The organism is Nonomuraea harbinensis, from assembly GCF_019396385.1.
GTDB lineage: Bacteria > Actinomycetota > Actinomycetes > Streptosporangiales > Streptosporangiaceae > Nonomuraea > Nonomuraea ferruginea.
Window position 1 is genome coordinate 1 of sequence record NZ_JAHKRN010000056.1, and the last position, 55,452, is coordinate 55,452.

55 protein-coding genes are annotated in these 55,452 nt (G+C 72.4%); 29 read left to right on the forward strand and 26 right to left on the reverse strand.

Annotation, left to right across the window (positions count from 1 at the left end):
• Positions 1-57: 57 nt before the first annotated feature.
• Entirely contained in the window at positions 58-327 is a 270-nt protein-coding gene (locus KME79_RS37380; protein ID WP_148033709.1) for a WGxxGxxG family protein, read from the reverse strand.
• Positions 328-570: 243 nt separating this feature from the next.
• On the opposite strand from KME79_RS37380, the gene KME79_RS37385 reads away from it, so the two are divergent.
• From KME79_RS37385 to KME79_RS37395, 3 genes are read left to right on the forward strand one after another with little or no spacing between them, the layout of a single operon-like run.
• Entirely contained in the window at positions 571-1,851 is a 1,281-nt protein-coding gene (locus KME79_RS37385) for an aspartate aminotransferase family protein (protein WP_219550169.1), read from the forward strand.
• A complete protein-coding gene (locus tag KME79_RS37390) occupies positions 1,848-3,353 on the forward strand; it encodes a CoA-acylating methylmalonate-semialdehyde dehydrogenase (protein WP_148033707.1) in 1,506 nt (501 codons plus the stop codon). Before KME79_RS37385 ends, KME79_RS37390 begins: the two co-directional genes overlap by 4 nt.
• Positions 3,354-3,406: 53 nt before the next feature.
• Positions 3,407-4,537 (forward strand): extracellular solute-binding protein, encoded by a 1,131-nt coding sequence (locus KME79_RS37395; RefSeq protein ID WP_219550171.1) that lies wholly within the window; start codon positions 3,407-3,409, stop codon positions 4,535-4,537.
• 124 nt (positions 4,538-4,661) lie between these two features.
• Here the strand turns inward: KME79_RS37395 and KME79_RS37400 are convergent, their stop codons facing one another.
• Both KME79_RS37400 and gabT read right to left on the reverse strand, forming a co-directional pair.
• Positions 4,662-4,895, reverse strand: coding sequence for a hypothetical protein (locus KME79_RS37400; RefSeq protein WP_246641085.1), 234 nt, complete (start codon positions 4,893-4,895; stop codon positions 4,662-4,664).
• Between the two features lie 173 nt (positions 4,896-5,068).
• Positions 5,069-6,397 (reverse strand): 4-aminobutyrate--2-oxoglutarate transaminase, encoded by a 1,329-nt coding sequence (gabT, locus tag KME79_RS37405; RefSeq protein ID WP_219550173.1) that lies wholly within the window; start codon positions 6,395-6,397, stop codon positions 5,069-5,071.
• 112 nt (positions 6,398-6,509) lie between these two features.
• Here gabT and KME79_RS45775 point away from each other — a divergent pair, with 112 nt between their 5' ends.
• Entirely contained in the window at positions 6,510-8,342 is a 1,833-nt protein-coding gene (locus KME79_RS45775) for a PucR family transcriptional regulator ligand-binding domain-containing protein (protein WP_308249194.1), read from the forward strand.
• A 7-nt stretch (positions 8,343-8,349) separates the two neighbouring features.
• Here the strand turns inward: KME79_RS45775 and KME79_RS37420 are convergent, their stop codons facing one another.
• On the reverse strand, positions 8,350-8,976 hold the full coding sequence (locus KME79_RS37420) for a TetR/AcrR family transcriptional regulator (RefSeq protein ID WP_219550175.1): 627 nt from the start codon (positions 8,974-8,976) through the stop codon (positions 8,350-8,352).
• A 230-nt stretch (positions 8,977-9,206) separates the two neighbouring features.
• Here KME79_RS37420 and KME79_RS37425 point away from each other — a divergent pair, with 230 nt between their 5' ends.
• Positions 9,207-10,634 carry an aldehyde dehydrogenase family protein gene (locus KME79_RS37425; protein WP_219550177.1) on the forward strand — a complete coding sequence of 476 codons (1,428 nt, stop codon included), beginning with the start codon at positions 9,207-9,209 and terminating at the stop codon, positions 10,632-10,634.
• 22 nt (positions 10,635-10,656) lie between these two features.
• Here KME79_RS37425 and KME79_RS37430 read toward each other — a convergent pair whose 3' ends face one another.
• Entirely contained in the window at positions 10,657-11,754 is a 1,098-nt protein-coding gene (locus KME79_RS37430) for a trypsin-like serine peptidase (RefSeq protein ID WP_219550179.1), read from the reverse strand.
• A gap of 115 nt (positions 11,755-11,869) precedes the next feature.
• Between KME79_RS37430 and dxr the strand changes: the two genes are divergently transcribed.
• Together dxr and ispG are read left to right on the forward strand one after the other, a co-directional pair.
• Complete coding sequence (gene dxr, locus KME79_RS37435) at positions 11,870-13,060, forward strand: 1-deoxy-D-xylulose-5-phosphate reductoisomerase (RefSeq protein ID WP_308249195.1); 1,191 nt, start codon at positions 11,870-11,872, stop codon at positions 13,058-13,060.
• 41 nt (positions 13,061-13,101) lie between these two features.
• Positions 13,102-14,268 carry a flavodoxin-dependent (E)-4-hydroxy-3-methylbut-2-enyl-diphosphate synthase gene (gene ispG / locus KME79_RS37440; RefSeq protein ID WP_219550183.1) on the forward strand — a complete coding sequence of 389 codons (1,167 nt, stop codon included), beginning with the start codon at positions 13,102-13,104 and terminating at the stop codon, positions 14,266-14,268.
• A gap of 20 nt (positions 14,269-14,288) precedes the next feature.
• On the opposite strand, the gene KME79_RS37445 is transcribed toward ispG, so the two are convergent.
• Positions 14,289-15,125, reverse strand: a complete 837-nt coding sequence (locus KME79_RS37445) for a MarR family winged helix-turn-helix transcriptional regulator (RefSeq protein WP_219550185.1) — start codon at positions 15,123-15,125, stop codon at positions 14,289-14,291.
• A gap of 124 nt (positions 15,126-15,249) precedes the next feature.
• On the opposite strand from KME79_RS37445, the gene KME79_RS37450 reads away from it, so the two are divergent.
• The 3 genes from KME79_RS37450 to KME79_RS37460 all read left to right on the forward strand — a co-directional run bounded on the left by KME79_RS37450 (position 15,250) and on the right by KME79_RS37460 (position 18,469).
• Positions 15,250-15,867 carry a hemerythrin domain-containing protein gene (locus KME79_RS37450; RefSeq protein WP_148033698.1) on the forward strand — a complete coding sequence of 206 codons (618 nt, stop codon included), beginning with the start codon at positions 15,250-15,252 and terminating at the stop codon, positions 15,865-15,867.
• Between the two features lie 121 nt (positions 15,868-15,988).
• Positions 15,989-17,590 carry an alpha/beta hydrolase gene (locus KME79_RS37455; protein ID WP_246641087.1) on the forward strand — a complete coding sequence of 534 codons (1,602 nt, stop codon included), beginning with the start codon at positions 15,989-15,991 and terminating at the stop codon, positions 17,588-17,590.
• Between the two features lie 36 nt (positions 17,591-17,626).
• Entirely contained in the window at positions 17,627-18,469 is an 843-nt protein-coding gene (locus tag KME79_RS37460; protein WP_148034860.1) for a GNAT family N-acetyltransferase, read from the forward strand.
• Here KME79_RS37460 and KME79_RS37465 read toward each other — a convergent pair.
• From KME79_RS37465 to KME79_RS37475, 3 genes are read right to left on the reverse strand one after another with little or no spacing between them, the layout of a single operon-like run.
• Positions 18,450-18,752 (reverse strand): hypothetical protein, encoded by a 303-nt coding sequence (locus KME79_RS37465; protein WP_219550187.1) that lies wholly within the window; start codon positions 18,750-18,752, stop codon positions 18,450-18,452. The genes KME79_RS37460 and KME79_RS37465 overlap by 20 nt on opposite strands.
• Positions 18,753-18,810: 58 nt before the next feature.
• Complete coding sequence (locus KME79_RS37470; RefSeq protein WP_219550189.1) at positions 18,811-19,188, reverse strand: DUF3037 domain-containing protein; 378 nt, start codon at positions 19,186-19,188, stop codon at positions 18,811-18,813.
• Entirely contained in the window at positions 19,185-19,994 is an 810-nt protein-coding gene (locus tag KME79_RS37475; protein ID WP_219550191.1) for a HipA family kinase, read from the reverse strand. Before KME79_RS37475 ends, KME79_RS37470 begins: the two co-directional genes overlap by 4 nt.
• A 78-nt stretch (positions 19,995-20,072) precedes the next feature.
• Between KME79_RS37475 and KME79_RS37480 the strand changes: the two genes are divergently transcribed.
• On the forward strand, positions 20,073-20,537 hold the full coding sequence (locus KME79_RS37480) for a MarR family winged helix-turn-helix transcriptional regulator (protein WP_219550193.1): 465 nt from the start codon (positions 20,073-20,075) through the stop codon (positions 20,535-20,537).
• Here the strand turns inward: KME79_RS37480 and KME79_RS37485 are convergent.
• Positions 20,497-21,030 (reverse strand): hypothetical protein, encoded by a 534-nt coding sequence (locus tag KME79_RS37485; protein ID WP_219550195.1) that lies wholly within the window; start codon positions 21,028-21,030, stop codon positions 20,497-20,499. The genes KME79_RS37480 and KME79_RS37485 overlap by 41 nt on opposite strands.
• A gap of 62 nt (positions 21,031-21,092) precedes the next feature.
• Between KME79_RS37485 and KME79_RS37490 the strand changes: the two genes are divergently transcribed.
• The 3 genes from KME79_RS37490 to KME79_RS37500 all read left to right on the forward strand — a co-directional run bounded on the left by KME79_RS37490 (position 21,093) and on the right by KME79_RS37500 (position 25,396).
• Positions 21,093-21,656 (forward strand): TetR/AcrR family transcriptional regulator, encoded by a 564-nt coding sequence (locus tag KME79_RS37490; RefSeq protein WP_148033692.1) that lies wholly within the window; start codon positions 21,093-21,095, stop codon positions 21,654-21,656.
• A gap of 20 nt (positions 21,657-21,676) precedes the next feature.
• Positions 21,677-23,098: a serine/threonine-protein kinase gene (locus tag KME79_RS37495; protein WP_219550197.1), complete on the forward strand. Its 1,422-nt coding sequence runs from the start codon at positions 21,677-21,679 to the stop codon at positions 23,096-23,098.
• A 108-nt stretch (positions 23,099-23,206) separates the two neighbouring features.
• Positions 23,207-25,396, forward strand: coding sequence for a serine/threonine-protein kinase (locus KME79_RS37500; RefSeq protein ID WP_219550199.1), 2,190 nt, complete (start codon positions 23,207-23,209; stop codon positions 25,394-25,396).
• A 26-nt stretch (positions 25,397-25,422) separates the two neighbouring features.
• Here KME79_RS37500 and KME79_RS37505 read toward each other — a convergent pair whose 3' ends face one another.
• Positions 25,423-26,418: an SDR family NAD(P)-dependent oxidoreductase gene (locus KME79_RS37505; protein ID WP_219550200.1), complete on the reverse strand. Its 996-nt coding sequence runs from the start codon at positions 26,416-26,418 to the stop codon at positions 25,423-25,425.
• A gap of 75 nt (positions 26,419-26,493) precedes the next feature.
• On the opposite strand from KME79_RS37505, the gene KME79_RS37510 reads away from it, so the two are divergent.
• On the forward strand, positions 26,494-27,087 hold the full coding sequence (locus tag KME79_RS37510) for a TetR/AcrR family transcriptional regulator (RefSeq protein WP_219550202.1): 594 nt from the start codon (positions 26,494-26,496) through the stop codon (positions 27,085-27,087).
• Positions 27,088-27,174: 87 nt separating this feature from the next.
• Positions 27,175-27,429: a hypothetical protein gene (locus KME79_RS37515; protein WP_219550204.1), complete on the forward strand. Its 255-nt coding sequence runs from the start codon at positions 27,175-27,177 to the stop codon at positions 27,427-27,429.
• Here the strand turns inward: KME79_RS37515 and KME79_RS37520 are convergent, their stop codons facing one another.
• Positions 27,430-27,966, reverse strand: coding sequence for a TetR/AcrR family transcriptional regulator (locus KME79_RS37520; protein WP_246641089.1), 537 nt, complete (start codon positions 27,964-27,966; stop codon positions 27,430-27,432).
• A 96-nt stretch (positions 27,967-28,062) separates the two neighbouring features.
• On the opposite strand from KME79_RS37520, the gene KME79_RS37525 reads away from it, so the two are divergent.
• Together KME79_RS37525 and gdhA are read left to right on the forward strand one after the other, a co-directional pair.
• Positions 28,063-30,270 (forward strand): MMPL family transporter, encoded by a 2,208-nt coding sequence (locus KME79_RS37525; protein ID WP_219550205.1) that lies wholly within the window; start codon positions 28,063-28,065, stop codon positions 30,268-30,270.
• Positions 30,271-30,387: 117 nt separating this feature from the next.
• Positions 30,388-31,731, forward strand: a complete 1,344-nt coding sequence (gdhA, locus tag KME79_RS37530) for an NADP-specific glutamate dehydrogenase (RefSeq protein WP_148033685.1) — start codon at positions 30,388-30,390, stop codon at positions 31,729-31,731.
• A gap of 4 nt (positions 31,732-31,735) precedes the next feature.
• Here the strand turns inward: gdhA and KME79_RS37535 are convergent, their stop codons facing one another.
• The 4 genes from KME79_RS37535 to KME79_RS45780 all read right to left on the reverse strand — a co-directional run bounded on the left by KME79_RS37535 (position 31,736) and on the right by KME79_RS45780 (position 35,293).
• A complete protein-coding gene (locus KME79_RS37535) occupies positions 31,736-32,173 on the reverse strand; it encodes a DUF4149 domain-containing protein (RefSeq protein ID WP_219550207.1) in 438 nt (145 codons plus the stop codon).
• Positions 32,174-32,252: 79 nt separating this feature from the next.
• Positions 32,253-32,897, reverse strand: coding sequence for an ArsR/SmtB family transcription factor (locus KME79_RS37540; RefSeq protein WP_219550209.1), 645 nt, complete (start codon positions 32,895-32,897; stop codon positions 32,253-32,255).
• Positions 32,897-33,394: a cupin domain-containing protein gene (locus tag KME79_RS37545; RefSeq protein WP_219550211.1), complete on the reverse strand. Its 498-nt coding sequence runs from the start codon at positions 33,392-33,394 to the stop codon at positions 32,897-32,899. The genes KME79_RS37540 and KME79_RS37545 overlap by 1 nt, the downstream gene beginning before the upstream one ends.
• A 129-nt stretch (positions 33,395-33,523) precedes the next feature.
• Complete coding sequence (locus KME79_RS45780; protein WP_246641090.1) at positions 33,524-35,293, reverse strand: CHAP domain-containing protein; 1,770 nt, start codon at positions 35,291-35,293, stop codon at positions 33,524-33,526.
• Between the two features lie 370 nt (positions 35,294-35,663).
• Here KME79_RS45780 and KME79_RS37555 point away from each other — a divergent pair, with 370 nt between their 5' ends.
• A complete protein-coding gene (locus KME79_RS37555) occupies positions 35,664-36,263 on the forward strand; it encodes a PaaI family thioesterase (RefSeq protein WP_219550213.1) in 600 nt (199 codons plus the stop codon).
• Here KME79_RS37555 and KME79_RS37560 read toward each other — a convergent pair.
• Positions 36,232-37,920 carry a serine/threonine-protein kinase gene (locus KME79_RS37560; protein WP_219550215.1) on the reverse strand — a complete coding sequence of 563 codons (1,689 nt, stop codon included), beginning with the start codon at positions 37,918-37,920 and terminating at the stop codon, positions 36,232-36,234. The genes KME79_RS37555 and KME79_RS37560 overlap by 32 nt on opposite strands.
• A gap of 129 nt (positions 37,921-38,049) precedes the next feature.
• Between KME79_RS37560 and KME79_RS37565 the strand changes: the two genes are divergently transcribed.
• The 3 genes from KME79_RS37565 to KME79_RS47270 are packed head-to-tail and all read left to right on the forward strand — an operon-like array spanning position 38,050 to position 41,336.
• On the forward strand, positions 38,050-38,988 hold the full coding sequence (locus KME79_RS37565) for a cucumopine synthase-related protein (protein ID WP_261808774.1): 939 nt from the start codon (positions 38,050-38,052) through the stop codon (positions 38,986-38,988).
• Positions 38,985-40,064 (forward strand): NAD(P)/FAD-dependent oxidoreductase, encoded by a 1,080-nt coding sequence (locus KME79_RS37570; RefSeq protein WP_148033678.1) that lies wholly within the window; start codon positions 38,985-38,987, stop codon positions 40,062-40,064. Before KME79_RS37565 ends, KME79_RS37570 begins: the two co-directional genes overlap by 4 nt.
• 3 nt (positions 40,065-40,067) lie before the next feature.
• Positions 40,068-41,336: a cytochrome P450 family protein gene (locus KME79_RS47270; protein ID WP_219550217.1), complete on the forward strand. Its 1,269-nt coding sequence runs from the start codon at positions 40,068-40,070 to the stop codon at positions 41,334-41,336.
• Positions 41,337-41,374: 38 nt separating this feature from the next.
• Here KME79_RS47270 and KME79_RS37580 read toward each other — a convergent pair whose 3' ends face one another.
• Positions 41,375-42,508: a M20 family metallopeptidase gene (locus KME79_RS37580; protein ID WP_219550219.1), complete on the reverse strand. Its 1,134-nt coding sequence runs from the start codon at positions 42,506-42,508 to the stop codon at positions 41,375-41,377.
• A 35-nt stretch (positions 42,509-42,543) separates the two neighbouring features.
• Here KME79_RS37580 and KME79_RS37585 point away from each other — a divergent pair, with 35 nt between their 5' ends.
• A complete protein-coding gene (locus KME79_RS37585; RefSeq protein WP_308249196.1) occupies positions 42,544-43,770 on the forward strand; it encodes an alpha/beta fold hydrolase in 1,227 nt (408 codons plus the stop codon).
• Here the strand turns inward: KME79_RS37585 and KME79_RS37590 are convergent.
• The 5 genes from KME79_RS37590 to KME79_RS46690 all read right to left on the reverse strand — a co-directional run bounded on the left by KME79_RS37590 (position 43,742) and on the right by KME79_RS46690 (position 48,819).
• Entirely contained in the window at positions 43,742-45,184 is a 1,443-nt protein-coding gene (locus KME79_RS37590) for an ATP-binding protein (protein WP_219550221.1), read from the reverse strand. The two genes, KME79_RS37585 and KME79_RS37590, sit on opposite strands and share 29 nt — an antisense overlap.
• Positions 45,181-46,830, reverse strand: coding sequence for an NAD(P)/FAD-dependent oxidoreductase (locus KME79_RS37595; protein ID WP_148033674.1), 1,650 nt, complete (start codon positions 46,828-46,830; stop codon positions 45,181-45,183). Before KME79_RS37595 ends, KME79_RS37590 begins: the two co-directional genes overlap by 4 nt.
• A gap of 57 nt (positions 46,831-46,887) precedes the next feature.
• Positions 46,888-47,649: an SDR family NAD(P)-dependent oxidoreductase gene (locus KME79_RS37600; RefSeq protein WP_148033673.1), complete on the reverse strand. Its 762-nt coding sequence runs from the start codon at positions 47,647-47,649 to the stop codon at positions 46,888-46,890.
• 27 nt (positions 47,650-47,676) lie between these two features.
• A complete protein-coding gene (locus tag KME79_RS37605; RefSeq protein WP_219550223.1) occupies positions 47,677-48,537 on the reverse strand; it encodes an RNA polymerase sigma-70 factor in 861 nt (286 codons plus the stop codon).
• Between the two features lie 147 nt (positions 48,538-48,684).
• On the reverse strand, positions 48,685-48,819 hold the full coding sequence (locus KME79_RS46690; protein ID WP_281429613.1) for a hypothetical protein: 135 nt from the start codon (positions 48,817-48,819) through the stop codon (positions 48,685-48,687).
• A 25-nt stretch (positions 48,820-48,844) separates the two neighbouring features.
• Here KME79_RS46690 and KME79_RS37610 point away from each other — a divergent pair, with 25 nt between their 5' ends.
• Positions 48,845-49,339 carry a ThuA domain-containing protein gene (locus KME79_RS37610; RefSeq protein WP_219550225.1) on the forward strand — a complete coding sequence of 165 codons (495 nt, stop codon included), beginning with the start codon at positions 48,845-48,847 and terminating at the stop codon, positions 49,337-49,339.
• 31 nt (positions 49,340-49,370) lie between these two features.
• On the forward strand, positions 49,371-49,865 hold the full coding sequence (locus KME79_RS37615) for an NUDIX hydrolase (protein WP_219550227.1): 495 nt from the start codon (positions 49,371-49,373) through the stop codon (positions 49,863-49,865).
• Between the two features lie 105 nt (positions 49,866-49,970).
• Here the strand turns inward: KME79_RS37615 and KME79_RS37620 are convergent, their stop codons facing one another.
• A complete protein-coding gene (locus tag KME79_RS37620; RefSeq protein WP_219550229.1) occupies positions 49,971-50,450 on the reverse strand; it encodes a MarR family winged helix-turn-helix transcriptional regulator in 480 nt (159 codons plus the stop codon).
• A gap of 100 nt (positions 50,451-50,550) precedes the next feature.
• On the opposite strand from KME79_RS37620, the gene KME79_RS37625 reads away from it, so the two are divergent.
• Positions 50,551-51,333: an SDR family NAD(P)-dependent oxidoreductase gene (locus KME79_RS37625; RefSeq protein WP_219550231.1), complete on the forward strand. Its 783-nt coding sequence runs from the start codon at positions 50,551-50,553 to the stop codon at positions 51,331-51,333.
• Here the strand turns inward: KME79_RS37625 and KME79_RS37630 are convergent.
• Positions 51,321-51,962 (reverse strand): MerR family transcriptional regulator, encoded by a 642-nt coding sequence (locus tag KME79_RS37630; RefSeq protein WP_219550233.1) that lies wholly within the window; start codon positions 51,960-51,962, stop codon positions 51,321-51,323. The genes KME79_RS37625 and KME79_RS37630 overlap by 13 nt on opposite strands.
• A 16-nt stretch (positions 51,963-51,978) precedes the next feature.
• The gene (locus tag KME79_RS37635) at positions 51,979-52,827 is read right to left on the reverse strand and encodes a LysR family transcriptional regulator (protein WP_219550235.1); all 849 of its coding nucleotides are present in this window, start codon (positions 52,825-52,827) and stop codon (positions 51,979-51,981) included.
• Between the two features lie 168 nt (positions 52,828-52,995).
• On the opposite strand from KME79_RS37635, the gene KME79_RS37640 reads away from it, so the two are divergent.
• The 3 genes from KME79_RS37640 (at position 52,996) to KME79_RS37650 (ending at position 55,337) form a co-directional block, all read left to right on the forward strand.
• The gene (locus tag KME79_RS37640; protein ID WP_219550237.1) at positions 52,996-53,529 is read left to right on the forward strand and encodes an RNA polymerase sigma factor; all 534 of its coding nucleotides are present in this window, start codon (positions 52,996-52,998) and stop codon (positions 53,527-53,529) included.
• Entirely contained in the window at positions 53,526-54,422 is an 897-nt protein-coding gene (locus KME79_RS37645) for a hypothetical protein (RefSeq protein ID WP_219550239.1), read from the forward strand. Before KME79_RS37640 ends, KME79_RS37645 begins: the two co-directional genes overlap by 4 nt.
• A gap of 174 nt (positions 54,423-54,596) precedes the next feature.
• The gene (locus KME79_RS37650) at positions 54,597-55,337 is read left to right on the forward strand and encodes a hypothetical protein (protein ID WP_219550241.1); all 741 of its coding nucleotides are present in this window, start codon (positions 54,597-54,599) and stop codon (positions 55,335-55,337) included.
• The last annotated feature ends 115 nt before the right edge of the window (positions 55,338-55,452 follow it).

A 55,452-nucleotide genomic window follows, 5' to 3' on the forward strand; every position in this document is an offset into this window, starting at 1 on the left:
ACGCTCTTCCGATCTCGCCGGGCCGGCCGGCGCGGGGTTCCGTGAGTGCGCCTGACCTTACGGGCGCTGCGGGCGGTTGGTCATGTGCTCGGCGGTGCCGACATGCTGCTTCTGCTTGCGCATGCCGGCCAGGCCCAGCAGCCCCAGCAGGCCGAGCAGGCCCCACAGGCCGGCGTTGCCGCCGCCCTGGTCCTGCTGCTGAGGTGCGGGCGACGGGTTGACCTGGCTCTGCGCGACGGGAGCGGCGGGAGCCTCCGCCGTCGCGGCCGCGGCCGGGGCGAGCGTCAGAAAGAAGGCCAGCCCCAGGCCCGTGAGAGTCTTGCGCATTGGGTTCCCCCGATCCGGCGGTCCCTCGACCTTCGAAGACCGCCTGTCGCGTCTCCCGGCCTTGTTCCCGGAAGGCTTCCCCCTGATGGGGCGGATCTTCGTATTCCCTGCTAGACATAGCCATACCATCTCGCTCCATGATGAAACCTCTGCTCCCGGCGGCCGACACCTTGTAAGAGGATTCCGGCGTACGGCGACACCTTGCATTTGGGGACCTGTGGGGATTGCGGCGATACTCAAAACATGTCCGAGCTTCTCGCGCGCCACAGGGCCGTCATCCCCAACTGGGTCGGCCTCTACTACAACGACCCCATCGAGATCGTCAGCGGCAAGGGCAACCGCGTCGTCGACGCCGACGGCAAGAGTTATCTCGACTTCTTCGCCGGAATCCTGACCAACATGATCGGGTACGACGTCCCCGAGGTGCGCGAAGCCGTCGAACGCCAGCTCGCCACCGGCGTCGTCCACACCAGCACCGTCTACCTGCTGCGCGGGCAGATCGAGCTGGCCGAGAAGATCGCCCGCCTGTCCGGCATCCCGGACGCCAAGGTCTTCTTCACCAACTCGGGCACCGAGGCCAACGAGACCGCGCTGCTGCTCGCCACGTACGCGCGCAAGAGCGACCAGGTGCTGGCCATGCGGCAGAGCTACCACGGCCGCAGCTTCGGCGCCGTCAGCGTCACCTCCAACAGGTCCTGGAAGAACAACTCCCTGTCGCCGCTCAACGTGCACTTCCTGCACGGCGCCGACCAGCATCTCGCCCAGTTCAGGGGCATGTCCGACGCCGACTACGTCGCGGCGTGCGTGGACGACCTGCGGCACGTGCTGTCGACCGCCGTCTCGAACGACGTGGCCGCCCTCATCGCCGAGCCCATCCAGGGCGTCGGCGGCTTCACCATGCCCCCGGACGGGCTGTTCGCCGCCTACAAGGAAGTGCTGGACGAGCAGGGCATCCTGTTCATCTCCGACGAGGTGCAGACCGGCTGGGGCCGCACCGGCAGCGCGTTCTTCGGCATCCAGAACCACGGCGTGACCCCCGACATGATGACCTTCGCCAAGGGCCTGGGCAACGGCTTCGCCGTCGGCGGCGTCGTCGCCCGGGGTGACCTGCTGGACGCGCTGCACGCCGCCGGCGTGGCCACGTTCGGCGGCAACCCCGTCTCCATGGCGGCCGCCAACGCGACCCTCGACTACGTGCTCGACCACGACCTGCAGGCCAACGCCGCGAGGACCGGCAAGATCATCATCGATGGCCTGCGCGCCGCCGCCCAGCGGCTCCCCGTCGTCAAGGACGTGCGCGGCAAGGGCCTGATGTTCGCCGTCGAGCTCGACACCCCGGCCCAGGCCGCGAGGTTCATGGAGGAGACCAAGAAGGCCGGCCTGCTCGCCGGCAAGGGCGGCCTGCGCGGCACCGCCATCCGCATGGCCCCGCCGCTCACGATCTCGGTCGACGAGGCCGCCGAGGGGCTCGGCATCATCGTCAACGCACTCGAAGTCATCAACGCGGAGGCAGCGCAGCAGTGAAGGCAGTCAAGCACTGGATCGACGGAGCTCTCACCGACGGCGACCCCCGCACGTCGGAGATCTTCAACCCCGCCACCGGCGAGGTCAGCGGCACCGTCGCGCTGGCGTCCGTGGCGGACGTGGACGCGGCCGTCGCCGCCGCCGCGGCGGCCTTCCCCGGCTGGCGCGACACCTCCCTGGTCAAGCGGGCGCAGGTGCTGTTCAAGTTCCGCGAGCTGATGTACGCGCACCGCGACGAGATGGCGGCGCTGATCTCCGCCGAGCACGGCAAGGTGCACGGCGACGCGCTCGGCGAGGTGGCCCGCGGCCTGGAGGTCGTGGAGTTCGCCTGCGGCATCCCGCACCTGCTCAAGGGCGGCTTCTCCGAGGGCGTCTCGACCCGGGTCGACTCCTACTCGATCCGCCAGCCGCTCGGCGTCGTGGCCGGCATCACGCCGTTCAACTTCCCGGCCATGGTGCCGATGTGGATGTACCCGATCGCGATCGCCTGCGGCAACGCGTTCATCCTCAAGCCGTCGGAGAAGGACCCCTCGGCGTCGCTGCTCATGGCACGGCTCTGGAAGGAGGCCGGGCTGCCCGACGGCGTGTTCAACGTCGTGCAGGGCGACAAGGTCGCCGTGGACCGGCTGCTGGAGCACCCCGACGTGCGCGGCGTCTCCTTCGTCGGCTCCACCCCGATCGCCAGGTACGTCTACGAGACCGGGACCGCCCACGGCAAGCGGGTGCAGGCGCTCGGCGGCGCCAAGAACCACATGCTCGTGCTCCCCGACGCCGACCTCGACCTGGTGGCCGACTCGGCCGTCTCTGCGGGCTTCGGCTCGGCCGGCGAGCGCTGCATGGCCATCTCGGTCGTGCTGGCCGTCGACCCGGTCGGCGACGAGCTGGTGCAGAAGATCGTCGAGCGGGTCGAGCGGCTCACCGTGGGCCCCGGCGACGACCCCGCCTCGGAGATGGGCCCACTGGTGACCGGGCCGCACCGCGACAAGGTCGCCTCCTACCTCGACCTGGCCGTCGAGGAGGGCGCCAAGGTGGTCGTGGACGGCCGCGAGACCGCGGTCAAGGGCGGCGGCAAGGCGTCCGAGACGCCTGGCTTCTGGCTCGGCCCGACCGTGCTCGACCAGGTGAAGCCTGGGACGCGGGTGCACACCGAGGAGATCTTCGGCCCCGTCCTGTCGATCGTCCGCGTCTCCTCGTACGAGGAAGGCCTGGAGATCATCAACGGCGGCGAGTTCGGCAACGGCACGGCCGTCTTCACCAACGACGGCGGCGCCGCCCGGCGCTTCCAGAACGAGGTGGAGGTCGGCATGATCGGCGTGAACGTGCCGATCCCCGTGCCGATGGCGTTCTACAGCTTCGGCGGCTGGAAGGCCTCGCTCTTCGGCGACACGCACGTGCACGGCACCGAGGGCGTCCACTTCTACACCCGTGGCAAGGTCATCACCTCCCGCTGGCTGGACCCGTCGCACGGCGGGGTGAACCTCGGATTCCCCACCAACAAGTAAGGCGCCGGGGCGGGCGGCGACGATCACCGCCCGCCCCCGGTAGGCTCCAGGGCGTGATCCGCAGCCGTCTGCCCGCGCTGGCCCTCGCCCTGACGGCGCTGGGCTGCACGGGCGCGGCCCAGCCCGCCCAGCTCACCCCCAGCCCGACGGCGAGCCCCGCGACGAGCCCCACGCCCGAGGCGAGCCCCACGCAGAGCGACGGCACGCTGCAGATCCTCGCCTACCGCGGCTACGCCGAATACGGCGGCATCAGCCCGCAGGCCAACTGGACCGGCACGTTCGAGAAGGCCACCGGCTGCCGGCTGGCCCGCATCGACACCGTGCAGACTCCCGAGGAGATGTCCGCCAGGCTCCGCACGCGCGCCTACGACCTGGTCGCCGCCGGGCCCGTGGTGGCGGCCGAGATGATCGGGGCGGGGCAGGTCCAGGCCATCGACACCGACCGGGTCGAGGGCTACGACGACATCCCCGAGCGGCTGCGCGACCTGCTCACCGTCGGTGACACGGTCTACGGGGTGCCGTTCCTGTGGGGCTACCACGAGTTCCTGTACGACACGCGCCGGACCACGGGCGGCGATCTGGCCGACGTGTTCGGCTCCGACCGGGTCATGCTGCGCGACAGCCCGCTCACGCTCGCCGACGCGGCGCTCGCGGGCGGCGCCGGGCATCCGTTCGAGCTCGACGCCGAGCAGTTGGAAGAGGCGGCCGGGCGCCTGGCGGCCCCTGAGGAGCGCACGCTCTGGGCCAACCAGCTCGACCTGGTCAAGGGCTTCGCCACCGGCTCCGTCGACTACGCCCAGGCCACCCCTCACCTGCGCGAGCTGCTGGTGAAGGCGCGCCTGCCGGTCAAGGCCGTGTCCGCGCGCAAGGTCACCGGCTGGGCCGACTCGTGGCTGCTCGGCGCCGGGGTCACCGCCACCGACTGCGCCTACCGCTGGCTCGGCCGGATGATCGAGCCCGGCACCCAGCGCGACGCCGCCGCGTGGAACGGACTGGCGCCCGCCAATACCAAGGCGTGCAAAGGCCGTGCCAGAAGCGTCTGCGAGGCGTACGGTGCCACCAGGTCCCATCGGCTGGACCGCGTGGTGTTCGCCACGCGCCCTCCGGGGGACTGCCTGCCGCCGAAGGGGGAGTGCACCGACTACGCCGCCTGGTCGCAGCGGTGGCGCGAGCTCATCGAGTAGCGGGGCCGGCTTCCGCCGCCCCGCGTGACCATGCCGCGGGCGCGCCCAACCCCCGCTGGGCGCGACCTGCTGAGACGCCCCGGGCCTTCCCCCCGTCCCGGGGCGTCTCGCCGTCCGCGGGCCTTCAGCGGGTGGGGAAGGCCACCACCGTGGCCAGAGGGGCGGGGACCAGCGCCTCGGCGCAGTCGGCGCACGCCATCGCCGTCGTGTCGTCGGGGAAGCGGCCCACGCGCGCCCTCGGGCGCGGCCACCTCTTGTAGCAGACCACGCAGGCCTCGCCGTCGCGCTGGGCGCTCGTCATGCCCTCAGGGTCGAACGTCAGCATGTCCGGTGCCGTTCTGGTGGGACCCCAGTTCATCGCGCTCCCCGCAGAGGTCGCCCGTCCTCGTGTCGGATCCGTTATAACCCCGGCCGGATCCGTGATCGTCTAGTTCCGTGTCAAGTAAGGGTGAATTCTCTACCCAAGACGCCTGCTTTACACCACAAAATCGGGCATCCAGCTACAAGCCGGATGCCCGATTCATGGGTATATCAGAGGGCGGCGACCGCCTTTTCGAGGATCCCCAGGCCCTCCTCCAGCAGGTGCTCGGGGATGACCAGGGGCGGCAGGAACCGCAGCACGTTGCCGTGCGTGCCCGCGGTCAGCACCAGCAGGCCCTCGGCGTGGCAGCGCTTGACGATCTCCTGGACCGCCGCCGGGTTCGGCTCCTTGGTGCCCGGCACCACCAGCTCGATCGCGATCATGGCGCCGCGCCCCCGCACGTCGCCGATCACGTCGAACCGCTCCTTCATGGCGTGCAGCCGGGGCAGCATGATCTCGCCGATCCTGCGGGCCCTGGCGACCAAGTCCTCCTCGGCGATCGTCTCCAGCACCGCCAGCGCGGCCTCGCACGCGAGCGGGTTGCCGCCGTACGTGCCGCCGAGGCCGCCCACGTGCACCTTGTCCATCAGGTCCGCCCGGCCCGTCACCGCGGCCAGCGGCAGGCCGCCCGCGATGCCCTTGGCGGTGGTGATGATGTCGGGCACGATGCCCTCGTCCTCGCAGGCGAACAGGGTGCCGGTGCGGGCGAAGCCGGTCTGCACCTCGTCGGCCACGAACACGATGCCGTTCTCGCGGCAGAACTCCGCGATCCGCGGCAGGAATCCCTTGGCCGGCTCGATGAAGCCGCCCTCGCCGGCGATCGGCTCGATCACCACGGCCGCCACGTTCTCCGCGCCGACCTGCTTGTTGATCATGTCGATCGCCTCGGCCGCGGCCTCCTCGGCGCAGTTCTCGGGCCCCGTCGGCCAGCGGAACGGGTAGGCCAGCGGCACCCGGTACACCTCAGGGGCGAACGGGCCGAACCGGTGCTTGTACGGCATGTTCTTGGCCGTGAGCGTCATCGTGAGCAGCGTGCGGCCGTGGTAGCCGTGGTCGAACACGACGACCGCCTGGCGGCCGGTCGCGTGCCTGGCGATCTTGACCGCGTTCTCCACCGCCTCGGCGCCGCTGTTCACGAGGAACGTGCGCTTGTCGTGGTCACCCGGGGTGAGCTCGTTCAGCTTCTCGCAGACGGTCACGTACGACTCGTACGGGGTGACCATGAAACAGGTGTGGGTGAAGTCGGCGACCTGCTTGCTGACCCGCTCCACCACCTTCGGCGCGGCGTTGCCGACGTTCGTCACGGCGATGCCGGCGCCGAAGTCGATCAGCGAGTTCCCGTCGGCGTCCTGCAGCACGCCGCCGCCGGCGCGGGTGACGAAGACCGGCAGGGTGGTGCCGATGCCGGGCGGGACGGCGGCCTGCTTGCGGGCCAGCAGCTCCTGCGATTTGGGGCCGGGGATCGCGGTGACGACGCGCCGCTCCTGGGGAATGCTCATGCCTCCGACGGTACGGTGACCGCCGACCACTCCCGATACGTCGATATGTCACACTGAAGGTGCTTGTCTCGCCTGAATGGATAAAATTCGGATGGCACCATCGTTGCAGGTCGTGGCCCGTCGGACCGGGCTCCGCCTGCTCGCCGGACCGCCCGACCGTGATGTGCGCTGGGTCGCCGTCAGCGAGTTGGAGGATCCCACGCCGTTCCTGGAGGGCGGCGAGCTGGTGCTCACCACCGGGATGCGGCTGACCCACGACTTCGCCCGATATGTCGGGCGGCTGATGGCGCGCGGGGTGGCCGGGCTGGGCGTCGCGGTCGGGCTCACCCACGACGAGGTGCCGCCGGCTCTGGTCGAGGCGGCCGGCGCGGCGGGGCTGCCGCTGCTGGAGGTGCCCAGGGAGACGCCGTTCATCGCGGTCACCAAGGTGGTCAGCGAACTGCTGGCGGCCGAGCAGTACGAGGAGGTCACCCGCGCCTTCGCCGCCCAGGGCCGGCTGACCCGCGCCGCCCTCCACCCCGACGGCACCCACGCGGTCATCGACCGGCTGGCCAAGGAGCTGGGCGGGTGGGCGGCGCTGTTCGACGACGCCGGCGAGCCGCTGCACGCCACACGAGGCGCCAAGGTCCGCACGGTGGCGGCCGAGATCAGGCGGCTGCGCGGCGGCCGGGGGCCCGCGGCGGCCCGCAAGGACGGCGAGGCGGAGCGGGCGCCCGCCACGCTGGCGCTGGCGTGGCCCGGCGAGAACGTCGTGGTGCAGCCGGTGGGCGGCGGGCCGCGGCCCCGCGGGTTCTTCGCCGTCGGGACCGCGCGGGCCTTCACCCCTGTCTCCCACACCGTCGTCAACGCCGCCGGGTCGCTGCTCACGCTGGCCCTGGAGCAGGGGCGCGCCCACCTCGAAGGCGAGCGCCGGGTCCGGGACGCGGTGCTGCGGCTGCTGCTGTCCGAGCGGCCGTCGGCCTTGCCGGAAGCCCGTACGGTCCTCGGGCCCCTCGGTCCGGCTCTCCCCGGCGAGCCCTTCGTGGTCCTGGCCGTCGGCGAGGACTCCCTGGAACCCCTGGAACCCCTCGCCTTCACCGCCCGCCTCCCCAACCCGGACGATCGGCGCGGCACCTCAAGAGGCGACGGGCCGGGCCGTGCTCCGGCGGGGGGCCTGCGGGTTTCGGATGAGGAGCAGGATGCTGCTTACGAGCCGGACGATCGGCGCGACACCTCACGGGGTGAGCGGCCGGTTGTGGGGGAGAGCGGTGGACGGGACGTGGCCGCGTCCGGGCGGCGTGATGTGCCCGGGGTGCGGGCGTCCGTGGGGGAGAGGGCCGCAGGGGCCGGTCGGCACTCTGGCTCGGCTGAGGGGCGGCGTGATGTATCAAGGGCGCGTTCCCTCCCGTCCGAAGAGAGGCGCGACGCCTCCGTGCGGGGTGAAAGGGCGGCGGTCTCCGGGCGGGGAAGTGGTGGCGGTGTCGTGGTGGTGCTTGTGGAAGAAGGGTCGGAGGGGGAGGTCGTCCGGGCGGCCGGTGGGGGTGTCGGGATCGGGGGGCCGTGTTCGTACCGGGAGGTGCGGGCGGGGGTGGAGCAGGCGCGGCGGGCCTACGAGCACGCCGGGGGGCAGGTACTCAGGTTCGGCGAGCTGGCCGGGCAGGGGCTGATGGCGCTGGTCGAGCCGGAGGCGGCGGGGGCGTTCGCCGCCGCGCTGCTGGCGCCGCTCGCCGCGTACGGGTCGCGGGCCGATCTGGTGGAGTCGCTGCGCGCGTACCTGGAGAGCAACGGTCACTGGGACGCGGCCGCGCAGCGGCTGGGCGTGCACCGGCACACGCTGCGCTACCGGATGCGGCGCGTCGCCGAGCTGCTCGGGCGCGACCTGGACGACCCGGGGGTGCGGGCCGAGCTCTGGTTCGCGCTGCAGGCGGCCGGCGGCAGGCCCTCGAACGGCGCGGCGCACCCCTGAGGAGCTGTCAGTCCTTGTCGGCCGCGTAGTAGGCGATCGTCGCCTGGGTGACGGCTTCGTAGCTGGTCGCGTCACGGAGGTGACCCGAGCGCTCCAGGCTGATCGCGCCCTGGGCGGCCGCCCACAGGGCGTCGGCGATCTTGCGTGGCTGGGTGGGGCCGAGGTAGCCGGCGGAGATGCAGTCGGAGATCACCCGGTCGAAGATGTTGAGCGCCGCCCTGGCGAGGGTCCTGGCGCGCTCGCTGGGCTCGAAGCCGGGGATCGCCCGTTCGAACATGAGGCTGTAGTAGCCGGGCTCCGCCAGGCACGCCTGGCGGTAGGCGGGGACGAGCGCGTTCAGGTACTCGAAGGGGTCGCGGCGCTGCGGCACCCGCTCCAGCAGGCGGCGGAAGCGCTCGAATCCTTCGAGGTAGAGCGCCTCGGCCAGGCCTTCACGGTTGCCGAACATCGTGTAGACGACGGTGGTCGTGCAGGCGGCCTCGGTGGCGATCCGGCGGATCGTCAGGCTGTCGGGCCCGTCGGCCACCAGGACGTTGACCGCGACGTCGAGCAGCCTGGAACGGAGCTCGTCATGGTTGGCCCGCTCGCCCTGCAAGTAGGCGCCCTGAAGCCCAAGCGGCGCCGAGGAGGTCATGGGCCCACGCCTTTCTGCCGAGGGCCCGCCGCTCTGGGAGACCCGCATCGATGACTTAGCCATGGCGGAGATCGTTCAAACCGCTTCGCATGCTAAACATCCCGAATTAGGCCTACTTCTGTTACAAGCCGGGTATACCACCAGGTTGTACATGACGGCAGAAGCCCCCCGGCGGTCTTGTGCACCCTGGTGCAATTCCCCCGCGCGGGGCTTGGCATAACGTCGGAGGCATGGACGTGCGTACCTTCTGGCTCGCAGGCCGCCCCGCCACAGGCGACGCCGAGCTCACCGTGACCAATCCGGACGACGGTCGCGAGGTCGGCCGGGTCTCCGTGCCGACAGATGCCCAGGTGGAGGAGGCCGTCGCCGCCGCCAAGGCGGTCGCGCGCGAAGCCGCCGCGCTGCCGATCCACGTGCGCGCGGAGGCGCTCGCCCACGTCTCCCGGCGACTGGCCGAAAGGTCCGACGAGATCGCCCACCTGATCACGGCCGAGAACGGCAAGCCTATTTTCTGGGCGCGCGGCGAGGTGAGCCGCGCCGTCTCCACCTTCCGCTTCGCCGCCGAGGAGACCCGGCGCTGGTCGGGCGAGGTGCAGCGGCTCGACACCGAGCCCGCCGCCGCCGGCCGGATGGCCTACGTGTCCCGCGTCCCGTACGGTCCGGTGCTGGCGATCACGCCGTTCAACTTCCCGCTCAACCTGGTCGCGCACAAGGTCGCCCCGGCCATCGCCGTCGGCGCCCCCGTGGTGGTCAAGCCCGCCCCGGCCACGCCGCTGTCGTCGCTGGTGCTGGGCGAGATCCTGGCCGAGACCGAGCTGCCCGCGGGCATGTTCTCGGTGCTGCCGGTCGCCAACGAGCGGGCCTCCGGCCTGGTGCTGGACCCGAGGCTGCCGGTGGTGTCGTTCACCGGCTCCGCCCCCGTCGGCTACGCCATCGCCGACCAGGTGCCGCGCAAGCACGTCACTCTGGAGCTGGGCGGCAACGCCGCCGCCGTGGTGCTGGCCGACGCCGACCTCGACTGGGCGGCCCGGCGCGTCGCGCTGTTCTCCAACTACCAGGCAGGCCAGAGCTGCATCGCCGTGCAGCGGGTCATCGTCGAGCGGCCGGTGTACGACGACTTCGTGGCGCGGCTGCTCCCCGCCGTCGCCGGGCTCGTCGTCGGCGACCCGGCCGACGAGAAGACCCAGGTGGGGCCGCTGGTCTCCGAGGCCGCCGCGGAGCGGGTCGAGGAGTGGGTGCGCGAGGCCGTCGAGGGCGGCGCCCGCGTGCTGGCGGGCGGCACCCGTGTGGGCGCCACGTTCGCGCCCACGGTGCTCGCCGACGTCCCCGCCGACGCCAAGGTCTGCCGCGAGGAGGTGTTCGGCCCCGTCATGGTGCTGGAGCCGGTCGACTCGGTGGACGAGGCCTTCGCCGCGGTCAACGACTCGGCGTACGGGCTGCAGGCCGGGGTGTTCACCAGGTCGCTGGACACGGCGTTCCGGGCCAACCGCGAGCTTGAGGTCGGCGGCGTGATCATCGGCGACGTGCCGTCCTACCGGGCCGACCAGATGCCGTACGGCGGGGTGAAGGACTCCGGCGTCGGGCGCGAGGGCCTGCGCGCGGCCATGGAGGATCTCACGTACGAGAAGGTCATGGTGCTGACGGGGCTCAGCCTCTGAGAGACGGGCGCGGGCCCGGCCTTCAGGCGCGCTCCGCGGTGTGGAAGAGCTTCCTGGCGGGCTCGCCCAGGATGGGGCCGTACATGGTGCGGCGGTCGTCGCTGTACTTGAAGCTGCTCACGGACGTGATCGTGCCCCTGCCGGTGGACGTGTCGAAGCGCGTCAGCCACGGGCCGCCGCTGGAGCCCGCCGTCATGTCGCAGCCGAGCCCCTGGTCGTGGGTGTCTCCGTAGGGGTCGTCACGCAGGCGGCCGGCGCAGTAGACCAGGTGCCGGCCGTCGTAGGGCGGGTCGGCCGGGTAGCCGAAGCCGATCGCGTGGCCGCCGCGCGGGGCGTTGAAGGCGATGTCCTGGACGCCCACCACGTCGGCGACGTGCCGGCCGCGTGAGGGGGCCAGCGCCACCATGCCCACGTCGTAGCTGTCGTCGGAGCCTCGCGACCAGGGCCCGGCCACGAACATGCGGCGCGCGGTCCACTGCCCGTACGGCTTGGCGCCGTTCGTGCCGTAACCGGGGACGAACGTCCAGTTCTTGGCCCAGGCGCCGGAGCCGTCCTTGACGCAGTGGCCGGCGGTGACCACGACGTCGCGGTTGCGGCTGCGCACGGTGCTGGCCGAGCAGACGAAGTCGACGCCGTTCATGGTGAGGAAGACGCGGCCGGTGGTCCTGGCCACCGCGCCCCCGACCGCCCAGCGGGAACCGGAGGTCCGGGCCAGCGGGCGGGCCGACTGGTGGCGGGCCTCGGCCCGCGTGCCATGCCGGGGCGGGACCAGGCGGACGTCGCCGCCGGTGACCCCGGGGGCGACGCCGAGGCCGGTGCCGCCGGTGAGGCCGCTCAGCAGGCCGCCCTCGGTGACCAGACCGGGCAGGTCGATGGGCAGGGCGTTGTCCATGCGGTCGGGGGTCCAGTAGGAGAGCACGCGCAGGTGGTCGGCCGCGCCCCGGGCCGCGATGTGCTCGACGACGTCGGCGGGCGCCGGGGCCTCGGGCAGGCGGGTGGCCGCCGCGGGCGGCGGCGGGACGACGCTCGCGTGTCGCTCGGGAGTCGCCCCGACGAGGGCGGGGCCCAGCAGGCCCGCGACGAGGGGCGCCGCCGCGAGCAAGGGGGTGCTCAGGGTCATGCCCACCGAGTGTGCACCACGAGATGTGTCCTTGCGGCTACTTTCCGTGAAATTCCTCATGGCGGGTCGCGGGTTCTGTGCGCGGGCACGTGCGGTGTCGGGGGACAATGGACGGGTGCGCGCACCGACCCTCCGCTCCGTCACCGTCCTCGGATCCACCGGCTCCGTCGGCACCCAGGCCCTCGACGTGATCGCCGCCAACCCCGACCGGTTCAGGGTCGCCGGCCTCGCCGCCGGGGGCGGCAGGGCCGATCTGCTCGCCCGCCAGGCGGCCGAGTCCGGGGCCGAGGTCGTCGCCGTCGCCGATCCCGCCGCGGTGCCCGCGCTGCGCGAGGCGCTGGCCGCGCACGGGGCGAGTCCCGAGGTGCTCGCCGGCGCCGACGGGGTCGCCGAGGTGGCCGGCCGGCCGTGCGACACCGTGCTCAACGCCATCACCGGCGCGCTCGGCCTGACCTCCACGCTGGTGGCCCTGGACGCCGGGCGGATGCTCGCGCTGGCCAACAAGGAGTCCCTGATCGTCGGCGGGCCGCTGGTCAAGCGGCTGGCCAGGCCCGGTCAGCTCGTGCCGGTCGACTCCGAGCACTCGGCGCTGCAGCAGTGCCTGTGGGCGTCGGGGCCGCGGGGCCACGATCCCGGCGCCGTCAAGCGGCTGGTCGTCACCGCCAGCGGCGGCCCGTTCCGCGGCCGCACCCGCGCCGAGATGACCGGCGTGACGCCCGAGATGGCCCTGGCCCACCCCACCTGGTCCATGGGCCCGGTGATCACCATCAACTCGGCCACCCTGGTCAACAAGGGCCTGGAGGTGATCGAGGCCCACCTGCTGTTCGACCTCGGCTTCGACCGGATCGAGGTCGTGGTCCACCCGCAGTCGATCATCCACTCGATGGTCGAGTACATCGACGGCTCGACCATCGCCCAGGCGAGCCCTCCCGACATGCGGCTGCCCATCGCCCTGGCGCTCGGCCACCCCGAGCGGGTCCCCGCGGCCACCCCGCCGGTCGACTGGACCAGGGCCCACACCTGGACCTTCGAGCCGCTCGACGACGCCGCCTTCCCGGCGGTCGCGCTGGCCCGCCACGTCGGCTCGGCGGGCGGCACCGCCCCGGCCGTCTACAACGCGGCCAACGAGGTGTGCGTGGAGGCGTTCGTCAAGGGCGGGTTGCCGTTCCTCGGCATCGTCGACACGGTCGCCAAGGTCGTCGAAGAACATCAGGTCACCCCGGCCGGCTCCGTCGAGGAGGTGCTCGCCGCCGACGCGTGGGCCCGCGCCCGTGCGGCGGAGCTCACAGCCGGGCAGTCCCGCTAGCTCCCTAGACTGGGAAGCGTCGTCGACACACAAGGGTTGAAATGTCTCCTGTAGCACTCGGCATCCCCACGGTCCGTCCCAAGCCGCTCGCCGAACGCCGACACTCCCGCCAGATCATGGTCGGCGGCGTGCCCGTGGGCGGTGACGCGCCCGTCTCCGTGCAGTCGATGACCACCACCGTCACCGCCGACGTCAACGCCACCCTCCAGCAGATCGCCGAGCTCACCGCGTCCGGCTGCCAGATCGTCCGGGTGGCCGTGCCGTCCCAGGACGACGCGGAGGCGCTGCCGATCATCGCGAAGAAGTCGCAGATCCCGGTCATCGCCGACATCCACTTCCAGCCGAAGTACGTCTTCGCCGCCATCGAGGCGGGCTGCGCGGCGGTGCGCGTCAACCCGGGCAACATCAAGAAGTTCGACGACAAGGTGGGCGAGATCGCCAAGGCCGCCGCCGAGCACGGCGTGCCCATCCGCATCGGGGTCAACGCCGGGTCGCTCGATCCGCGGCTGCTGCAGAAGTACGGCAAGGCCACGCCCGAGGCGCTGGTCGAGTCGGCGCTGTGGGAGTGCTCGCTCTTCGAGGAGCACGGCTTCCGCGACATCAAGATCTCGGTCAAGCACAACGACCCGGTCGTCATGATCAACGCCTACCGGCTGCTCGCGGCCCAGTGCGACTACCCGCTCCACCTCGGCGTCACCGAGGCCGGCCCGGCCTTCCAGGGCACCGTCAAGTCGGCGGTGGCGTTCGGCGCGCTGCTGGCCGAGGGGATCGGCGACACCATCCGGGTGTCGCTGTCGGCGCCTCCGGTGGAGGAGGTCAAGGTCGGCACCGCCATCCTGGAGTCGCTCGGGCTGCGCGAGCGAGGGCTGGAGATCGTGTCCTGCCCGTCGTGCGGGCGCGCCCAGGTCGACGTCTACACGCTGGCCGACCAGGTCCAGGCCGGGCTCGAAGGGCTCAAGGTGCCGCTGCGGGTGGCCGTGATGGGCTGCGTCGTCAACGGTCCAGGCGAGGCGCGTGAGGCCGACCTGGGAGTGGCCTCGGGCAACGGCAAGGGCCAGATCTTCGTCAAGGGCGAGGTCATCAAGACCGTGCCGGAGTCGCAGATCGTCGAGACCCTCATCGAGGAGGCCCTCCGCCTGGCCGAGGAGATGGGCGTGGCGGTCGACCTCGACGACGACGCCTCCGGGCCCGAGGTCGTCGTGCGCTGACCCCGTGCCTCCCGCGACTCTCAGGGGTCCGGGAGGAGCTTGGTGAGGAGGGCGCGGAGCTCGTGCTCGGCCTCGGGGCCCAGGAGAGACAGGATCTCCGCCTGCAGGTGTTCGGCGGCTTCGCGGACGGTGGTGAGGCGCTGCCTGCCGAGGGGGGTCAGTTCCAGCGCGTAGCGGCGGCGGTCGGCGGGGTCCTGACCGCGGGCGACCAGCCCGAGCCGCACCAGTTCGTCGACGATCTGCGCGGCGGCCGGCTCGGTGATGTCCAGGCGGCGGGCGAGCTGCTGCTGGGCGCACGGGGTCAGGGTCTCCAGGGCGGCCAGGCTGCCGAAGTGGCGGGTGCGCAGGCCGGAGCCGGCCAGGAGCGCGTCGCCCATGCGGCGCAGCCGGTAGTGCGCCTGCGCCACCAGGTAGGCGGTGGTCCGGAGCGGCTCCGGCTCGGGCAGCAGCAGGCTGAGCAGCTCGTTGAGCCGCTCGCGTTCGCCGGGGGTCAGTGACGCGGTGACGCGGGCGTCCCGTTCGGCGACCGCCTCGCGCATGGCGTCGCGTGCCTTGCGGCCCTCCTCGGTGATCGACAGCACGTAGGAGCGCCGGTTGGCGGGGTTGCGGGTACGGGTGACGTACCCGGCCTGCTGGAGCCTGTCGATCAGCCGTACCATGATCGTCCGGTTGATGCCGAGCCGCTCGGCCAGTTCGAGCTGGGAGTCGGCGTCCTGGTCGGCGAGGGTGTCGAGGACCACGAAGTCGCGCGAGCGCGGGTCGTCGCTCAGCGCCTCCGCGGTGAAGCGGGCGTAGACCCGGCGCAGCAGCCTCCCTGGAGACCTGCTCAGGGTTTCCGCGAGCGTCCTGTCCTGCATGCGGCACACCTCCGGCAAGGCAGCTTACCCATGGAGCTGATGGTTAAGCGCAAAAATAGTTGGCATGTTGACGATTGGCCATAGTGACGGTTAGCGTGGTTGACATCTGAACGAGGAGGCAGCCATGACCTACCGGCTGGACATGTCGATGATGCTCGCGATGCACGACGCGCTCCGGCGCGAGCTGGAGCGCGTCGCCCGCGTCGCCGCCAAGACCGGCGACGACCCGCGGCGGATCCTGCGGGCCGCCGTCGGATGGGAGCTGTTCAAGAAGTTCCTGCGGGTGCACCACACGTCCGAGGACGTGGCGCTCTGGCCCGCGATGCGCGACGCCGTGAGCGCCGACGGACTGGCGCTGCTCGACGCGATGGAGGACGAGCACGCCGCCATCGACCCGCTGCTGGACGGCGTGGACGCCGCTCTCGCCGACCGTGAGAACGGCGCCGAGCGGCTCGGCGGCCTGGTCGACGCCCTGGTCACCGGTCTGGGCGGGCATCTGCGGCACGAGGAGTCCGAAGGGCTCGCGCTCATCGACGCCACGCTCGGCGAGGAGCAGTGGAGCCGGTTCGGCCAGACCCACCGCGAGCGCATCGGGGGCGACGCCCCGACCTATCTGCCCTGGCTGCTCGACGACAAGGACCCCCGGGTGGTGGCGGCCATCCTCGACGGCATGCCCGCCGCCCTCCGGGAGGCGTACCGCGACGAGTGGCGCCCCGCCTACGACCGTCTGAACCTCTACTGACGAGACCCCGCGCCGGAGACCAGGGCCGCATCACGGAATGGCAAGCAATTCTCCATACCGTCCGTCACTGAGTCGCTACGTACGGCAGTATTCCTCGCCTATGGAATGGGGGAGGAGCCGGATGAAGCGGTTCGTGACACTGGTGGGCGGCATGGTGGGCGGCATGGCCATGCTGGGCGTGTGCGTGGCGCCGGCGAGCGTGGGCGCCGAGGCGAAGCCGGAGACCCCGCCGGCGCGGGTCACGTGGGGCGCCTGCCCGAAAAAGGGCGAGAAGAAGCTCACCACGTTGGCGGAGAGCCTCGGCACCCAGTGCGGCACCGTACGGGTGCCGCTCGACTACCGGGAGCCGTCGGGGCACGCCATCCGGTTGTCCGTCAACCGGATCAAGGCCAAGGAGCCCCGTGACGGCAACCATCTCGGCACCCTGGTGGTCAACCCGGGCGGCCCCGGCGCGTCCGGCCGCGACCTGGCCGTGTACATGGCCGCGGCGCTGCCGCGTGAGCTGCGCGACCGCTACGACGTCGTCGGCTTCGACCCCCGCGGGGTGGGCGCCAGCCAGCCGGCGATGCGGTGCGTCGACCCCGAGGTCTACCACCGGCCGCCCCGCCCCGACTCGGTGCCGGTCGATCGCGCCGACGAGAACACCTTGCTCAGCCGGGCCGCCGACTACGCCAACCGGTGCGGCAGCGCCTGGTCGTGGCTGCTGCCGCACATGAACACCGAGAACGTCGCCAGGGACCTCGACCGGATCCGCGCCGCGCTCGGCGAGCAGCGCATCAGCTACCTCGGCTACTCCTACGGCACCTACATCGGCGCCGTCTACGCCACCCTGTTCCCGCAGCGGGTCAAGCGGCTGGTGCTCGACAGCGTGGTGGAGCCCGACGGCGAGTGGTACCGGAGCAACCTGACGCAGAACCGCGCCTTCGAGAAGCGTCACCGCGCGCTCATGGCGTGGACGGCCCGCCACAACCGGACCTACCAGCTCGGCCGCACCGCCAGGCAGACCAGGTTCGCCTGGTACGCGATGCGCTCCCGGCTGGCGGAGCAGCCGGCGGGCGGCGTGGTCGGCCCGAGCGAGCTGGACGACACCTTCACCATCGCCGGCTACAGCGAGAGGGTCTGGCCCGAGCTGATCGCCGCCTGGTCCGCGTACGTCCGCGAGGGCGACCCGAAGCCGCTCGTCGCCGCCTGGGAGAAGCACGGCAAGAACGACGCGGACGACGAGAACGGCTACGCCGTCTACCTCGCCGTCCAGTGCCGCGACTCGCGATGGCCGCGCGACTGGAACACCTGGCGCCGCGACATGACCAGGCTGCACCAGGAGGCGCCGTTCCTCACCTGGCCGAACGCCTGGTTCAACGCGCCGTGCGCGTTCTGGCCGGTGCGCGGCGGGGAGCCGGTCAAGGTGCGCGGCTCGTGGCGGCTCCCGCCGATCCTCATGCTCCAGTCGCGCGACGACGCCGCCACCCCGTACGCGGGAGCGGTCACGATGCGCGGCAGGTTCCCGACCGCGCGCATGGTGGTCGAGACGGGCGGCGACCACGGCATCTCGTTCGCCGGCAACCGGTGCGTGGATCGCCACCTGGTGGCCTACCTGCAGGACGGCACCGTACCCGCCCAGGGGGCGCGGTGCGCGGCCAAGCCGGAGCCGCGACCGAAGGCCCGCATGCAGTCCCGCTCCTCTCTAGGTCACGAAAGGCTCACCGACGTGCTAGCCAGATGAGCTATTCCGTGGTCGTTCGCGTAGTCTGACCATGTGATGCTGCGTACATCGGCGTCGCGCGTCCTCGACGACAGCGACCGGGACGAGGTGCTCGCTCTGCTCGACACCGACCCGGTCGCGAACGTCTTCGTCGCGTCCCGGGTGCGGAGCGTGGGGCTCAACCCGGCCCGGCTCGGCGGGCAGATGTGGGGCTTCGGGCCGCGCGGCGCGCTCGTCTCCCTCTGCTACGCGGGCGCCAACCTGGTGCCGATCAACGCGGGCCCCGAAGCGGTGCACGCCTTCGCCGACCGCGCGCGCAAGCAGGGCCGCCGCTGCTCCTCGATCGTGGGTCCCGCCGACGCGGTGGGGCAGCTGTGGGAGCGGCTGGAGCCGCACTGGGGCCGGGCCCGCGCGATCCGCTGGGCGCAGCCGGTCATGGCGACCTCCCGCAGGCCGCCGGTGCCCGCCGACCCGCTGGTGCGGCGGGTGCGGCCGGAGGAGTTCGAGATCCTGCTGCCGGCCTGCGTGGCGATGTTCACCGAGGAGGTGGGCGTCTCGCCCAACCTCGGCGACGGCGGCGCGCTCTACCGCACCCGGGTGTCCGAGCTGATCCGCATCGGCCGGTCTTACGCGCGGATCGAGGGCGGCCGGGTGGTGTTCAAGGCCGAGATCGGCGCGGTGACCCCGCACGCCTGCCAGATCCAGGGCGTGTGGGTCCATCCCGACCTGCGCGGGCGGGGTTACGCGGTGTCGGGCATGGCCGCGATCGTGGAGGCCGCGCTCGACTGCTTCGCGCCCGTGGTGACGCTGTACGTGAACGACTTCAACCACTCGGCCAGGGCGGTCTATCGCCGGGTGGGCTTCCACGAGGTCGACACGTTCATGTCCGTGCTCTTCTGACCCGGTCGGCGGTCTCCTCGGCGAGCTGGGCGAGGATCGACAGCTCGCCCGGCCGCTCGTCGAGCAGCTCGTCCAGGCTGATCCGCCACGTGATGATCTCCAGGGGCGTCGCTCCCGGCTCCTCCGCCAGCCGCAGGCGGGTCTCGGCCAGCTTGAGCTCGTACATGACGCCGAGGTAGTGGCCGATCGCCTCGCTGAGCCACCAGTAGACTTCCGTGGCGGCCGCGGGCACGAAGATCCGGGCAGCCTCCCAGGCGACCCGCCGGGGTTGCCGCACCGCCATGACCGGATTTTACGTCATTTACGTACGTTCGTCCCCTGCGGGAAGGGCCGGGCGGGGGTCAGATCCGGACGAGCTTGTCGAACAGGCGCGTCAGCTCGGCTTCCGGGTCGGCGGTGAGCCCGGCGTGGACCGGGCCGGTCTGCACGATCGTGCTGCGGGGCGCGGTCAGCCAGCGGAACCTGCCGCCCAGCGACTCGGCCGACAGCGGGCCCGCCTCGTCGCCGCAGGCCAGCTCGTAAGCGCCCAGCGCCTCCTCGACCCGCGCCACGTCGGCCCCGGGGTCGAGGGCGCGCAGGCGGGACGCGTCCAGCTCGACCCGCGCGCACAGGTAGGCGCGCGGCTGGCAGTAGAGCAGCACGCCCGCGTTGATCAGCTCGCCGCGCTCCACCCGCGGCACCACCCTGATCGCGGCGTACTCGTAGACGTCCCTGCTCACCCGCGCCCACCTCGCCAGAACTCGCCGACCGACCCCGGGCCCGGCCGCTGCGCCTTCGGCTCCGCGCTGGTCAGCCACCCGCCGGGACCGTGCGCGCGCCGCAGCAGATGATCGACGTACGCCTCGCGCACGGCTCCTGGTGAGGCGAAGCCCGGCTCGCCGTCGAGCCACTCGTCGGGCACCAGCGCCGTCACCTCCTCCAGGAGCTCGCGGGTGATCGGCGCGGACAGGGCGGCGGCCGCCTCCTCGACCCCCTCCACGAACGGGGCCAGCACGTGGTCGCTCGCGTCGAACGGGCGCTGCGGGTCGGCCGTCTTCCAGTTGTGGTGGAACCAGAGCGCCGCGCCGTGGTCGATCAGCCAGCTGTCGCCGTGCCAGAGCAGCAGGTTGGGGTTGCGCCAGGTGCGGTCGAGGTTGTGGATCAGGCCGTCGAACCAGACCAGCCGGGCCGCGAAGGCCGGGTCGGGGGCCCAGGCGAGCGGCTCGAAGCCGAGCGCGCCCGGCAGGAAGTCGACCGCCAGGTTGCGGCCCGCGCTCGCCTTGAGCAGGTCCTGTACTTCCTCGTCGGGCTCGCGGGCGCCGAGCTGCGGGTCGACGTCGATGATCTTGAGCTCGGGGGTGCGGAAGCCGAGGCGGCGGGCCAGCTCGCCGGCGACGATCTCGGCGACCAGGACCCGGCGGCCCTGGCCGGCCTCCCGGAACTTGACCACGTAGGTGCCGAGGTCGTCGCCCTCGACCACCCCGGGCAACGACCCGCCCTCGCGCAGCGGCGTCACGTAACGCGTCGCCACAACCTGTTCCAGCACCCGCAAAACCTATCGCGCCGAGCAGCTCGGGCAAATACCTGTTGGGACAGTAAGTGTTCCGACAGCTATCATCGGCGCATGACCGAAGCCTCGATCGCTCTCGTGCTGGGGGGCGGCTCCCTGCTGGCCCTCGTCGGGCGGGAGCTCAACACCGAGACCGAACGCCTGCTCGCGCCGTACGGACTGACCGTGCAGCAGGCCGCCCTGCTGGGGAACGCCGCCGCCGGCAACGCCACCCCCAGTGAGCTCAAGCACCACCTGGGCACCGACACCGCGGGCATGACCAGGCTGCTGGACCGGCTGCAGGCCAAAGGGCTGCTGCGGCGGGTCCCGCACCCCGGCGACCGCAGGTCCGTCGTCATCGAGCTCACCTCCGAGGGCCAGGCGCTGGTGCCGGAGCTGACGCCGATATTCGGCGCGATCAGCCGGCGGGTGTTCGCCGGGTTCTCGGGGGAGGAGATGGCTCAGATGGCCGGCCTGCTCCGGCGGATGCTGGACAACCTCAAGACCGCAGAGCCCGGGAGCGCACCGCCGAGAGGATGAGGCGGCGGATGAGCCCGCTGCCCGGCCGGATGACGATCCAGTACGGGCGGAAGGCGCGCAGCGCGTCGGGGCTGGTGGCGACCACCCGCGTCTCCGTCGTCAGCCGGACGCGGCCGCCTTCCTCCGCCAAGGAGAAGGCGAACGTGCCCTTGGCGAATCCGGGCCGGTCGAACGCCTCGAATGTCTCAAGCGAGCCGACCGGCACGTCCTCCGACCTGCCCAGCCGCCACCACTGGCCGATCAGGCCGAGCACCACCTCCCGGCCAGGGTCCACGACCAGCGGGGTGAAGCCGGGGCCGGGCTGCGGCGTGCGGCCGTGGACCAGGCGGGAGACCAGCGACCTGGCGGCGAAGAGGGGCTTGGCCAGGGGGACGTCGTCCGCGCTCATGCCGGTGAGCGCCTCCCACACGCGCTCCCGGGAGGCGTCGATGAGGATCGCGTGCCGTTCGGACATGTCAGGCCGGGGGATGAGCCGGGCGGCGCTGGTGACCACGGGAGCCTCCGTACGGTTGCGTATGGTTCGGACTATACGCCACCGTATGGAAGGCTGGCCGGGTGGGACGACTGAGTGCGGACGACTGGGCGGAGGCGGCCCTGGCCGCGCTGGCGGAAGGCGGCGTCGCCGCCGTCGCCGTGGAGCCGGTGGCCGCCCGGCTGGGCGTGTCCAAGGGCAGCTTCTACTGGCACTTCGCCAACCGGCGGGCGCTGCTGGAGGCCGCGCTGCGGCGCTGGGAGGCGCAGACCGAGCGGGTCATCGCCCGGCTGGAGGACGTCGCCGACCCGCTGGAGCGCATGCGCGTGCTGCTGGAGCGGGCGTTCGGCGAGGGACGGGACGCCGCGATCGCGTTCCGGCTGATCAGCGAGGCCGACGACCCGCTGGTCGGTGAGGTGGCGCGCCGGGTGAGCGAGCGGCGCCTCGCCTACATGGAGGGTGTGCTGCGCGAGCTCGGGCTGCCCCGGCAGGAGGCGCGCCGGCGGGTGCTCGCCGCCTATGGCGGTTACCTCGGCGTCGCCGCCCTCGTGCGCATCGGGACGATCCGGGAGATGCCCGACGACCTGGCCGGTCTCGCCATGGCGGAGCTCGGGCTGACCGGGAACGACCCGTCCGGGCCTCCATGATCCTGCAATAATGACGCCTTATGTCCGAGCTCCGAGCCGATGACCCGCGCCTGCTGGGCGCGTACCGGCTCTCGGCGCGGCTCGGCCAGGGCGGGCAGGGCGTCGTCTACCTCGGCCACACCGGCCAGGGCGCGCAGGTCGCGGTCAAGCTGCTGCACGCCAGCCTGTCGGCCGACCCGGCGGTGCGGCGACGGTTCCTGGCCGAGGTCGAGGCGGTGCGCAGGGTGGCGCCCTTCTGCACCGCCCAGCTCCTCGACGCCGACCTCGAAGGCGACCGGCCCTACCTGGTGAGCGAGTACGTCGACGGCGTCTCGCTCCGCGAGCACATCGCCGAGCAGGGCCCGCGCACCGGCGGCTCGCTCCACCGGCTGGCCATCGGCACCGCCACCGCCCTGGGCGCCATCCACCGGGCCGGGGTCGTGCACCGCGACTTCAAGCCTGGCAACGTGCTGCTCAGCCTCGACGGGCCGCGGGTGATCGACTTCGGTGTCTCCCGGCTGATGGACGGCACCGCGACCACCGGCAAGATCCCCGTTGGGACGCCCTCGTACCTCGCCCCCGAGCGCATCAAGGGCGAGCCCGCGGGGCCGCCCGCCGACCTCTACGCGTGGGCGCTGACCGTCGCCTTCACCGCCACGGGCCGCCACGCGTTCACGGCGGCGACGGTCCAGGAGGTCATGGCGCGCATCCTGTACGGGAAGCCGGCCCTGGGCACGCTGTCCGGGCCGCTCAGGGCGATCGTCGACGCCTGCCTGGCGCCCGAGCCCGGCGACCGGCCGGACGCGGAGGAGGTGCTGCGGCGCCTGCTCGGCCAGGACGCCACCGGCGACGTGCTGACCTCGGGCGCCATGGCCGCGCTCGGGTCCGCCTCCGGTCCCGTGCCGCCCGGTGGCACGCGGCCCGTCCCATCCGCTGACGCGGGCACCGACGGGCCGGCCACCGTGGCGTGGCGGGTGCCTCTGACCGGCCGGCACGAGCTCACCGGGAGCCGGGCGCTCGCGCGGCTCGTCGACACCGCCGCGCCCGTACGGCAGGCTCCGCCGGTCAAGCGGCGATTAGCGAAGTGGCCCGTCGTCGCCGCGGCCCTGCTGGCGGCGTGCGCGGTGGCCGCGTTCGTGCTCTGGCCGCAGGGTGAGGGCCGGGCGGGGCGCTGGACCGGTTCGGCGACGCATCCCAGCGCCGGGCGGGTGTTCCCCGTCGACATCCGGCTCGATGACGGCGGGGAGTCCAGCATGCGGTGGGGCGCCGATCTGCACTGCTCCGGCATCCTGCGGCCCGTGGGCGACCTCGTGTACGAGCTGCTGCACGTCGCCGGCACCGCGTGCCATCCGGGAACGCTCCGGATGCGGCCGATCGGCGACAGTGGCCAGATGGTCATCACGGTCACCCGCCAGGGTGAGGAAGAAGTGACGTATTCGGGCAAGGTCGCCCGGTCGTCCTGACCTCGAACGGTCACGGTCAGGTGGCGATGGCCCGGCCGCCGTTGACTCTCCGCCACCGGCTGCTTCAGTGGGAAGGGTAGGTGGGGTGGCGGCGAGGGGAGGCGCCCCGTGCCAACGGCGCAGCCGCTCAGGACGGGGGATCCACGGACACTCGGGCCCTACGAGCTGTCCGGGCGTCTGGGCGAGGGCGGCCAGGGTGTGGTGTTCCTCGGCACCCTCGCCGGAGAGAGCTACGCGGTCAAGCTGCTCCACGGGCCGGTGGGCGACGGGCGCGGGGCGTTCCTGCGGGAGGTGGAGCTGGCCAAGCACGTGGCCAGGTTCTGCACCGCCCAGGTGGTGGACGCCGGGTTCGACGAGGGCAGGCCGTACATCGTCAGCGAGTACGTCGACGGGCCCTCGCTGGCCCGCGAGGTCATGCTCACCGGGCCGCGGCGCGGCGGCGGGCTGGAGCGGCTCGCCGTCGGCACCGTCACGGCCATCGCGGCGATCCACCGCGCGGGCATCGTGCACCGCGACTTCAAGCCGCAGAACGTGCTCCTCGGGCCCGACGGGCCGCGGGTCATCGACTTCGGCCTGGCCAGGGCGCTCGACGCGGCCGCCACGCTGTCCAACAGGAGCGTCGGCACTCCCGCGTACATGGCTCCCGAGCAGATCACCGCGAGCGCGGTCACCGGGGCGGTGGACGTGTTCTCGTGGGGCGCCACCATCTGCTTCGCCGCCAACGGGACGGCGCCGTTCGGGCAGGACTCGGTGGCGCCGGTGCTGCACCGCATCCTCACCGCGCCGCCCGACCTGGGGAGCCTGGAAGGGCCGCTCAGGGCACTGGTGGAGGCGTGCCTCGACAAGGACGCCAGGAACCGGCCGACCAGCCGGGACTTGTTGCTGGAACTGCTGGGTACGTCGGAAGGCGTGCCGGCGGAGGTGCTGCGCTCGCCTCCGCCGCACATCCTCCGTGCCGTCCCTCCGCCCCGCCCGCCGGTCGCCGACTCCCGCCCGGTCCCTCTCGCGGAGCCGGAGACCACGGGCACCCCGGACGACTACCACCTGCCGGAACCACCCGCTCCCTCGTCCAGCCGACCAGGTGACGGCGGGTCGGAGGAGGACCGCAGCGATCACGGCGGGCCTTCGTCCGGAGGGGACCGAGACGACGCATCGCCTCCGGCGGCAGGCGGCACCGGGGCAGGTGGTTCTGGGCGGGAGGCGAGGCCGAGGCTGGGCGGCGCCGCCTATCGCGGGTCACCCGCCGGGTATCCCGTCGAACGGGTGCCACGCGAGCCCGCCCCACCCGAGCGGGTAGGAACGGCTCCGCCCGGACCGTACACGGCCGGGCCGCCGGGGCGTGAGGGTGGTTCGCGGGTGGGGACGGGCGGGCCCGGGTCGCCGCGGCGGGCGCTGGGGAAGGCAGGGCTGGCGGTGGTCGGGGCGTTGCTGGTGACCGCGGCTGTGCTGGTGAGCCTGTTCGTGCCGCTGTTCAGGGAGGACGGCATGCGGGTACGGGCCGGTACGCCGACCTCCGGACCCACCGCCGAGCCGTCCGGACAGGCGGCCGACGACCAGCCCGCCAAGGAGCGGCCGCCGACGGAGGAACGTTCGCAGGACGACCGGACCCCGGCGTCGAAGGAGCCGCCCGTCCGGAAACCGGTGGAGATCGCCGTGCCTGCCCTGGCCGGGCTCTCCCGGGCCGCCGCCGTCAGGGCGCTCGAACGCGCCGGGCTCAGCGTCGGCGACATCACCAAGGCCGACTCACCGCGGAAGATCGGCCAGGTGCTCGCCTCCCGACCGGCCGCCGGCACCCACGTCGCCAAGGGCTCGGCCGTCGCGCTGGAGGTGTCGGCGGGGGTGAAGGTGCCCGCGGTCACCGGCGAGCGGCGCGAGGCGGCCGAGGCGGCGGTCACCGGCGCCGGCCTGAAGGTGGGCAAGGTCTCCACCTCCTGCGCGGCGAAGCCGGACGGCCAGGTCCTGTCCACGGCCCCGGAGGCGGGCGCCAGGGTCTCGGGCGGCACCGCGGTCGCGCTGGTCGTGGCCCGCCGCGGCGCCCCCGTGCCCCCGGTGGCCGGTCAGCCGCGCGACGGCGCGCTCGCGGCCCTCCGCGCCGCCGGCCTCGTCCCGGTGGTACGCACGCAGGTGGTCGAGGACGAGTCCCAGTGGAACGTCGCCATCGCCCAGGACCCCGCCCCTGGCACCTGCGCCGAACCCGGCGCCCGCGTCTCGATCACGGTCGGCGCCCGGCCTCCCGACGGCCCCGACCCCACCGAGCCCACTCCCACCCCCACCCCGGAACCGTCGACCGAGCCCTGACCGGGCCTCTCCTCGCCGGGGCCGGGTCAGCGGGGGTCGGCGAGCATGGCGTCGACCATGGCCAGCAGTTTGTCGCGGTTGCCGTCGCCGAGACTGCCTCCCACCATCGCCACGGCCTCCGCCAGCGGGTCCCGCCGGGGACACGCCGCCATGGCCTCGCCGAGTTCGGCGACCGTCCAGGGCGCGCCGTCCTTGGTCACGCTCTCGCCGGCGCTCCACCCGTTCAGGACTGTTACGGACGTCCCCCGTACCGCCAGCACCTGCCCGTTGACCGGGCACCCCGGTGTGGCCAGGTAGGCCGCGACGTGAGCCGTCAGCGCCGGGTCGAGCGGGTCGAACGCGCCGGCCGGCGGGCCGGACATTTCGGGTACGTCCGGCGGGCCGGACATCCCGGGGACGCCTTCGGTGAGCCGGGTACGGGCCATGGACGGGGACACGGCGTTGACCCGCACCCCGTACCGGGCGAGCTCCACGGCGTGGGCGGTGGTCAGGGCCGCGATGCCGGCCTTGGCCGCGGCGTAGTTGCCCTGCGTGATGCCGGGCAGCAGCAGCCCCGACGCGGACACGGTGTTGACCACCGCGCGGTCGCGGGTGTCCCCCTGGTCGCGCCAGTGGCGGGCGGCCCACCTGGTGACCGCGAACGTCCCCTTGAGGTGCACCGCCAGCACGGCGTCGAACTCGTCCTCCGTCATGTTCACGAGCGCCCGCCTGCGGTGGATGGCGGCGTTGTTGACCACCACGTCCAGATCGCCGAACGTCTCCACCGCGGTCTGGACCATCCGCCTGGCCCCGTCCCAGTCGGTGACGTCGTCGGTGCTGGCCACGGCCTGGCCTCCGGCGGCCCTGATCTCGTCGGCCACGGCCCCCGCCACGCTCGCGTCGCCGCCGGTGCCCTCCGGCGTGACGCCCGGGTCGTTGACCACGACCTTCGCTCCCTCGGAGGCGAAGAAGAGCGCCTCCTGCCTGCCGATCCCGCGTCCCGCGCCGGTGATGAGCGCGACCCGTCCGTCCAGGGTGCCCATGACAGCTCCTTTCGCTGCACTCGTGCATTAATACACTCAATGTAGCAATACATGCGATGTAGTAAAGTCGCGGGCATGGGGCTGCGTGAGGCGAAGAAGGAACGAACCCGGGAGGCGCTGGTCGAGGCCGCCGTCCGGCTGTTCGAGGAGAAGGGGTACGAGCGGACGACGGTCGCGCAGATCGCCGCCGCGGCCCAGCTCTCGACGCGCACGTTCTTCCTGCACTTCGCGGCCAAGGAGGACGTGCTGCTGGCCAACAGCGTCCCCAGGGTGGAGCTGGGCGTCGCGGCGCTCGGCGACCGGCGGCCCGGCGAGACTCCGGGTGACGCGCTGGTCCGGGCGATCGGCGCGATGGTCGCCGACGCCTCCGCGAAGGACCTCCCGACCGGCCTGGCCGCCGCCCGCGCCCGGCTCGTGGCCACCGAGCCGGCGGTCCAGGCGCGGCTGCTGCAGCGCATGGCCACCGCCCAGACCGCCCTGGCCGACGCGCTCCACCACGCCTACCCGGACGAGCTGGACCCCGTGGCGGCGGCGGCCGTCGCCGGCGCGGCGATCGGCGCGGTCAGCGCCGCCGCGGTCGTCGCCCTGCGCCACGGCCTTTCACCGACGCAGGTCCGCGAGGCCATGCTGAAGGCCCCGGCCACCGCCGCCACCCACCTGCCGAAGTGACGCGGCTCGTTTCTGGAGGAGAAGTCCGAAACGAGGTGCGCTCCCACACGCCTCTGCGACACTGAAGCCCGGCAGCTCTGGAGGAAGATGATGTCCACCGGGACGTACCGTTACCAGTCCGAGTTCGCCCAGCAGTTGCGGGAGGAAGGGCGGGCGAAGGGGCGCGAGGAAGGGCAGGTCCGCGGGGAGACGAGGTCGATTCTGCTGCTGCTGGAGCGCAGGGGGGTGGCCGTGGACGAGGCGGCGCGGGCGCGGATCGAGGGGTGCGCCGAGGTGGCGCGGCTCGACACGTGGCTCGTTCGTGCGATGAGCGTCGCCACCGTCGACGAGCTCTTCGACTGACTAGAGGTCTTCGATGGCGAGGGCGGCCCGCAGGAGGGTGGCGTGGACCTCGTCCTGGGGGAGGTCCATGGTGTGCACGACGGCCGACTGCAGGGCGCCGAGCACGGCCCAGCCGCGCACCGTCGCGGCCTCGTCCGGACGGGGGCCGACGAGCTTGAGGTAGATCTCGTCGCGGAAGGTCCTGACCGCCTCGCCCGTCGAGCCCGGAGGGGCGGCGTCGGCGGTGCCGAGGTCCTCCATGAAGAGCCGCATCACCGCCCGGTGCCGCACCATGAAGCCGGCCAGCGCCGTCACGAAAGCCCGGCGGTCGCCCGCGAAGTCGGCGCCCAGCAGGGCGATCATGTCCTCCGCCGCCGGGGCGATGAGCTCGGCGGCGAGCCTGTCCTTGGGGTGGAAGTGGTACGCGATCGCGGTCTTGGTCAGGCCCACGGCGGCGGCGATGTCGGCCAGGGAAGTGTTGGCGTAGCCGCGCTCGGCGAAGAGCTCGCGGGCGGCGGCCAGGATGCGGCTGCGGGTGTCGTCGGCTGTGGTCATCATCTCATTTCCGGGTTCGCGCAACCTTCCCCCTTTTATCGCCCTTTATCGTAGTGCTGTACGACCGTACAGGACGGGCGTTCGAGGCTGGGGGTCGCGATGGCGCGCTTTCTGGGCTGGCTCGGTGGCTGGTGCGCCCGGCACGGGAGGGCCGTTCTGGCCTTATGGGTGACGCTGGCCGTGGCCGCGATGGGCGGCAGCCTGGTGCTGGGCAGTCCCGTCAGCACCGAGGTGAGCATCCCCGGCACGGACGCCCAGCGCGCTCATGACCTGATGCGTGACGGTTTCGGGCCGGGGTTCCAGCCCGGCGGCACCGTACAGCTCATCGTCTACTCCCCGGACGGGCCGCTCATCGAGGAGCCGCGCAAGGGGGCCGTCGAGGACGCGGTCGCGAACATCCGCGAGCAGGAGCACGTCAAGGAGGCCGACTCGCCGTTCCGGCAGGGCGGCATCGCCTCGAACCTGCAGATCGGCGTCATCACCGTGCGGCTGGAGGGCCACGACAGCAGCAAGGTGGCCGAGAACACGCAGCGGATCTCCGCGGCCGCCGAGCCGGCCCGCGACGCGGGGCTGGAGGTCGTCGCGAACGACAGCTCGACGCCCGCCGACAAGGAGATCAAGACCGGGCCAAGTGAGATCATCGGCGTGATCTGCGCCCTGCTGGTGCTGATCTTCGCGTTCGGCACGCTCACGGCCGCGCTCGTGCCGATCTTCACCGCGCTGGTCAGCGTGGCCACGGGACTGGGCGTGATCGGGCTGCTCGGGCATGTCATGGACGTGCCGAAGCAGGCCGGGATCATGGCCACGATGATCGGCCTCGGCGTGGGCATCGACTACGCGCTGTTCCTGCTGTCGCGCTACCGCCGGCTGCTCGCCTCGGGCCTGCCCGTCCAGCAGGCGGTGCGTGGGGCGGTGTCCAGTTCGGGCGGGGCGGTGGTGTTCGCGGGCGGCACGGTCGTCATCGCGCTCACCGCGCTCATGTTCGCCGGGTTCCCGCTGCTGGCCACGCTCGGCTGGATCACCGGCATCTCCGTCGTGATGGCCGTGCTCACGGCGATCACGCTCGTGCCGGCCCAGCTCGGACTGCTGGGCCACGGGGTGAACGCGCTGAAGGTGCCGTTCCTCGGCCGGCGGCCGGAGTCGTCGGGGTGGACCGCGCTCGGCATGTGGGTCGCGCGGCGGCCGTGGCGGGTGCTCGTCGTCAGCGTGCTCGTGCTGGCCGCGCTCGCCGCGCCCGCTCTCTCGCTCAAGCTCGGGACGCTCGACGACGGGTACGGCGCGCACGGGTCGGAGCCGCGGCGGGCGTACGAGCTGATGTCGGTCGGGTTCGGGCCCGGCAGCACCGGGCCGTTGACCGTGGTGGCGAGCGGGCGGGGCGAGGTCACCGAGGCCGCCGCCGAGCGGCTCGCCGACCGGATCGGGGACCTCGGCGGCGTCGCCCACGTGGCCGAGCCCAAGCTGAACGACGCCGGGCGGGCGGCCATGATCCAGGTCATCCCCGACTACCCGCCCAGCGACCCGCGCGCCGCCGACCTCGTACGCGAAATCAGGACGTTCGACGGCGACGGGCTGGAGGTGCACGTGGGAGGCGAGGTCGCCGCGCTCACCGACGCCGCCGACCGGCTGACCGAGCGCACCCCGCTCGTCATCGGCGTCGTCGTGCTGCTCAGCGCCCTGCTGTTGCTGCTGGCGTTCCGGGCGCCGGTGGTGGCGATCAAGGCGGCGCTGATGAACCTCATCTCGCTCGGCGCCGCGTTCGGCGCGCTGGCGGCGGTGTTCTCCTTCGGCGTGGGCAGCGGGCTGGTGGGCATGGACCCGCCCGTGAACGCGTCGTACGTGCAGGCGCTGTTCTTCTCGGTGCCGATCGAGAGTTACGTGCCGCTGATGCTGTTCGCGGTGCTGTTCGGGCTGTCGATGGACTACGAGGTCTTCCTGCTGACGGCGGTCCGGCAGGCGTACCTGAAGCACGGCGACAACGCCAGGGCGGTGGCCGAGGGGCTGGGGTCGACCGGGCGGGTCATCACGTCGGCGGCGCTGATCATGGTGGCGGTGTTCACCGCGTTCATCGCGTACCCCGACTCGATGGTGAAGACGTTCGGCGTCGGCCTCGCGGTGGCGATCGCCGTGGACGCCACGCTGATCAGAGGATTCCTGGTGCCGGCGACCATGGTGCTGCTGGGGCGGGCCAACTGGTGGTGCCCGCGCTGGCTGGACCGGCTGCTGCCGAACCTGTCGGTGGAGGGGCACGAGGAGGAGCCCGCGCCGCCGGTGCGGGCCGACCGGCCCAGGGTGGGTGCGGGCGCCTGACCTGGATTCTTACCGGCCGTGCCGGGTAGTCGCAGGTCACTGCGGGGGGCGCGTACGACTCACAGGAGGCTTCCTCGTAAGGTGAGGACGCGTATCGCACATAAGCTGGGAGAGTCCGTGTTGCACGAGAAACTGTCGTCGATCTATGACAACGTCCTGCGCCGTAACCCGGGGGAGATCGAGTTCCACCAGGCGGTGCGGGAGGTGCTGGAGAGCGTCGGCCCGGTTCTCGGCAAGCACCCCGAGTACGCCGAGTCGAAGATCATCGAGCGCATCTGCGAGCCCGAGCGGCAGATCATCTTCCGTGTGCCGTGGGAGGACGACCGCGGCGAGGTCCACATCAACCGCGGCTTCCGGGTCGAGTTCAACAGCGCGCTCGGCCCGTACAAGGGTGGTCTGCGTTTCCACCCGTCGGTCTACCTCGGCATCGTGAAGTTCCTCGGGTTCGAGCAGATCTTCAAGAACAGCCTCACCGGCCTGCCCATCGGCGGCGGCAAGGGCGGCTCCGACTTCGACCCGAAGGGGCGCTCGGACCGTGAGGTGATGCGGTTCTGCCAGAGCTTCATGACCGAGCTCTACCGGCACATCGGCGAGTACACCGACGTGCCCGCGGGCGACATCGGCGTCGGCGGACGCGAGATCGGCTTCCTGTTCGGCCAGTACAAGCGCATCACCAACCGCTACGAGTCCGGCGTGATCACGGGCAAGGGCCTGGTGTACGGGGGAGCGCAGGTACGCACCGAGGCCACCGGCTACGGGTGCGCGTTCTTCGTGGAGGAGATGCTCAAGTCGCGCGGCACGTCCTTCGACGGCAAGCGGGTCGTGGTGTCCGGCGCCGGCAACGTCGCCGTCTACACGATCGAGAAGGTCGAGCAGCTCGGCGGCGTGGTGGTGGCCTGCTCCGACTCCTCCGGTTACGTCGTGGACGAGAAGGGCATCGACCTCGACCTGCTCAAGCAGGTCAAGCAGGTGGAGCGCGGCCGGCTGGAGGCGTACGCGGCACGCCGCGGCGACCACGTGACGTTCGTGCCGGGCGGCAGCGTGTGGGACGTGCCGTGCGAGGTGGCGATGCCGTCCGCCACGCAGAACGAGATCACCGGCCGCGACGCCGCCGTCATGGTCGAGAACGGCTGCGTCGCGGTGGGCGAGGGCGCCAACATGCCGACCACGCCCGAGGGCATCAAGGTGTTCCTGGAGGCGGGCGTCGCCTTCGGGCCGGGCAAGGCCGCCAACGCCGGCGGCGTCGCCACCAGCGCCCTGGAGATGCAGCAGAACGCCAGCCGCGACTCGTGGAGCTTCGAGTCCACCGAGCACCGGCTGCAGGAGATCATGAGCGACATCCACGACCGCTGCCTCGAGACCGCCGACGAGTACGGGATGCCCGGCAACTACGTGGCCGGCGCCAACATCGACGGGTTCCGCCGGGTGGCGGACGCGATGCTCGCGCTGGGGCTGATCTGAGGGTCTAGGTCGCGGGCAGGGCGGTGGCCAGCAGGATCACGCCGACGGACCCGACCAGCGACGTCACCGCCATGGCGCGGGCGAAACCGCGCCGCCCGGCGCCGGTGGCCCAGCCGTGCAGGGCCGCGGCCGCCATGACCGCGGCGAACAACGCCAGCTTGGCGGCCAGGATCCGGCCGTAGCCGGGCTCGGCGAGCGACTCCCAGGTGACGCCCTTGTGCCAGGCGATGGCCACGCCGGTGCCGATCTGCAGGGGCAGGAACACCGCGCCGGTGAACATGCCGAACCGCCGCCCGACCGCGTTCATCACCTGGCCGCGCCGCTCCTCGTCCAGGATGCGGCGGGCCAGCGGCAGCACCACCAGCGAGACCGTGAGCTGCCCGCCGACCCACAGCGCGGCCGACAGCACGTGCAGGAAGCGCACCACCGCCCACCAGGTCACTCCGCCACCACCTCCGCCGCCTCACGGTACTGTCCCCCGGCGGGAAAGGGGACGGGCCCAAAGGCCGTGGCGGGCAGGACTAAAGTCCCCGCACGGCCCGTCCCGACCGCCGCCACGCGGTGAGCCCGCCCTCCAGCGGCCGGGCCCGGAAGCCGTGCCCGCGCAGCAGCTCGACCGCGCGCGGCGACACCACGCAGTAGGGGCCGCCGCAGTAGGCGATGATCTCCTTGCCGCCGGGCAGCTCGCCCAGGCGCTCCTCCAGCTCGCGCAGCGGCACCGACACCGCGCCCGGCACGTGTCCGGCGGCGAAGGCGCCGGGCGAGCGCACGTCGAGCACGAGAGTCGCCGGGTCCGCCAGCCTGGCGGCCAGCTCGTCCGCCGTCACCGTCTCGTACGAGCCCAGCAGGTCGGCCACCGCGTCCCGCAGGTCGGCCAGCCGGTCCTGGGCGAACCCCTGGAACGCGCCCAGGAACCGCGACACCCGCTCGTCGGCCAGCCGGTAGTAGACCCGGGTGCCCTCCTTCCTGGCGGTCACCAGCTGGGCGGCGCGCAACTGCTGGAGCTGGGCGGACGTGTTCTTCAGCGGGACGCCCGCCTCCCGCGCCAGCTCCTCGACGGTGCGCTCCTGCTGGTCCAGCACGTCGAGCAGGCGCAGCCGCACCGGGCTGGCCAGCGCCTTGCCGATGCGGGCGAGCTGCTGGTAGACGGGCTCCTCGGGGAACATCAGACCATGTACTGGTCGTGGCGGCGGTACAGCTCGGTCCACTCCTCGGGGCTGAGCTGCCGCTCCTCGGCGGCGATGGCGGCCAGCTCCTCGAAGTACGCCTCGCGCGGGGCGCCGGGGGTGAAGAGGATCAGCATCGAGGCGGGCTCGCCTGACTCGTTCCTGAAGCCGTGGATGCCGCCCTCGGGGACGAACAGGAAGTCGCCGGCGTTTCCGTCGGCCCATTCCTTGCCGTTGTAGAGCCGCACCGATCCGGACAGGACGTAGAACGACTCGGTCATGGTGCGGTGGAAGTGCGGCTGCGGGCCGCCGGGGCGCGGGCCCATCTCCCACCGGTACAGGCCGAACGCGCCGTTGGTGGACTCGCCGGTGCCCAGGTAGTGCACCTGCGTTCCGGGGTCCTTGCCGATCACCAGGTCCGGGCCCTGGGTGGTGCGTCGCAGCCGTCCGCTGGCCTCGCCGTTCTCGTCGAGGTAGCGCGCGTCTGGGTAGGACATGGGGGGCTCCTCTCGTTTTCTAACGTTCTTTAGATTAACGGCTGACGGGTCGGTGCGGAAGGGGGAAATGATCGACGGCCGGGCGGCCGTGGCCCGCGGAAGGCGCGTCCGGACGAGGGCGCCGGGGGGTCAGGCGCGGTGGCGGCCTCGGCGGGGGCCTCTGCGGCCATCGGCGTTGCCGCGGATGTCCCGGGCGGCGGGCGCGCGGTCGGCTGAGCGTGGGGTGCCGGTCAGGGCGGGCTCGTACGTCCGTGTGGAGATCGGGCCTGCGGGCTCGTACGGGGCATTCTGGGACGCTGCGTGGGTGCGGGGGTGCTGGGTGCCGTGAGCCGGGTCGTGCGGGCGGTGGCGGCGGCCGCGGAGCGGGGCGTCCGGGACGAACGGCTCCAGGCGCTGGATGTCGACGGACTGCCGGTGGCGGCGGCCGCGCAGGGGTGTGTCCGCCGTGGGACGCTCCTCCGGGCGGACGCGGGACGGTGCGGCCGGGTGGTCGAGGCGGCGGCGGCCGGGGTGGGCGTCGGCGGAGGCGAGGGGGAGGACCGGCTCCTCGCGGATCGGGAACGGTCCGGACGCGCCGCCCAGGAGGTGGAAGGCGCTGTAGGGGTCGGGCAGCTCGTACAGCCCCGGCTCGCGCGGGATCTCGATCGGCCCCGTGTCGGTGATGAGCCGGCGGGTCGAGCCGTCGTCCTCCCAGACGAGCGTGATCGGCCGCTCGGGCGCCGGGGCGGGCCGGCGCGGGCGGGAGAAGGCGTCGAACTCGCTGGTCGCCTCCGGGATGACGATCGGCTCGTGGGGGAACAGCGCCCGCAGTGACCTGAGCGCGGTGACCGGCTCCGCGACGTCGACCAGCGGCCGTGGCGCCTCCAGCTCCATCGGCTCCTGCAGCGGGCGAGAGGACGCGGTACGGGCCTGCTTGCGTGACTTGCGGCGGCGGTGGGAGCGGGACGCGGACTCCTGCGCGACCGCCGCTCCGGCCGTGGCGGGCCGCAGCCGCAACGTCTTGGCCTTGGCCACCGCAAGCACGGCGAGGGCGGCCACCAGCGCGGAGGTGAGCAGCGCGGGGGAGTCGACCGTGACGGACGGGGAGGTGGCGGAGGCGTCCGTGATGACGGGCAGCGGGCCGGTCGTGACGGCGCTGGTGTCGGCCGTGGTGGGCTTGGCGTGCTTGCCGGACTTCGGCGCGGGAGAGTCGGCGGCGCCGGGGACGGCCTTGGGGGCGGGCTCGGCCTTCTTCCCGGTGTCGGACTTCCCGGCCTTCGGCGGGGTCGCGTCCTTCTTCTTCTGTTCCTTCTCGGGGCGGGTGGCCGACGGGACCTTCGGCTGTCCGTCCAGCTCGACGTGCGGGACCACGATGGCGAGCCCGCTGCCGTCCTGTGTGCCGACCCCGGCCTTGGCCTCCATGGCCGCGGCCTCGTCCGCCGCCTTCTGGGCCGCCTCGGCGTCCAGCCGCTCCTTGATCTTCCACGGGTATCCGTAGCCGACGACCTTGCCGGTGTCACGCACCTTGCGCTTGGCGACCCCGCCGTCGATGTTGCCCTCGATGGTGTGGATGCGGCCGCCCGCGACCTTGGTCACCACGCCGACGTGGTCGATCCGGGCGATGCTGTCGGAGCCGCCCCAGTCGAAGAAGACGAACGCGCCCGGCTCCGGCTTGGTGCCCCAGGCGTCCTGCTTCCTGAACCACTTGGCGTGCGCCACGGTCCAGGCGAACTGGCCCATCCACTCCTCGTACCCGAGCTTGGTCGCAGCCCAGCCCAGGAACATGTCGCACCACGGGGCGGAGCTGTAGTCGGCGTCGAACTCGATGTTCTCGCCGTACCAGTTGCCGAACTTGGTGTACGCACCGGACTTCTCCGAGTAGCCGAGCTGGCTCTCGAGAAGCTCGATGAACTTCCGCATCTCTGGGGTCATGGAAGTGCGGGGGCCAATCCTTCCAGGAGACCGGTTACGTCCGAGCGACCAGGGGTACAGCGGGGAACCCCGGGACACTTGTGTCGAAACCGGATACCAGTAGTCATCCGTGATGAAGGAGGCTACCGTCACGGATGGCCAGGTCAAGCCTGCGTCAAGAAATCGTCACGAGATCCTCTGCTTCAACCGGCAGGTCAGCAGTCTTCCGGATGGAACGCCCCAAAGAGGATTTAATCCCAAAAGATCTATGTGACTACTTCGTTACGCCGTCGTGACCGTGCGGAGCGTGACGGATCTCATGGACCGTTCCCCGGCTCTAGAACGAAATTCGGTAGAATTCGTTCTAAGATGATGTCCCATGTCGATCGACGTGACGTCCGAAGCCACCCACGCGGCGCTCCTCGCCCTGGCCGCACAGACCCGTGAGTTGATGGACGCCGTGCTCGCGACCGGCGCCGACGACGACGAACTGGCCGCTGTCACCGAGGAACTGCGCGCCCTCACCGCCCGTCTCGACGCTGCCCGGCGGCCCCCGGTGGAGTTCGGCGAGCCCCGGTGGCTCCTGGGCAACGCCGCCGTCGGAGCCGCCAACCCGTTCGCGCCCCCGGTCGAGGTCGAGTACCCGCCCGGCGGCGGGGTCCGCGCCGAGCAGGTCTTCCGGCCGCTGCACGAGGGCCCCCCGGGGCTGGTGCACGGCGGGGTCAGCGCGATGGTCCTCGACCACCTGCTGGGCACGGCGGTCGGCGTGGCCGGGCGCGTCGGACTGACCGCCTCGCTCACCATGAGCTACCGCGCGCCCGTCCCGCTGGGGGTCCTCGTCGTGGCGACGGCGGAGTACACCCGGTCGGAGGGCCGCAAGTCCTGGGCGGAGGGCCGCATCGCCCTCCCCGACGGAACCGTCCTGGTGGAGGCCACCGGTCTCTTCATCACCCCGGGCTGGCTCCCGCAGGAGGCCTGACGGGGCGCAGGGCCGCCTGGCCGTCCGGTGTGGGAGTGGGCTGGGAGGGCGAGGCGCAGGCGGGGCCGTCCACGGCCACCTCGCTGATCTGCGGCCCGTTCGCCGCCGCGGGTTCCGTCATCGCCACCAGGGTCAGGTGGGCGCGGTGGCCGCACGCCACCTGGCCGAGGTCGCGGCGGGCCCGGCTGGTGTAGTCGGTGCCGCCGGACAGGGTGCGGCTCTCGCTGGCGACCTCGCGCGACACGCCGCCGTCGTCGCGCCGCAGGTACGACAGCCGCAGCCGGACGCTGCCCGGACCGTCGGCGGTGACCCGGACCGAGCCCGTGGAGCCGTCCCAGGACAGGATGCCGATCCCTGTCACGGCGGTGTTCCCGCGGGGCGGCGGGGAGGCGGGGGCTCTGGAGGTCGTGGGGGCGACGCTGGGTCGCGTGGTCGGATCGGGGCGCGGCCGGCCCGGGCTGTCCGAGGAGGGAGGGCCGGTGGGGCGCTGGTCGGAGGCGCTCCGATCCGGGCCGGAGGCGGACGGGCCGGGGGACACCGTGCCGGAAGGGTCCGCCGACGGCGGGCCGGGTGACGTCGTGCCGGATGAGTCCGGCGGCGGGTCCGTGGCGGGCGGGGGAACGTCCGCGGTGGTCTCCGGGGGCATCAGCGCCGTGGCCGGCCCCGGGGGTAACGTCCCGCCGGACGCCAGCAGCGAGATCGCCACCGCCACCACGGTCGCCACCGCCAGCCACAGATAGGGCGGCAGCGCGGGCAGCGGACGCGGGACGGCGGCCCTGGGCGCGGGCTCGCGCTCGGTCCTGGCCAGCGGGAAGCGCAGCGCGAGCGCGGTCGCCGGCTCGGCCAGATGGCGGCGGCCCCGCTGCTCCCACTCCCTCCCGTAGCCGGCGACCGCGTCGCGCTCCAGCTCGGCCAGGAACTCCACGGCGGACGCGTACCGGAGAGCGGGGGCCTTGGCCAGCCCGTGCCGCAGCAGCCCGCGCAGCGCGTCCGGCACCACCTCCAGCGGCGGCGGCTCCACCAGGTGCTTGTCGCGCAGGGCCGCCAGGTCCTCGCCGCGGTACGGCGCGCGCCCCCTGACGGCCTCGAACAGCACGCACGCCGCCGCGTACAGGTCGGCGAGCGGGCCCGCCTCGCCCCGCGTCCACAGCTCGGGAGCCATGTACGGCGGGCTGCCGGCGGGCACGCCGGGCTCCTCGGCGTGCGTCACGATGCCGAAGCCGGAGAGCTTGGCCGTCCCGTCGGCCTGCACGAGCAGGTTCTCCGGCCGCACGTCGCGGTGGGCCACGCCGCGCCCGTGCGCGGCCGCCAGCGCCTCCAGCGTGCTCTTGACCACGACGAGCGCCGCCTCCGGGCTGACCCGGACGTTCTCCCTGAGGATCTCCCGCAGCGACACCCCGTCGACGAGCTCCATCACGACCGCGGCCCGCCTGGGCGTCTCGACGTACTCGTACACCCTGACCACGTGCGGGTGGTCGATCTCCACCAGCTCGGCCGCGTCCTGCCGGTAGCGGGTCATGAAGTCGTCGTCCCTGCGCAGGGTCGCGTTGAGGTACTTGATCGCGACGTACGCGCCGGTCTCCTGGTACGTGGCCAGGAAGACCCGGCCGGTGCGCCCGCTGTCAAGCTGGCGTACATCGCGGTAACCAGGGACCACGTCCAACCCCTCCGAAACGGCAGCCGATCTGTTTCCGACCGTCTCACCGGAGGTCGCGATTGTCACGTGCGTGGACGGGTGGGGGGCCATCCCTCAATATCACAATATGTGCTGATAGAGTCACAGATTGTGACTAGACGAGTAGAAATCGGCTGGCCCACGCTGGGCACCGCCGTGATCGCCGAACTGGACGAACGGAACGCCGTCCTGGCCCAGAGTGTGTGGGACGCGTTGCCGTACCGGAGCCTGCAGGGGCATGCCCTGGTGGCAGGCCATCACCTCTACCACGTCGCCCCGGTCCACGGCCTGCTGCACGTGCAGGGCACGCACAAGGTGGACCGTCGCGAGGCGCCCGACGGCACGCTGTTCGCCTCCCGGCTGCAGCACCTCGGCATCAAGTACGGCGAGCTGACCGAGCCGATGCCCGCCGTGCCCATCGGCCAGGTGCTCCCGGAGCACCTCGACACGCTGGTCGAGTCGGGACACGAGATCTGGGAGTCGGTCTACCGGACCAAGAAGGTCGTCATCGCCGAGGTCCGCCGGGCCGGCGAGCCGGGCGGCCACCGCCTGACCCGGCTGAGCGTCACCGACCCGCAGATCGACGCCCTGATCGGCGACGTGCACGCCGAGACCGAGCGCATCTGGCTGAGCCCGCCCGACGACCTGGCCGACATGCACGAGGGCCGCATCCCGTCGTGCGCGGGGAGCTTCGAGACGGTGCTCACCACGCTGGTGTTCGTCAACGGCGAGACCCGGCCGCTCGGCTACTCCTGCTTCACCGGGCTGGTCCGGGCCGCGTACGAGGAGATGCCTCTGGAGTCGCTGCGCCACATGGCGCAGCTGCTGGCCGCCACCCCCGCCGAGTTCCTCGGCTACTGCGGGCTCGGCAAGCTCCACGACTTCACCACGAGGGCGCTCGCCGGGCTGGACCGGATCGACAACCGCGACGACTTCGCCGCGCTCATGGCGCACCTGGCCCTGTACGTCAACTGCCTGGGCAGCTGGAACCTGCAGCTGTTCCCGTGGCAGCTCGGCGACCACCTGCGCCGCAAGGGATCACTCGAATGAGCGGCCGGGTCGTGGTCGTCGGCGGCGGCGTGATCGGCCTGTCCGTCGCCTACCACCTGGCCGAGGCCGGCGTCGGCACCGTGCTGCTGGAGCGCGGCACGCTCGGCTCCGGCGCGTCACGCGCCACGGCCGACGTGCTGCGGGCCTACTTCGCCGGCGACCCGGTCAGCTCCGCGCTGGCCGTGCGGAGCCTGGACGCCTACCGCGACTTCGCCACGCGGCCCGGCGCCCGGCTGCCGATGCGCCAGGTCGGCTACCTCGTGCTGTTCACCGACGCGGACCAGGTGGCGGCGTTCGAGGCCGACCTGCCCGCGCAGCGGGCCGTCGGGGTGGACGTCGAGCTGATCGACGCCCGCCGGGCCAGGCGGCTCAACCCGCTGATCGGCGGCGACCTGCCGCTGCTGGCCGCCGCCTGGTCGCCGCAGGCGTACGTGTCCGACACCGCGGCCATCGTCGACGGCTACGCGCAGGGCGCCAGGATGGCCGGGGTGCGCATCCGCACCGGCTGCCCGGCGCTCGCGGTCCACGACGGCCGGGTCGAGACGCCCGGCGGCACGATCACGGCCGACGCCGTGGTGTGCGCCGCCGGCGCCTGGTCGGCGCCGCTGGCCAGGTCGGCCGGGGTCGATCTGCCGCTGCCCGAGCCGGTCACCCAGGAGCTGCTGGTCACCGACCCGCTGGAAGCGCTGCCCGAGCTCCCGATCACCCTGGACGCCGCCAGCCGGCTGCTGGTGCGGCTGCGCGGCGACCGGCTGCTGATCGGCATGGGCTACCCGGACAACGACAGGGCCGCCTGGCGCGCCGGGGTCGCCGCCCAGCTCGCGGTCACGTACCCGAGCCTGAGCGGGGTCCGGCTGCACACGGCGGTCACCGGTGCGCGCGACGCCAGCCCGGACAGGACCGCGTTCATCGGCCACCGGCCGGGGCCGCCCGCGTTCCTGTACGCGGCCGGGTTCTCCGGGCACGGGCTGTGCAACGCGCCCGCCGCCGGCGAGCTGGTCCGCGACCTCTACCTGGGGCGCGAGCCGTGGCTCGACACGGCCACGCTCGCCGTCACGCGGGAAGGGGTGGGCTGAGCCGTGGACGCCACGACGGGCGCCGATACGGGCGCCGATACGGGCGCCGATACGGGCGCCGATACGGGCGCCGGGGTCGAGTTCGTGCTCGACCCGGCCACCCTCGACGTGCACGCGGACTGCGAGCGGCTGCGGGAGCTGGGGCCGTTGGTCCGGGTGGAGATGGAGGGCGTGCGCGCCTGGGCCGCCACCCGGCACGCGACCCTGGCCGCGGTCCTCGCCCACCCGGACCTGTCCAGGGACATCGCCTACTGGGACCCGGCAGGCCGGGCCGCCGTCCGCGACGGCACCGCGGTGCGCCGGATCACCTTCGACACGTCCATGCTGAACGCCGAGGGGGAGGAGCACCGGCGGCTGCGCGGCCCGATGGCCCGCGTCTTCAACGCCCGCCGGGTCGAGGAGCTGCGGCCGTGGGTGGCCAGGCTGGCCGCGGAGCGGGTGGACCACCTGGCCACGCTGCCGCCGGGGCCGGTGGACCTGCGCGAGGAGTTCGCCTACCCGATACCCAGGGACGTCATCACCGAGCTGATGGGCATCCCGCCGGCCATGCGGGCCCGGGTGCACGAGCTGACCGACGTGGCCGCCGGCGTCGGCGACACGCCGGTGGACGTCACCGAGGCGAGGAAGGTCCTGTACGGGATGGTCGCCGAGATCATCGAGGGCCTGCGCCGCACGCCGGGGCCCGGCCTGATCAGCGCGCTCGTCCAGGAGGGCGAGCTGACCGGGAAGGAGCTGCTGGACACGGTCGAGCTGGTGTTCATCGCCGGGCACGTGACGACCGTCAACCTGCTCACCAACGGCGCCCGCGCCCTGCTGCGCGAGCCCGCCCAGCTCGCCCTCGCGCTCGGGGGCGAGCTGGCGTGGAGCGCCGTGGTGGAGGAGACCATGCGGTGGGACTCGCCGATCGCGCACTTCCCGATGCGGTACGCGGTCCGCGACCTGGAGATCGAGGGGGTACGGGTGCGCAAGGGGGAGGCGGTGGTCGCCTGCTTCGCCTCGGCCGGCCGCGACCCGGAGCGGTACGGGGCGCGGGCCTGCCGGTTCGACGCGGTGGCGGAGCAGCCCGGTCACCTGTCGTTCGGGCACGGCCGGCACTTCTGCCTGGGGGCGCCGCTGGCCAGGCTGGAGGGCGAGGTGGCGCTGGCCGCCCTGTTCGAGGCCTTCCCGGACATGCGGCTCGCCGGGCCCGACGCGGGCACCCGCCCGCTCGGTTCCGTACTCGGCAACAGCACGCGCAGCCTGCCGGTCCTGCTCGGTGAGCGCCACAACTGAGAAGCGCGGCCCGCTCCGCCACGGCGGAGCGGGCCGCCTCAGGCCAGGGCGGTGAGGAGTCCGATCGTCAGGGCGGTGCGTTCCGGGATGTGGCCGACGAGGACGTGCTCGTGCCGGGCGTGCGCGCCGTCGCCGACCGCGCCGATGCCGTCGAGCACCGGCCGGCCCAGCCCGGAGACGAAGTTGCCGTCGCTGGCGCCGCCCACGGCGGCCTCCTCCAGGGTCCAGCCCTGTGCGGCGGCCACCGCCTGGGCCTCCTTGAACAGGCGCTGCGACGGCGGGTTCGGCGTCATCGGCGGCCGGTTCCAGCCGCCGGTCACCGACACCGTCACCCGCGGGTCCGCGGCGTCGAGGCCGGCGAACAGCTCGTCGATCCTGGCCATCTCCGCGAAGTCGCTCACCCGTACGTCCACCCCGCACGTCGCCAGGCCGGCGGCCACGTTGCGGCCGGAGCCGCCGCTGATCAGGCCGACGTTCACGGTCGTGCCACGCTCAGGCGCGGCCCCGGCGGCGATGCGGGTGACCAGCTCGGCCAGCGCGTGGATGGCGCTCGCGCCCGCCGCCGGGTCGAGCCCGGCGTGCGCCTCCACACCGGTCACCGTCACGTCGAACAGGCCCACCCCCTTGCGCGACGTCTTCAGCGCGCCCCGCAGCGACGCCTCGAACACGAGGGTGGCCAGCATCCCCTCGCTCGCGGCCTCGATGCGCGGCCGTGACGCCAGGCTGCCGATCTCCTCGTCACCGTTGAACAGGAACCGCACGCCCGGATGCGGCAGCCCCAGCGCACGCAGCCCGCGCACCGCCCAGATCGCCTGCACCAGCCCCGTCTTCATGTCGAACACGCCGGGCCCGGTCATCCGCCCGTCCTCGATCGAGAACGGCCAGGCCGCCAGCGTGCCCGCGGGCCACACCGTGTCGTAGTGGCCGAGCAGCAGCACCTCACCCGGCGCGGTGCCCGCGTACCGCAGCTCCAGCACGTCCCCGTACTGTCCGCCGTCGTGCGAGGTCTCGCCCGCGGGCGGGCCGAGCCGCTCGGCGGTCAGCTCGCGGACGGCGCGCAGCCCGCGGACGAGCGCGGGCTTGTCGTGGCTGGGGGTCTCCAGCTCGACCAGCGCCCTGATGTCGTCCAGCATCGCGGGCAGCGCCTGCCGGGACCACTCCTCGATCGACATGGGGTTCCTTCCTTCAGAGGTGAGACCATCCAAGCGTGAAAGTCACCATGCCCGGCATCACGGTCGCCGACCACGTGTTCACCGTCCCTCTCGACCACGCCGACCCCGGCGGCCTGACCATCCAGGTGTTCGCCCGGGAGATCCGCGACCCGGCCGTCACCGGCGACCTGCCGTGGGCGCTGTTCCTCCAGGGCGGCCCCGGCGGCAGCTCGCCCAGGCCCACCGGCCCCGGCCACTGGCGGCCGCTGCTGCGCACCCACCGCGTGCTCCTGCTCGACCAGCGCGGCACCGGCCGCAGCACCCCGGTCTCGCCCGTCGGCACGGACGAGGAACTGGCGGCTTACCTGCGGCACTTCCGCGCCGACGCGATCGTGGACGACTGCGAGCACATCAGGAAGGCGCTCGGCGTCGAGAAGTGGGAGACGTGGGGGCAGAGCTACGGCGGCTTCATCACCCTCACCTACCTGTCCAGGGCGCCGGAGGGGCTCAGGGCGTGCCACGTCACCGGCGGGCTGCCCGGCCTCGACGCCACCGCCGACGACGTCTACGCCCGCACCTACGAGCGGGTCCGGGCCAAGGTCCGCCGCCACCACCTCCGCTACCCCGGGGACGAGGCCGCGGCCTGGCGCATCGCCGAGCACCTGGCCGACGAGCAGGTGCTGCTGCCCGACGGCGACCGGCTGACCGTGGAACGCTTCCGTACCCTCGGCCTGAAGCTCGGCATGGGCGACGGCTCGGAGCGCCTCCACTGGCAGCTCGCGGAGGCCTGGGACGGCGACCGGCTCGCCGACCCGTTCCTGTACGAGGTCATGACGGAGACCGGGTTCGTCGGCAACCCGCTCTACGCCGTGCTGCAGGAGATCATCTACGCCCAGGGCGCCGCCACCCGCTGGGCGGCCGAGCGGTTGTTCCCCGCCGACTTCGGCACGTTCGGCATGTTCACCGGCGAGATGGTCTATCCCTGGATGTTCGACGCGATCCGGTCCCTGCGGCCGTTCAAGGGCGCCGCCGAGCTGCTCGCCGCCGCCGACGACTGGCCGCCGCTCTACGACCTGGACCGGCTGGCCGCCAACGAGGTGCCGGTCGCCGCCGTCGTCTACCACGACGACATGTTCGTGGACGCCGGGCTGTCGCTGGAGACCGCCGGGAGGGTCGGCAACCTGCGCGTGTGGGTGACCAACGAGTTCGAGCACGACGGGTTCCGCGTCGCCGCGGATCAGATCGTGCCCCGGCTCATGCGGATGCTGATCGACCCCCGTTAGCCTCACGCAGCGGCAGCCGCACCTCGAACCAGGTCTCGCCCGGCACCGAACGCACCTTGATCTCGCCGCCGTGCCGCCCCGCCACGATCCGGTACGAGATGTCGAGCCCCAGCCCGGTGCCCTGGCCGACGGACTTGGTGGTGAAGAACGGCTCGAAGATCCGATCCTTGATCTCCTCCGGCACGCCGTGGCCGGTGTCGCCGATCTCCACGATCGCCTCGTCCTCGTCGTACGCGGTGCGGATGGTCAGCGTGCCTTCGTCGTCCATGGCGTCGAGGGCGTTGTGGATCAGGTTGGTCCACACCTGGTTGAGCTCGCCGCCGTAGCAGGGCACCGGCGGCAGCGTCCGGTCGTAGTCGGTGACCACGGTGATGCCCGGCGGCAGCTTGCCGCGGAAGATCGCGATCGTGCTGTCGAGCAGGCCGTGCAGGTCGAGCACCTGGAACGGGGCCCGGTCCATCTGGGAGTACTCCTTGGCCGAGCGGATCAGCGTGGTGATCCGCTCGGTGGCCTCGGTGACCTCGTTGAGCATCTGCGAGATCTCCACCGCCTCCGACAGCCAGCGCAGTGCCGCCGGCGCGTGCTCCGCGCCGGCCTCGCGCCGCACCTTGTCGAGGTGTTCGGTGCCGAACCCGGCGTTGACCAGGGCGGGAGCCAGGTCCCACGCGTCCTCGACGCCGAGCTCGTCCAGCGCGTCGCCCAGCTCGTCCTCGGCGTCGGAGATCTCCAGCGGGCTGCGGGAGGGCAGCTTGCCGACCGCCTCCATGCACGCCTCCTGCATCTCGATGAGCGCGCGCAGCCGCTCGGGCGGGATGCCGTTCTCGGCGAGCTGGGCCAGCTCCACCCGCGACGACCTGACGAGTGAGCGCAGCTCGCTGACCGCGCGGACCGCGGCCGCCGCCGGATTGTTGAGCTCGTGGGTGAGCCCGGCCGTGATGGTGCCGAGCGCGGTGAGCCGCTGCCGCCTGTCGATCATCTCCCGCTGCATGCGCCCGCCGGACTGCAGCCCGTCGAGCAGGTGCATCGCCATCGGGAACCATTCGGTCACGATGTAGGCGAACTTCTTGGCCGGGAGCACGAACAGCCGCGACGGCGCGGTGGCCCGCAGCGTGTGCTGGTAGGTCTGCGGCGCCCGGTCGCCCAGGTAGGCGGAGGTGGCGCCGCCGTAGACGCCGGGCTGCGAGGTGCGGGGCATGGCGACGGTGCCGGCGCTGACGGTCTCGGAGATCATCTGCACCTCGCCCTCCATCAGCACCACGAAGCAGTCGGCCGGCTCGCCCTGGCACACGACGTCCTCGTCCTGTTCGGCGGTCGTCATCCGGCCGCTGGTGGCGAGCTTGGTGAGCTGCTCGTCGGTCAGCCGCTCGAACAGGAAGAGCTTGCGCAGTTCGTCGATGTCGACTGTGTCTGTCACTGCTTCTCCAAATAGCGGTGTACGAGCGCGACGGCCATCGCGCCCTCCCCGACGGCGGAGGCCACCCTCTTGATCGACTCGGCGCGCACGTCGCCGGCCGCGAGCACCCCCGGCACGTTCGTCTCCAGGAAGTAGGGCTGGCGGCGCAGCGTCCAGTTGCGCGGCCGCTGCCCGCCCTGCACCAGGTCGGGCCCGGTGAGCACGAACCCCTTCTCGTCGCGCTCGACCGTGTCGTCCAGCCACGAGGTGTACGGCTGCGCGCCGATGAACACGAACAGCCACTGCGCGTCGACGACGCGCTCCTGGCCCCCGCTCGACAGGGTCAGGTGCTGCAGGTGCCCGTCGCCCTTGCCGCCGGTCACCCGCGTCTCCAGGTGGACCTCGATGTTGGGGACCGCCTGGATCTGCTCGATGAGGTAGTGGGACATGGACTTCTCCAGACCGTCACCTCTCACCAACAGATGCACGGTCCTGGCGAATCCCGACAGGTAGACGGCCGCCTGCCCGGCCGAGTTGGCGGCGCCCACGATGTAGACGTCCTGACCGCGGCACGACGGCGCCTCCGTCAGCGCCGCCCCGTAGAAGACGCCCCGGCCCACGAAGTCGTCCAGGCCGGGCGCGTCGAGGCGGCGGTAGGCGACGCCGGTGGCCAGGATGACCGCGTGCGCGGCGATCTCGCCGCCGTCTTCGAAGCCGACCACCCGCGCCTGCCCGCGCGGCTCCAGGCGGGTCACCCTGCGCGTGGTCAGCAGTTCGGCGCCGAACCGCAGCGCCTGCCTGCGGGCCCGGTCGGCGAGCTGCTGCCCGGACACCCCGTCGGGGAAGCCCAGGTAGTTCTCGATGCGCGAGCTCTGGCCCGCCTGCCCGCCCGAGGCGTGCGCCTCCACCAGCACCGTGCGCAGCCCTTCGGAGGCGCCGTAGACGGCCGCGCCCAGCCCGGCCGGGCCGCCGCCTACCACGATCAGGTCGTAGAAGTCGGTGGCCGGCGTGGTCGACAGGCCGACCGTCGAGGCCAGTGTGGACTGGTCGGGCGCCTGCAGCATCGACCCGTCGGCGGTGACCACCAGCGGCAGGTGGCAGTCGTCGCCGGCCGCCGCGACGAGCTGCGCGCCCTCCGGGTCCTCGGCCAGCATCCACTGGTAGGGCACGTGGTTGCGGGCCAGGAACTCACGCACCTTGTAGGACGGCCGGGACCAGCGGTCGCCCACCACCCGCAGCTCCGCCACCTCCACCCGGTCGGTGCGCTGCCAGGCGTCGAGCTGGCCGTCGATCACCGGGTAGAACTTCTCCTCGGGCGGGTCCCACGGCTTGAGCAGGTAGTGATCCAGGTCGACCACGTTGATCGCCTGGATCGCCGCGTCGGTGTCGGCGTAGGCCGTCAGCAGCACCCGCCGGGCGTACGGGTACATGTCCATCGCCGCTTCGAGGAACTCCACCCCGTTCATCTGCGGCATGCGGTAGTCGGCGAGGATGGCGCAGACCTCGTCACCCCGCAGCCGCATCTCACGGACCGCTTCCAGCCCCTGCACGGCCGTCTCGGCGCGGACGATCCTGTAGTGCTGCCCGTAACGGCGCCGGAGGTCGCGAGCGACGGCCCTCGACACCCCCGGGTCGTCGTCGACCGTCACGATGACCGGCTTGTCCATGCCCCTGCCTTCCATTTGTCCCCTATGTGCAGGATGCCTTCTTTCCCGCCCGTCGGGTCAAGCGATGACGCGGCTTTCGCCGCCGTCCACCAGCAGCGAGATCCCGTTGACGAACGAGGCGCGCTCGCTGGCGAGGAAGGCCACCACGTCGCCGACCTCCTCGGCCCGGCCGACGCGCCCCAGCGGCACGTTCGCCCCCCGCTCCGCCAGCCCTTCCACGCCGCCGGACAGGTCACGCAGCCGGTCGGTGTCGATGGGCCCCGGCATCACGTTGTTGACCAGCACGCCGTCGCCGCCCACCTCGCGGGCGAGAGTGCGTACCATGCCGGCCACGGCCGAGCGGGTGGCGTTCGACAGGGCCAGCCCGTCGATGGCCTCCCTGGCCGACCTGCTGGTCACGGTGACGATCCGGCCCCAGCCGCGGGCGCGCATCTCCGGCAGCGCGGCCCGCATCAGCCGTACGGTGCCGAGCAGGTTGCGCTGCACCGCCACGTCCCATTCGGCCGCGGTCACGTCCACGAACCGGCCCGGGGGCGGCCCGCCCGCGTTGGCGACCAGGATGTCGATCGGCCCGAGGACGTCGCGCGTCTCGCGTACCAGCCGCTCGGCCGACTGCGGGTCCTCCACGTCGGCGAGCACGGCGTGCACCACCTTGCCGTACTCCTGGAGCTCCACCACCGCGTCGGCGAGGCGTTCCGGGTTGCGCGCGGCGACGCACACGTCACAGCCCTCCCGCGCGAGGCTCTTGGCGGCGGCGAGCCCGATGCCCGCGCTGCCGCCCGTGACGAGTGCGACCTTGCCTGAGATACCGAGATCCATGACTGGACTATAGAGCCGGACGGACTCTCACATCGGCGGGCGCACGCGGGTGAGTTTGTCCGGATTGAGCACTCCGTACATCGTGCGGACCCGGCCGTCGCGCATGTCCACCGCGAGCAGCTGCATGTGGTCGCCCAGCAGGCTCCAGAGCACGGGCTGGCCGTTGGCCGAGCCGATCGCGGCCCTGCCGTACGGGTAGCGCGTCCACAGCCCGGCCAGGAAGCGCACCACCTTGTCGCGGCCGACCACCGGGCGCAGCGCGGAGCGGACCTTGCCGCCGCCGTCGCCGTAGAACACCACGTCGTCGTGGAGCAGCTCCGCGAGCGCTTCCAGCTCGCCTTCCGCGGCCGCCGCGATGAACCGGTTGAACAGCTCGGCGTGCTCCTCCGGCGACGGCCGGAACCGGTCGCGCCCCTCGGCCAGCCGGCGGGTGGCGCGGTGGTGCAGCTGGCGCGCGTTCGCGACGGACACGCCGATGATCTCGCGGATCTGGTCGTACGGCAGCTCGAACGCCTCCCGCAGCACGAACACGGCGCGCTCGGGCGGCGACAGGCGCTCCATCATGTGCAGGGTCGCGAACGACACCGTGTCGCGCAGCTCGGCCGTGTCCATCGGCCCGGCGTCGCCGTCCGCGACCGGCTCGGGCAGCCACGGGCCGGTGTAGGCCTCCCGCTTCACCCGGGCCGAGCGCAACTGGTCGAGCGCCAGCCGCGACACCACGGTGATCAGGAACGCCCGGGGCTCACGCACGTCCTCCCGGTCCGTCGCCGACCAGCGCAACCACGCGTCCTGGACCACGTCCTCGGCGTCCCACATGCTGCCCAGCAGGCGGTAGGCCAGCCCGATCAGCATGGGACGGTAGGCCTCGAAGTCGTCCACCCTGGTCATGCCGCGCAGCGTACCCGTCAGGGACCGCCGCTCCTCCGCCGGGCGCATCCGCTTCGCCGGCGAGCGGAGCCGGATGTGGCGGGGCACCGGGTGGAAAACCCGGGGCGGGCGTGATGAGCTTGGCGGGTGGCACGCAATCTGATCCTGTCAGGAGGCCCGTTCCACGACTTCGACGCGACCTCGGCGGCGCTCGCCGAGGTGCTCGCGGAGGTGGGGGTCGAGTCGGAGGTCACCGAAGACATCGCCGGACGCGCTGAGCGAGCCGCCCGAGGTCCAGCTCATCACCGTCAACGCGCTGCGCTGGCAGATGGACCTCGACCGGTTCGCCGACCTGCGCGACCGGTGGCGCTTCACGCTCCCCGCCCAGGCCCGCACCACCCTGCTCGACCACCTGGAGCAGGGCGGCGGCCTGCTGTGCATGCACGCCGCTGCCATCTGCTTCGACGACTGGCAGGGCTGGCCGCGCGTCCTGGGCGGCTGCTGGACCTGGCCCAAGTCCCACCACCCGCCGCTCGGCTGGACCGGCGTGCGCGTCCACGGCGGCCACCCGGTCGTGGAGGGCCTGCGCGACTTCGACGTCGTGGACGAGGTCTACAGCGACCTCGACCTGCTGCCCGACGTCCGGCCGCTGGCCTCGTCCAACGGCCAGCCGCTCATGTGGGCCCGCCCGGTCCGGCGCGGCCGGGTCTTCTACGACGCGCTCGGCCACGACACCCGCGCCTACGACAACGAGGTCCACCGCACACTGCTGCAACGTGCCGCGCTCTGGCTGCTGAAACGGCCGGTCACGGTCCGAGACTGAAAACGTCACACCCGCCTGCGATCGTGGGCGGGTGAACCAACTCGTGGAACGCGTCGACGAACAGGACGATGTGCTCGGCGTGGCCGACCGCGCGGAGGCCGCCAGGCGGGGCTGGCTGCACCGCGTCGCCACCTCGATCTGCCGTGACGAGGAGGGCCGGATCCTCGTCTTCCGCCGCTCCGACCGCGCCGCCCGCTTCCCCGGCTACTACGACGTGACGGTGGGCGGGGCCGTCACCCCAGGGGAGTCCTACGAGCAGGCGGCGGCCCGCGGGCTGGCCGAGCAGCTGGGCGCGCGGGTGCCGGTGCGGCCCGTGGTCAGGTTCCTGTGCCGGGGCGTGTCCGGCTCCTACTGGCTGGGGGTGCACGAGGCCGTCCTGGCGGGGGAGCCGCGGCCCGACCCCGAGCGGGTGCCGTGGCACGGGTGGATGAGCGAGGACGAGCTGCGGCTGGCCGTCTGGCGCTGGCCGTTCACCCCCGACGGCCAGGACGCCTTCACCCGCTATCTCGCCCTGGCCCGCCGCTGACTCCTTCAGGAAGCCCGCGAGGGCCGCCTCGCCGGTGTCCACGCGGCTCTCCGCGAATCCGTCGAACATCCGGCCCGCTCTACCCGGCGGCGGGCCCGGGATGCGTCAGGGGCAGCCCTGTCCGCCCGGCACGTGGCCGGACGCGTCCTCCAGCCGGGTCAGCACGATGCGCTGGAGCGCGTCGACGAACCGCTCACGCTCGCCGGGTTCGAGGTCGGAGAGCAGGTCGTCCTCGACCGCCCTGATCTCGGCGGAGGCGGCCTCGCAGGCCTCGCGGCCGGCGTCGGTCGGGTCGACCAGCCGCGCCCGCCGGTCGCGCGGGTCGGGGCGGCGGCGCACCAGGGCCGACGACTCCAGCTCGTCCAGGATGGCCACCAGCTTCGTCTTGTCCACCGGCACGGCGGCGGCCAGCGCGAGCTGGGTGCGCGCCGGGCCGCTCACGACCTCGACCAGGACCGTGTAGCCCCACAGGCTCATGCCGTGGCGGGCGGCGATCCGCTCCTCGATCCCGTGCAGGCCGATCTTGAGCCGGGCGGCCAGCCAGTGCAGGTCTCGCCGGAGCGGGCTGCCCATCTGACCACACATACCGCAAAGCGTATCAGCGGCAAATAATTTGCATTTAAGACGATTTATGATTGCATCTATCTCGTACGCCAACGAATCGGTCCGAACGAGAGGAGCAGGCATGGACACCGGCCTGCGAGAGCGCGTCGTCCTGGTGACCGGAGGGTCGTCCGGCATCGGCGCCGCCACCGCCGTGGCCTTCGCCCGTGAAGGCGCGAAGGTCGCGATCACGTACCGGAAGCGGGAAGAGGCGGCCCGCGCGGTCGCGGCGGCGATCACGGAGGCGGGCGGCGAGCCGTTCGTCACCCCGATGGACCTGGAGGACCTGCCGTCGGCGCGGCGCGCCGTGGACGCCGTGCTGGCGCGCTGGGGGCGGGTGGACGTGCTCGTGGCCAACGCCGTCCGCTGGGGCGGCGACGCGCCCGACCCGACGGTCCGGTTCGAGGACGTGCCGGTCGAGGAGTGGCTCGCCATGGTCGGCGCCAACCTGGTGGGCGCCGCGGCCGCCGTGCGGGGCGTGCTGCCCGGCATGCGCGCCCGCGGCTGGGGGCGGATCGTGCTGATCTCCTCGGGGGTCGCGGAGGAGGGCCTGCCCGGTCCCGGTCCGTACGGGACCGCCAAGGCGGGGCTGCACGGGATGGCCCGCGCGCTGGCGTGGGAGGGCGGGCGCGACGGCATCCTGGTCAACGTGGTCGCGCCCGGCTTCACGCTGACCGAGAAGGCCTCCGGATTCCCTCGGAAGATCATCGACGAGCTGGCGGCCGGCGTGCCGACGCGGCGGCTGTCGGATCCGGAGGACGTGGCCAGGCTCGTGGTCTTCCTCGGCTCGGCGGCCAACGGCAACCTGACGGGCGAGCTGGTCCGCGAGGGGTCGTCGGCCGCCCGCGCGCCTCACGTGGGCTGATCGGGCCCCTCGGGTGTGAAGCGGCGGGCCGACTCCGACTCCTGGGCGAGGCGGCGCAGCGCCTCCAGCGCCCGCCCGTACAGGACCGTGCCGAGCACCAGCGCCTCGACGGCGGTGTCACGGTCGTCGCTCGCCGGGATGGCGTCGAGCTCCACCTCCCGCACCAGCCGCTCCGCCATCTCGGCATATTTGCGGATGTCGTCGCCCATGCCGAGCCGGCGCATCCTGGCCATGGTCTGGGTCAGTTCGTTCCTGCCCGGGGCCTCGGCGTTCACCTGCCAGCCGAGGTCGGCGATGAGCGCGTCCACCTCGGCCTTCGCGGCCTCCCACTCGGGCGTCGGCTCCGGCTCGACCTGAGGGCTCAGCGCGTAGTGGGCGGTGCCCAGCATGTGGTGGAAGGGTAGCGACTCGTCCTCGATCGCGGCCACCACCTTCTTGACGGCCGCGATCGGCAGCCTGCCGACCTCCACCATGGCCCTGATCAGCCGGAGCCTGCGCAGGTGGGACTCGTCGTATTCGGCGCGGGTGGCGGCCACCTGCTCGCCCTGGTGGAGCAGCCCCTCGCGCAGGTAGTACTTGATCGTGGGTATGGCGACGCCGGACCTGGCGCTCAGCTCGGACATCCGCATCTGTTGGATAGTAGCACTATCCATGCCGTGCCAGATGCCGGGCCGCTCCCAGTAGATCGTGCACCTCCGCCTGCCGGTTCCACAACAGCACGATCTCGATCGGCGGCACGTCCTCCGCGATCGGCACGAACGCCAGCGACTCCGGCACCGGCGTCCCTTCCCGCACACACAACGTGTATCCGGCGCCGTCGGCCACCATGGCGATCACCAGCTCGTGCGTCGAACCCGAAGCCCCCAGCCGGGGATGCAGCCGGTGCCGCACGAACGCCTCCAGGAACCGCCGCGCCCCCGCCACCGCCTCCGACTCCGGCATCACCAGCGGCTCCGCCGCCAGCACGACCAGCGGCAGCCGCCCCCGCGACGCGAGCCGATGGTCGCGGGGAAGCAGGGCGCGCACGGGGGAGCGATGCACGAGCATGCGCGCCACCCCACGCGGCAGCGAGCCCGGCGCGTACCCGAGCCCCGCCTGAAGCGTTCCATCCATCAGCGAGACGAGCTGCTCCGCCGTGCCCATCGGCGCGACCCGCAGCGGCGCGTCCGGCAGCGGCGACAGCAGCCGCGCCACCACGTCGCCCAGTCCGTCCGCCACCCCCAGCCGGGTGCACTGATCCGTGCGCCGCGCGGCCGCCACCGCCCGCTCGAACGCCGCCACCGCCACCGTCGCCTGCGCCAGGAACGCCTCCCCGGCCGCGGTGAGCCGGACCCCGCTGGAGGACCGGGTGAACAGCTCCACCCCGATCTCCTTCTCCAGCGCCCTGAGCTGCTCCGACAGCGTGGGCTGGGCGATGTGCAGGACGGCCGCGGCCCGGCGCAGACTCCCGGCGCGGGCGATCGTGATCGCGTACCTGATGTGCCGCAGATCCATCGGACACCTCGCCAGTCAGATGATCGCACCTCTGTCTTACAGAACCCGGCAGCGGGTGTGAAGACCCGGAGTCGATTGCGGAAGGGTGAAATGGTGCCTCGCTCGCCGACATGTAGGGGATGTCCTGACAATTCCTGGAGATGAGGGGGCCGACCATGGGGACCGCCCGTGGATGACGACCGGAGACGCCGGTTCGAGGCCGTGTACCAGCAGAACTACGAGCAGATACTCGGCTACGCCGTACGGCGCTGCGCCACTCCCGAGGACGCCGCCGACGTGGTGGCCGAGACGTTCGCCACCGCCTGGCGGCGCGTCGACTCCCTGCCGCGCGGCGACGAGGCCAGGTTGTGGCTGTACGGGGTCGCCAGGAACGTGCTCGCCAACCACCGCCGGGGCCAGGCGCACCGGCAGTCGAGACTGGCGACGCTGACCGCCGACATCGCCGACGTCTACACCCGCTCACCGGAGGGCGCCGCCGAACGGGACGTGATCGCGCGGGCGTTCGCCGGCCTGCCCGACGCCGACCGTGAACTGCTGGCGCTGGTCGCCTGGGAAGGGCTGGACCACGGCCAGATCGCCACCGTCCTGGACATCTCCCGCAACGCCGTCCGGATCCGCCTGCACCGGGCACGCAGGCGCCTTTCCCAAGCGCTGGAGAACGACGAAATCACCGCCGACCGATTCGCCGTGGAGCCGACATGAACGAACTGCAAGGGCTCGCCCGCGTCCGTGACGAGGACCTGGCGGGCCGATCCACCGGGCTTGCGGCCCGAGCCCTCTTCGACGCGATCCTCACCACCGAGTCTCCGTCCCCGGCGAGGACGCGCCGGCCGAGGCGCCGCCTGCTCCTCGGGCTCGCGGTCGCCGCCGCGTTCACGTCGGCCCTCGTCGTCGGCCCCACCCTGGTGGCCGGCCCGCACGGCGCGACCTCGTACGCCAACGCGGCGATGCACATCGAGCTGCAGGACGGCCTCTGGGTGGCCAGGGTGAAGGACCCGCACGCCGACTGGGCCCTGTACGAGGAGGCGTTCCGCGCGGTGGGGGCCGACGTGACGCTGGAGATCGTGCCGGCCGCACCCGACCGCGTGGGCCATCACCTCGGTGGGGGAAGGTCCGTAATGACGTCGGGAGGCCCCGACACCCTGGTCACCGGCATCGAGCCGGACGGCTGCCTGATCGGCGAGGAAGGCTGCCATCTGGTCATCAAGGTGGACGAGAACCTGAGCGGCCGCGCCTACATCAGGCTCGGCCGGGCGGCCAAGCCCGGTGAGGTGTACAAGTCGCACGGCACCGCCACCAAGGCGGGCGGGATGCTGAGCGGCTTCCGGGTGGACGAGCGGCCCGTGAGCGAGGTGCGGAAGGAAGCGGAGCGGCGCGGTCTCCAGGTGGTCTACCAGATCATCGAGCCGAACCCGGACGGCCAGGGATTCGGCCTCGATCCTGACGACCAGTCGCTTCCCGTCGGCGACGACTGGATCGTCTGGGACGCCGAACCGCACGCCGACGGCGTGGTCCGGCTCATCGTGTCCGAGGAACGCGTGCCCCTCAACCCCCTCTACGGCGGCCCCAAGCCCCGCGAACTGACGAGCGGCTAGCGTCGCGGTTGTCCAAGATCGGTTGCCCGGGCTATTGTCTCCGATCGCGTACTGCGTTTTCCTCATGGGAGGTGGGCGGGCATCAAAAGGAAAGAGATCCTCGCCCCTCTCAGATGGTTCCTGTCGCTCATCGCTCTGCTGCTCTGGCTGCACGTCAAACCGTCGTTCGGAATCGTGCCGAATCTCGGATACACGTGGGGGACCGCGCTTCAGGTGGCGTATCCGGAGCATCAGATCTACCACCGCGGCGACGCCGACATGGCGGTGGGCTATTTCGCGGCGACCACGACCGTGGAAGTGGAGTCGCACGCCGACGCGGCGGTAGGGGTTTCCCGGCGTCGCATACTGAAGCTCTCGCAGAACATCTTCGGCGACGTCACCTTTCCTGACATCGGGCCGACGACCATGACTCCCTACGTGGAGAACTTCCAGGGTGGGACCCATTCTCGTCCCGGGGAGAAACAGAGAGCGATAGAACAGGCCAAGACCGTCCACCCGGATCGGCTGGTCATCGTCCTCGTCGAGCTCACTTACCCGATGCGTGAGGGGGTCGTGCCGGGCGGCTTCGACAATGGTCAGGAGAAAAGGTTCTTCCTCTCCGGTGGACCGGACCCCGTTTACTGGTGGCCCGGGTGGGGTGGGTGCAGCACCATGGTGATCCCGGGCAACAACTGTGGTCTCCGGTCCGTGGTGAACGACTATCGGACGTGGGTGAGCCAGTTCACCGAAGGGGACGCGGACGATCTGCTCGAGATCGGGCTGGACCTGCGACGGCTCAGGGAGGTGGCCGCGGAGGGGAAGGTGTACGGGTACATCGACACCTTGCGCGGCCGGGACGAGTTGCTCGACCTGCTGGAACTGCCTGTCATCCGTACCGCGTACGTTCTTGAGCAGGTGCCGGAGATTGGTGATTAGGCCGTTTTGCTTTAGGGCCGTGAAACTTTCATCATCGCATCGCAAGTTTCGACCAGAAGCTTCGCCTCTCTTCCCAGGTGACCATGAAGAGAGCGCCCCTGACGTGACATTTAGC

Bases quoted from the DNA above. Each gene is read 5' to 3' on its own strand.
- KME79_RS37380 (WP_148033709.1), bottom strand. From the start codon at position 327: ATGCGCAAGACTCTCACGGGCCTGGGGCTGGCCTTCTTTCTGACGCTC.
- KME79_RS37385 (WP_219550169.1), top strand. From the start codon at position 571: ATGTCCGAGCTTCTCGCGCGCCACAGGGCCGTCATCCCCAACTGGGTC.
- KME79_RS37400 (WP_246641085.1), bottom strand. From the start codon at position 4,895: ATGAACTGGGGTCCCACCAGAACGGCACCGGACATGCTGACGTTCGAC.
- gabT (WP_219550173.1), bottom strand. From the start codon at position 6,397: ATGAGCATTCCCCAGGAGCGGCGCGTCGTCACCGCGATCCCCGGCCCC.
- KME79_RS37420 (WP_219550175.1), bottom strand. From the start codon at position 8,976: ATGACCTCCTCGGCGCCGCTTGGGCTTCAGGGCGCCTACTTGCAGGGC.
- KME79_RS37425 (WP_219550177.1), top strand. From the start codon at position 9,207: ATGGACGTGCGTACCTTCTGGCTCGCAGGCCGCCCCGCCACAGGCGAC.
- KME79_RS37430 (WP_219550179.1), bottom strand. From the start codon at position 11,754: ATGACCCTGAGCACCCCCTTGCTCGCGGCGGCGCCCCTCGTCGCGGGC.
- ispG (WP_219550183.1), top strand. From the start codon at position 13,102: ATGTCTCCTGTAGCACTCGGCATCCCCACGGTCCGTCCCAAGCCGCTC.
- KME79_RS37445 (WP_219550185.1), bottom strand. From the start codon at position 15,125: ATGCAGGACAGGACGCTCGCGGAAACCCTGAGCAGGTCTCCAGGGAGG.
- KME79_RS37450 (WP_148033698.1), top strand. From the start codon at position 15,250: ATGACCTACCGGCTGGACATGTCGATGATGCTCGCGATGCACGACGCG.
- KME79_RS37455 (WP_246641087.1), top strand. From the start codon at position 15,989: ATGAAGCGGTTCGTGACACTGGTGGGCGGCATGGTGGGCGGCATGGCC.
- KME79_RS37460 (WP_148034860.1), top strand. From the start codon at position 17,627: ATGCTGCGTACATCGGCGTCGCGCGTCCTCGACGACAGCGACCGGGAC.
- KME79_RS37465 (WP_219550187.1), bottom strand. From the start codon at position 18,752: ATGGCGGTGCGGCAACCCCGGCGGGTCGCCTGGGAGGCTGCCCGGATC.
- KME79_RS37480 (WP_219550193.1), top strand. From the start codon at position 20,073: ATGACCGAAGCCTCGATCGCTCTCGTGCTGGGGGGCGGCTCCCTGCTG.
- KME79_RS37495 (WP_219550197.1), top strand. From the start codon at position 21,677: ATGTCCGAGCTCCGAGCCGATGACCCGCGCCTGCTGGGCGCGTACCGG.
- KME79_RS37505 (WP_219550200.1), bottom strand. From the start codon at position 26,418: ATGGGCACCCTGGACGGACGGGTCGCGCTCATCACCGGCGCGGGACGC.
- KME79_RS37510 (WP_219550202.1), top strand. From the start codon at position 26,494: ATGGGGCTGCGTGAGGCGAAGAAGGAACGAACCCGGGAGGCGCTGGTC.
- KME79_RS37515 (WP_219550204.1), top strand. From the start codon at position 27,175: ATGATGTCCACCGGGACGTACCGTTACCAGTCCGAGTTCGCCCAGCAG.
- KME79_RS37520 (WP_246641089.1), bottom strand. From the start codon at position 27,966: ATGATGACCACAGCCGACGACACCCGCAGCCGCATCCTGGCCGCCGCC.
- KME79_RS37525 (WP_219550205.1), top strand. From the start codon at position 28,063: ATGGCGCGCTTTCTGGGCTGGCTCGGTGGCTGGTGCGCCCGGCACGGG.
- KME79_RS37540 (WP_219550209.1), bottom strand. From the start codon at position 32,897: ATGTTCCCCGAGGAGCCCGTCTACCAGCAGCTCGCCCGCATCGGCAAG.
- KME79_RS37545 (WP_219550211.1), bottom strand. From the start codon at position 33,394: ATGTCCTACCCAGACGCGCGCTACCTCGACGAGAACGGCGAGGCCAGC.
- KME79_RS45780 (WP_246641090.1), bottom strand. From the start codon at position 35,293: ATGCGGAAGTTCATCGAGCTTCTCGAGAGCCAGCTCGGCTACTCGGAG.
- KME79_RS37555 (WP_219550213.1), top strand. From the start codon at position 35,664: ATGTCGATCGACGTGACGTCCGAAGCCACCCACGCGGCGCTCCTCGCC.
- KME79_RS37570 (WP_148033678.1), top strand. From the start codon at position 38,985: ATGAGCGGCCGGGTCGTGGTCGTCGGCGGCGGCGTGATCGGCCTGTCC.
- KME79_RS37580 (WP_219550219.1), bottom strand. From the start codon at position 42,508: ATGTCGATCGAGGAGTGGTCCCGGCAGGCGCTGCCCGCGATGCTGGAC.
- KME79_RS37595 (WP_148033674.1), bottom strand. From the start codon at position 46,830: ATGGACAAGCCGGTCATCGTGACGGTCGACGACGACCCGGGGGTGTCG.
- KME79_RS37600 (WP_148033673.1), bottom strand. From the start codon at position 47,649: ATGGATCTCGGTATCTCAGGCAAGGTCGCACTCGTCACGGGCGGCAGC.
- KME79_RS37605 (WP_219550223.1), bottom strand. From the start codon at position 48,537: ATGACCAGGGTGGACGACTTCGAGGCCTACCGTCCCATGCTGATCGGG.
- KME79_RS46690 (WP_281429613.1), bottom strand. From the start codon at position 48,819: ATGAGCTGGACCTCGGGCGGCTCGCTCAGCGCGTCCGGCGATGTCTTC.
- KME79_RS37610 (WP_219550225.1), top strand. From the start codon at position 48,845: ATGGACCTCGACCGGTTCGCCGACCTGCGCGACCGGTGGCGCTTCACG.
- KME79_RS37620 (WP_219550229.1), bottom strand. From the start codon at position 50,450: ATGTGTGGTCAGATGGGCAGCCCGCTCCGGCGAGACCTGCACTGGCTG.
- KME79_RS37625 (WP_219550231.1), top strand. From the start codon at position 50,551: ATGGACACCGGCCTGCGAGAGCGCGTCGTCCTGGTGACCGGAGGGTCG.
- KME79_RS37630 (WP_219550233.1), bottom strand. From the start codon at position 51,962: ATGCGGATGTCCGAGCTGAGCGCCAGGTCCGGCGTCGCCATACCCACG.
- KME79_RS37635 (WP_219550235.1), bottom strand. From the start codon at position 52,827: ATGGATCTGCGGCACATCAGGTACGCGATCACGATCGCCCGCGCCGGG.
- KME79_RS37645 (WP_219550239.1), top strand. From the start codon at position 53,526: ATGAACGAACTGCAAGGGCTCGCCCGCGTCCGTGACGAGGACCTGGCG.